Source organism: Dyadobacter frigoris, assembly GCF_005280585.1.
Lineage (GTDB): Bacteria > Bacteroidota > Bacteroidia > Cytophagales > Spirosomataceae > Dyadobacter > Dyadobacter frigoris.
Window position 1 is genome coordinate 1 of sequence record NZ_SZVO01000005.1, and the last position, 57,671, is coordinate 57,671.

General features: G+C 39.1%; 48 protein-coding genes (1 of these 48 running past the window's edge). 22 read left to right on the forward strand and 26 right to left on the reverse strand.

All coding sequences use genetic code 11. The features are described from left to right. The first annotated feature begins 568 nt into the window (after positions 1–568). The 7 genes from FDK13_RS11395 to FDK13_RS11425 all read left to right on the forward strand — a co-directional run bounded on the left by FDK13_RS11395 (position 569) and on the right by FDK13_RS11425 (position 9,450). On the forward strand, positions 569–1,489 hold the full coding sequence (locus FDK13_RS11395) for an SMP-30/gluconolactonase/LRE family protein (protein WP_229216011.1): 921 nt from the start codon (positions 569–571) through the stop codon (positions 1,487–1,489). Positions 1,490–1,520: 31 nt separating this feature from the next. Beyond that, entirely contained in the window at positions 1,521–3,596 is a 2,076-nt protein-coding gene (locus FDK13_RS11400; RefSeq protein ID WP_137340129.1) for a M3 family metallopeptidase, read from the forward strand. A 171-nt stretch (positions 3,597–3,767) separates the two neighbouring features. Then, on the forward strand, positions 3,768–6,170 hold the full coding sequence (locus tag FDK13_RS11405) for a TonB-dependent receptor (RefSeq protein ID WP_137340130.1): 2,403 nt from the start codon (positions 3,768–3,770) through the stop codon (positions 6,168–6,170). 6 nt (positions 6,171–6,176) lie between these two features. Further along, positions 6,177–7,133, forward strand: coding sequence for a DUF4249 domain-containing protein (locus FDK13_RS11410; RefSeq protein ID WP_137340131.1), 957 nt, complete (start codon positions 6,177–6,179; stop codon positions 7,131–7,133). 89 nt (positions 7,134–7,222) lie between these two features. Next, entirely contained in the window at positions 7,223–7,783 is a 561-nt protein-coding gene (locus FDK13_RS11415; protein ID WP_137340132.1) for a TetR/AcrR family transcriptional regulator, read from the forward strand. A 302-nt stretch (positions 7,784–8,085) separates the two neighbouring features. Next, positions 8,086–8,490, forward strand: coding sequence for a hypothetical protein (locus FDK13_RS11420; protein WP_137340133.1), 405 nt, complete (start codon positions 8,086–8,088; stop codon positions 8,488–8,490). Positions 8,491–8,697: 207 nt separating this feature from the next. Then, positions 8,698–9,450 (forward strand): hypothetical protein, encoded by a 753-nt coding sequence (locus FDK13_RS11425; protein ID WP_137340134.1) that lies wholly within the window; start codon positions 8,698–8,700, stop codon positions 9,448–9,450. An 82-nt stretch (positions 9,451–9,532) separates the two neighbouring features. Here the strand turns inward: FDK13_RS11425 and FDK13_RS11430 are convergent, their stop codons facing one another. Further along, on the reverse strand, positions 9,533–10,123 hold the full coding sequence (locus FDK13_RS11430) for a hypothetical protein (protein ID WP_137340135.1): 591 nt from the start codon (positions 10,121–10,123) through the stop codon (positions 9,533–9,535). Positions 10,124–10,252: 129 nt separating this feature from the next. On the opposite strand from FDK13_RS11430, the gene FDK13_RS11435 reads away from it, so the two are divergent. After that, positions 10,253–10,597, forward strand: a complete 345-nt coding sequence (locus FDK13_RS11435) for a ribosomal maturation YjgA family protein (RefSeq protein WP_137340136.1) — start codon at positions 10,253–10,255, stop codon at positions 10,595–10,597. A 128-nt stretch (positions 10,598–10,725) separates the two neighbouring features. Here FDK13_RS11435 and FDK13_RS11440 read toward each other — a convergent pair whose 3' ends face one another. Together FDK13_RS11440 and FDK13_RS11445 are read right to left on the reverse strand one after the other, a co-directional pair. Continuing rightward, positions 10,726–11,739 (reverse strand): threonine aldolase family protein, encoded by a 1,014-nt coding sequence (locus FDK13_RS11440; RefSeq protein WP_137340137.1) that lies wholly within the window; start codon positions 11,737–11,739, stop codon positions 10,726–10,728. Between the two features lie 200 nt (positions 11,740–11,939). Continuing rightward, on the reverse strand, positions 11,940–12,752 hold the full coding sequence (locus FDK13_RS11445) for a polysaccharide deacetylase family protein (RefSeq protein ID WP_137340138.1): 813 nt from the start codon (positions 12,750–12,752) through the stop codon (positions 11,940–11,942). 315 nt (positions 12,753–13,067) lie between these two features. Between FDK13_RS11445 and FDK13_RS11450 the strand changes: the two genes are divergently transcribed. From FDK13_RS11450 to FDK13_RS11460, 3 genes are all read left to right on the forward strand, one after another. Then, positions 13,068–13,940, forward strand: a complete 873-nt coding sequence (locus FDK13_RS11450; RefSeq protein ID WP_137340139.1) for an alpha/beta hydrolase — start codon at positions 13,068–13,070, stop codon at positions 13,938–13,940. A 99-nt stretch (positions 13,941–14,039) separates the two neighbouring features. Then, positions 14,040–14,780 (forward strand): class I SAM-dependent methyltransferase, encoded by a 741-nt coding sequence (locus FDK13_RS11455; RefSeq protein WP_137340140.1) that lies wholly within the window; start codon positions 14,040–14,042, stop codon positions 14,778–14,780. 119 nt (positions 14,781–14,899) lie between these two features. Further along, entirely contained in the window at positions 14,900–15,352 is a 453-nt protein-coding gene (locus FDK13_RS11460; protein ID WP_137340141.1) for a YMGG-like glycine zipper-containing protein, read from the forward strand. Positions 15,353–15,539: 187 nt separating this feature from the next. Here FDK13_RS11460 and FDK13_RS11465 read toward each other — a convergent pair whose 3' ends face one another. Together FDK13_RS11465 and FDK13_RS11470 are read right to left on the reverse strand one after the other, a co-directional pair. Continuing rightward, positions 15,540–16,688, reverse strand: coding sequence for an FAD-dependent oxidoreductase (locus FDK13_RS11465; protein ID WP_137340142.1), 1,149 nt, complete (start codon positions 16,686–16,688; stop codon positions 15,540–15,542). Positions 16,689–16,855: 167 nt separating this feature from the next. Continuing rightward, complete coding sequence (locus tag FDK13_RS11470) at positions 16,856–19,180, reverse strand: GH92 family glycosyl hydrolase (protein WP_137340143.1); 2,325 nt, start codon at positions 19,178–19,180, stop codon at positions 16,856–16,858. Between the two features lie 136 nt (positions 19,181–19,316). Between FDK13_RS11470 and FDK13_RS11475 the strand changes: the two genes are divergently transcribed. Further along, positions 19,317–20,159, forward strand: coding sequence for an MBL fold metallo-hydrolase (locus tag FDK13_RS11475; RefSeq protein ID WP_137340144.1), 843 nt, complete (start codon positions 19,317–19,319; stop codon positions 20,157–20,159). Between the two features lie 3 nt (positions 20,160–20,162). On the opposite strand, the gene FDK13_RS11480 is transcribed toward FDK13_RS11475, so the two are convergent. Next, positions 20,163–20,375: a type II toxin-antitoxin system HicB family antitoxin gene (locus FDK13_RS11480; protein WP_137340145.1), complete on the reverse strand. Its 213-nt coding sequence runs from the start codon at positions 20,373–20,375 to the stop codon at positions 20,163–20,165. 131 nt (positions 20,376–20,506) lie between these two features. On the opposite strand from FDK13_RS11480, the gene FDK13_RS11485 reads away from it, so the two are divergent. Next, entirely contained in the window at positions 20,507–21,265 is a 759-nt protein-coding gene (locus FDK13_RS11485) for a patatin-like phospholipase family protein (protein ID WP_137340146.1), read from the forward strand. 46 nt (positions 21,266–21,311) lie between these two features. Here the strand turns inward: FDK13_RS11485 and FDK13_RS11490 are convergent, their stop codons facing one another. The 4 genes from FDK13_RS11490 to FDK13_RS11505 form a co-directional block, all read right to left on the reverse strand. Next, entirely contained in the window at positions 21,312–22,667 is a 1,356-nt protein-coding gene (locus FDK13_RS11490; RefSeq protein WP_137340147.1) for a vanadium-dependent haloperoxidase, read from the reverse strand. Beyond that, a complete protein-coding gene (locus FDK13_RS11495) occupies positions 22,664–26,056 on the reverse strand; it encodes a VCBS repeat-containing protein (RefSeq protein ID WP_137340148.1) in 3,393 nt (1,130 codons plus the stop codon). Before FDK13_RS11495 ends, FDK13_RS11490 begins: the two co-directional genes overlap by 4 nt. A 136-nt stretch (positions 26,057–26,192) precedes the next feature. Next, positions 26,193–28,079: a RagB/SusD family nutrient uptake outer membrane protein gene (locus tag FDK13_RS11500; protein ID WP_137340149.1), complete on the reverse strand. Its 1,887-nt coding sequence runs from the start codon at positions 28,077–28,079 to the stop codon at positions 26,193–26,195. Positions 28,080–28,092: 13 nt separating this feature from the next. Then, positions 28,093–31,344, reverse strand: coding sequence for a SusC/RagA family TonB-linked outer membrane protein (locus FDK13_RS11505; RefSeq protein WP_137340150.1), 3,252 nt, complete (start codon positions 31,342–31,344; stop codon positions 28,093–28,095). A 621-nt stretch (positions 31,345–31,965) separates the two neighbouring features. On the opposite strand from FDK13_RS11505, the gene FDK13_RS11510 reads away from it, so the two are divergent. Continuing rightward, a complete protein-coding gene (locus tag FDK13_RS11510; RefSeq protein ID WP_137340151.1) occupies positions 31,966–33,324 on the forward strand; it encodes a vanadium-dependent haloperoxidase in 1,359 nt (452 codons plus the stop codon). Between the two features lie 187 nt (positions 33,325–33,511). Here FDK13_RS11510 and FDK13_RS11515 read toward each other — a convergent pair whose 3' ends face one another. From FDK13_RS11515 to FDK13_RS11545, 7 genes are all read right to left on the reverse strand, one after another. Beyond that, positions 33,512–34,327 (reverse strand): M23 family metallopeptidase, encoded by an 816-nt coding sequence (locus tag FDK13_RS11515; protein ID WP_137340152.1) that lies wholly within the window; start codon positions 34,325–34,327, stop codon positions 33,512–33,514. A 68-nt stretch (positions 34,328–34,395) separates the two neighbouring features. Then, a complete protein-coding gene (locus FDK13_RS11520) occupies positions 34,396–35,286 on the reverse strand; it encodes a glycosyltransferase family 2 protein (RefSeq protein WP_170982783.1) in 891 nt (296 codons plus the stop codon). 969 nt (positions 35,287–36,255) lie between these two features. Further along, on the reverse strand, positions 36,256–36,504 hold the full coding sequence (locus FDK13_RS11525; RefSeq protein WP_137340154.1) for a glycosyltransferase family 2 protein: 249 nt from the start codon (positions 36,502–36,504) through the stop codon (positions 36,256–36,258). A gap of 115 nt (positions 36,505–36,619) precedes the next feature. Further along, complete coding sequence (locus tag FDK13_RS11530; RefSeq protein ID WP_137340155.1) at positions 36,620–37,030, reverse strand: hypothetical protein; 411 nt, start codon at positions 37,028–37,030, stop codon at positions 36,620–36,622. A 39-nt stretch (positions 37,031–37,069) separates the two neighbouring features. Continuing rightward, a complete protein-coding gene (locus tag FDK13_RS11535) occupies positions 37,070–37,450 on the reverse strand; it encodes a hypothetical protein (RefSeq protein ID WP_137340156.1) in 381 nt (126 codons plus the stop codon). Between the two features lie 253 nt (positions 37,451–37,703). Then, entirely contained in the window at positions 37,704–38,105 is a 402-nt protein-coding gene (locus tag FDK13_RS11540; RefSeq protein ID WP_137340157.1) for a hypothetical protein, read from the reverse strand. A 12-nt stretch (positions 38,106–38,117) separates the two neighbouring features. Next, complete coding sequence (locus FDK13_RS11545) at positions 38,118–38,885, reverse strand: hypothetical protein (RefSeq protein WP_137340158.1); 768 nt, start codon at positions 38,883–38,885, stop codon at positions 38,118–38,120. A gap of 152 nt (positions 38,886–39,037) precedes the next feature. Between FDK13_RS11545 and FDK13_RS36095 the strand changes: the two genes are divergently transcribed. The 3 genes from FDK13_RS36095 to FDK13_RS11555 are packed head-to-tail and all read left to right on the forward strand — an operon-like array spanning position 39,038 to position 42,683. After that, entirely contained in the window at positions 39,038–40,312 is a 1,275-nt protein-coding gene (locus FDK13_RS36095; RefSeq protein ID WP_229216012.1) for a peptidase domain-containing ABC transporter, read from the forward strand. After that, positions 40,216–41,343, forward strand: a complete 1,128-nt coding sequence (locus FDK13_RS36100; protein WP_229216013.1) for a peptidase domain-containing ABC transporter — start codon at positions 40,216–40,218, stop codon at positions 41,341–41,343. Before FDK13_RS36095 ends, FDK13_RS36100 begins: the two co-directional genes overlap by 97 nt. 26 nt (positions 41,344–41,369) lie before the next feature. Further along, positions 41,370–42,683 (forward strand): beta-barrel domain-containing protein, encoded by a 1,314-nt coding sequence (locus FDK13_RS11555; RefSeq protein WP_137340159.1) that lies wholly within the window; start codon positions 41,370–41,372, stop codon positions 42,681–42,683. Positions 42,684–42,896: 213 nt separating this feature from the next. On the opposite strand, the gene nadB is transcribed toward FDK13_RS11555, so the two are convergent. From nadB to FDK13_RS11570, 3 genes are all read right to left on the reverse strand, one after another. Beyond that, the gene (gene nadB, locus FDK13_RS11560; RefSeq protein WP_137340160.1) at positions 42,897–44,477 is read right to left on the reverse strand and encodes an L-aspartate oxidase; all 1,581 of its coding nucleotides are present in this window, start codon (positions 44,475–44,477) and stop codon (positions 42,897–42,899) included. Positions 44,478–44,585: 108 nt separating this feature from the next. Continuing rightward, a complete protein-coding gene (nadA, locus tag FDK13_RS11565) occupies positions 44,586–45,581 on the reverse strand; it encodes a quinolinate synthase NadA (protein WP_137340161.1) in 996 nt (331 codons plus the stop codon). 229 nt (positions 45,582–45,810) lie between these two features. Further along, on the reverse strand, positions 45,811–46,617 hold the full coding sequence (locus tag FDK13_RS11570; RefSeq protein ID WP_137340162.1) for an alpha/beta fold hydrolase: 807 nt from the start codon (positions 46,615–46,617) through the stop codon (positions 45,811–45,813). Positions 46,618–46,704: 87 nt separating this feature from the next. On the opposite strand from FDK13_RS11570, the gene FDK13_RS11575 reads away from it, so the two are divergent. Then, positions 46,705–47,127: a winged helix-turn-helix transcriptional regulator gene (locus FDK13_RS11575; protein WP_137340163.1), complete on the forward strand. Its 423-nt coding sequence runs from the start codon at positions 46,705–46,707 to the stop codon at positions 47,125–47,127. A gap of 81 nt (positions 47,128–47,208) precedes the next feature. Here FDK13_RS11575 and FDK13_RS11580 read toward each other — a convergent pair whose 3' ends face one another. From FDK13_RS11580 to FDK13_RS11595, 4 genes are all read right to left on the reverse strand, one after another. Further along, the gene (locus FDK13_RS11580; protein WP_137340164.1) at positions 47,209–48,630 is read right to left on the reverse strand and encodes an inorganic phosphate transporter; all 1,422 of its coding nucleotides are present in this window, start codon (positions 48,628–48,630) and stop codon (positions 47,209–47,211) included. 254 nt (positions 48,631–48,884) lie between these two features. Then, positions 48,885–49,934: a dual-specificity RNA methyltransferase RlmN gene (rlmN, locus tag FDK13_RS11585; protein WP_137340165.1), complete on the reverse strand. Its 1,050-nt coding sequence runs from the start codon at positions 49,932–49,934 to the stop codon at positions 48,885–48,887. 142 nt (positions 49,935–50,076) lie between these two features. Continuing rightward, positions 50,077–50,691 carry a CvpA family protein gene (locus FDK13_RS11590; RefSeq protein ID WP_137340166.1) on the reverse strand — a complete coding sequence of 205 codons (615 nt, stop codon included), beginning with the start codon at positions 50,689–50,691 and terminating at the stop codon, positions 50,077–50,079. Beyond that, on the reverse strand, positions 50,688–51,137 hold the full coding sequence (locus tag FDK13_RS11595; protein ID WP_137340167.1) for a GatB/YqeY domain-containing protein: 450 nt from the start codon (positions 51,135–51,137) through the stop codon (positions 50,688–50,690). The genes FDK13_RS11590 and FDK13_RS11595 overlap by 4 nt, the downstream gene beginning before the upstream one ends. A 222-nt stretch (positions 51,138–51,359) precedes the next feature. Between FDK13_RS11595 and FDK13_RS11600 the strand changes: the two genes are divergently transcribed. After that, positions 51,360–52,079 carry a pyridoxine 5'-phosphate synthase gene (locus FDK13_RS11600; RefSeq protein ID WP_137340168.1) on the forward strand — a complete coding sequence of 240 codons (720 nt, stop codon included), beginning with the start codon at positions 51,360–51,362 and terminating at the stop codon, positions 52,077–52,079. Between the two features lie 50 nt (positions 52,080–52,129). On the opposite strand, the gene FDK13_RS11605 is transcribed toward FDK13_RS11600, so the two are convergent. Beyond that, on the reverse strand, positions 52,130–52,534 hold the full coding sequence (locus FDK13_RS11605; RefSeq protein WP_229216014.1) for an SCP2 sterol-binding domain-containing protein: 405 nt from the start codon (positions 52,532–52,534) through the stop codon (positions 52,130–52,132). A 127-nt stretch (positions 52,535–52,661) separates the two neighbouring features. Here FDK13_RS11605 and FDK13_RS11610 point away from each other — a divergent pair, with 127 nt between their 5' ends. The 3 genes from FDK13_RS11610 to xylA all read left to right on the forward strand — a co-directional run bounded on the left by FDK13_RS11610 (position 52,662) and on the right by xylA (position 56,891). Continuing rightward, positions 52,662–53,078: a hypothetical protein gene (locus FDK13_RS11610; RefSeq protein ID WP_229216015.1), complete on the forward strand. Its 417-nt coding sequence runs from the start codon at positions 52,662–52,664 to the stop codon at positions 53,076–53,078. A gap of 123 nt (positions 53,079–53,201) precedes the next feature. Continuing rightward, on the forward strand, positions 53,202–55,319 hold the full coding sequence (locus FDK13_RS11615; protein WP_137340170.1) for a peptidylprolyl isomerase: 2,118 nt from the start codon (positions 53,202–53,204) through the stop codon (positions 55,317–55,319). A gap of 243 nt (positions 55,320–55,562) precedes the next feature. Continuing rightward, positions 55,563–56,891: a xylose isomerase gene (gene xylA / locus FDK13_RS11620; RefSeq protein ID WP_137340171.1), complete on the forward strand. Its 1,329-nt coding sequence runs from the start codon at positions 55,563–55,565 to the stop codon at positions 56,889–56,891. 80 nt (positions 56,892–56,971) lie between these two features. Here xylA and FDK13_RS11625 read toward each other — a convergent pair whose 3' ends face one another. Next, positions 56,972–57,671, reverse strand: the final stretch of a protein-coding gene (locus FDK13_RS11625; RefSeq protein WP_137340172.1) for a RagB/SusD family nutrient uptake outer membrane protein. 803 nt of this gene lie beyond the right edge of the window; the window shows 700 of its 1,503 coding nt (coding positions 804–1,503); its start codon lies off the right edge, out of view; the stop codon is at positions 56,972–56,974.

A 57,671-nucleotide genomic window follows, 5' to 3' on the forward strand; every position in this document is an offset into this window, starting at 1 on the left:
CAAAATCCCGAAGGGATGACATTATTATAGAAACACAATTATGTTCAAGAGCCTAACCCTGAAAGGGTGATATAAAATTTCAATACACTTTCATCACGTTGCCAATTTCAAAACCCATCATAATTGATGTAAAATCCCAAAGGGATGACATTATTATAGAAACACAATTATGTTCAAGAGCCTAACCCTGAAGGGGTGATATAAAATTTCAATACACTTTCATCAAATTGCCAATTTCAAAACCCAACATAATTGATACAAAATCCCGAAGGGATGACATTATTATAGAAACACAATTATGTTCAAGAGCCTAACCCTGAAAGGGTGATATAAAATTTCAATACACTTTCATCAAATTGCCAATTTCAAAACCCAACATAATTGATACAAAATCCCGAAGGGATGACATTATTATAGAAACACAATTGACGATCCAGGAGCTCAAACCCTGAAAGGGTGACATAAAAATTTCCTTCACTTCGCGTTATCAACATTAAATTTCCTGAAAATTTTCCTTATGTGTTTACTGCCACCATTTTGGCATTAAATTGTCATCTAATCCGTCCCCATGAAAAAATTCAGCATTTTCGCCTCAGCAATAACTTTGGCATTATCTTTTTTCACACCCAATTCACTTTCTGCCCAAATCATGGATAAAAATTCAATTATCGCACCCGGAGCCCAGGTTGAAAAATTGGGTGATGGCTATAAATTCACCGAAGGTCCCGTTGCTGATACCCATGGAAACGTCTTTTTTACAGATCAGCCTAATAATAAAATTATTCGTTGGGACGCCGAAACGGGCGCTTTCAGGACTTTTTCGGATAATTCTGGCCGCGCAAATGGTATGTATTTTGACAAAAAAGGAAATCTTGTGGCCTGCTCTGATGAAGACAACCAGGTTTGGTCTTTTGACAAAAAAGGAAAAGCGACTGTGTTAGTTAAAGATTATGACGGAAAACTTTTAAACGGCCCAAACGATCTTTGGATCGATCCCAAAGGAGGAATGTACTTGACTGACCCGCTTTATCCAAGAGATTACTGGAAACGTGATCCGAAAATGCAACAGGACGGTGAACATGTTTATTATCTCAGTCCGGATGGTAAAAAACTGGTACGTGTGGATGATCAGCTCAAAAAACCTAACGGAATTATTGGTACTGCTGACGGTAAAAAATTATACGTTGCAGATATTGGCGCCGGCAAAACGTATATATACGACATTAATAAGGATGGATCCTTATCAAACAAAACCTTGTTTGTATCAAAAGGATCAGACGGGATGATTCTTGACAATGAAGGAAATTTATACATTACAGGAAAGGGAGTTACTGTTTTCAATAATAAAGGAGAAGAAATCGCTCATTTCCCTGTTCATCAAGGCTGGACGGCCAATTTATGTTTTGGTGGAAAAAATCGCGATTTATTATTTATTACTGCTGAAACGGCTGTTTATGGAATTAAGATGAGAGTAAAAGGAATAAAGTAGAATTAAGAAAAACTATAACCCACACCACAACATGATCATTGAAAATAACATTGATACAGCGACCGAAATAAATCCATTATTAACAGCATATAACACCCCATTTCAAGTTCCTCCTTTTGATAAAGTAAAATCAGAGCATTTCATGCCTGCATTTGAAGAAGGGATGAAACAAAACGAAAAAAGTATTCTTGAAATAACAAGCCAGGAAAATGCTCCGACTTTTGAAAATACGATTGAAAAGCTGGAAACTGCCGACGAGCTTTTAACCAAAATCAGTAGTGTATTTTTCAATCTGGCATCTGCAAATACTTCTCCGGAAATAGAGAAAATTTCACAGATTATTGCACCGAGATTATCTCAACATAGCGATGACATTTTCCTGAATGCAGATTTATTCAAACGAGTAAAAACATTATATGGTCATCAAGACAGCTTAAATCTAACTCAGGAACAAAAGCGTTTATTGGAAAAAACATATAAAGCATTTGTTAGAAGCGGTGCCAATCTGGATGCACAACAACAAATCAGAATGCGGGAAATCAACAAACAGCTTTCGATTTCGACCGTTCAGTTTGGACAAAATCTGTTGGCAGAAACCAATAAATTCGAACTTCTGATGGATAACAAGGCTGATCTTTCGGGATTACCGTCTTCGCTTATTGCTTCCGCAAAACATGCTGCTACGGAATCAGGAAATGAAGGCAAATGGAGATTCACACTTCATAATCCAAGCGTTATGCCTTTTTTACAATATGCAGAAAACCGTCAGCTCCGTGAAATAATGTACACTGCGTACATCAATCGCTGCAATCATGACGACGAACTGGACAACAAGGAAATTGTTGCCAATATTTCGTCTTTACGCGCGGAACGGTCACAATTACTTGGTTATAAAACACATGCCGATTTCGTACTGGAAGAAAGCATGGCCAAAACGCCGGATCAGGTTTATGAATTGCTGGACGGACTTTGGAAATCTGCTTTACCTGTTGCCAAAAATGAGGCACTTGAAATGCAGAAAGTCATGAACAAGGAAGGAAACGGTGGCGAACTTGAAGCCTGGGACTGGGCGTATTATGCCGACAAGGTTCGCAAGGAAAAATACAATTACAATGCCGAAGAACTTCGTCCATATTTCCAGCTTGAAAAAGTTCGTGATGGTATCTTTTTCGTCTGCCAGAATCTTTACGGACTGACTTTCACTGAAATTCAGGATATCCCAAAATATCATCCGGACGTGATTGCTTATGAAGTAAAAGAAGCTGACGGAACGCATGTGGGTATTTTCTACATGGATTTTTATTCAAGAAATTCAAAGAGAGGCGGTGCCTGGATGACTTCTTACCGTAAACAATCGGCTTTGACAGTTCCTGTTTCTCCGATTGTGGCCAATGTTTGTAATTTCCCAAAACCAACGGGAAGTGAACCAGTATTGCTGACTCCGGATGAAGTAGAAACATTTTTCCATGAATTTGGCCATGCTTTGCACGGGTTGTTATCTAACGTGAAATATCAAACGCTATCCGGCACATCCGTTCCACGGGATTTTGTTGAGCTTCCATCTCAAATTATGGAGCGCTGGGCATTTGAACTGAAAGTGCTTAATTTTTATGCCAAACATTATCAAACCGGAGAAGTTATTCCGACTGAACTGATTGAAAGAATGGCAAAAGCTTCGAAATTCAATCAGGGTTTTGGTACGGTTGAATATCTGGCAGCATCTTTTCTTGATCTGAGTTACCATACACTTTCATCAGGAGAAAAGGTTAATACTACGTCTTTTGAAAAAGAGAAAATGGATGATCTGGGTTTGATAAAACAAATTGCTCCAAGATACCGCAGCACCTATTTTCAGCATATTTTCTCAGGTGGCTATTCTGCCGGTTATTACAGCTACATCTGGTCCGAGGTTCTGGATAGCGATGCTTTTGCTGCTTTCAAAGAAAAGGGAAATATATTTGACCAGGAAACAGCGACTTCATTCCGGAAAAATATTCTGGCCAAAGGCGACACAGAAGAGCCCATGACTTTATACAAAGCTTTCCGGGGAAGAGAACCGGAAGTTAAATATTTACTGGAAAACCGCGGGCTGAACAAGGTCTCATAAGTTTTTCATAAAAAATAATGATGGAGGTGCAGGCTTAAAATTCTGCACCTTTTTTATTGAATTTTTAATTTGATTATGGATTGATCCGGCAATTAATATTCCATTTTCACTATTTTTAAATTATACTATATTCATCAATAGGACGTTACCAAATGAATCACTACTCTACCTATGCGTATAATTTGTACTTTACTTTTTTTACTGATTTCATTCATCGTTAGCGCACAGGAACGTATTACAATTAGCGGTTTTGTGAGAGAGAAAGGGAGCCAGGAATCCCTGCCGGGCGTTAATGTTTATATTCCTGATACCCCTTTTGGCGCAGTCACCAATACATATGGTTTTTATTCACTCACAGTTCCATCGATGGATTCCGCCCGCGTTAGTTATTCGTTCGTCGGATATGAAACGGTCGAAAAAAAAGTTAGCCTAACTAAAAATACGGAAATTAATATTCTGCTTGAAACGATAAATCAGCTTGACGAAGTTGTCGTTTCCGCTCGCCGGGAAGAAGATTATATTAGTCATTCCGCACAAATGAGCCAGATTGAAATACCGATCTCCCAAATAAAAAAAATACCCGCTTTTTTTGGTGAAAAGGATGTTTTAAAGGTTTTACAGCTTATGCCGGGTGTCCAAAAAGGAACGGAAGGACAAACTGGTTTATATGTTCGTGGCGGCGGACCGGATCAAAACCTGATCATTCTGGATGATGCGGTTGTTTATAACGCCAATCATCTTTTTGGTTTTTTTTCCATTTTCAATAGTGATGCACTCAAAAGTGTGGAGCTCACCAAAGGTGGATTTCCTGCCCGTTATGGCGGCCGACTTTCTTCTGTTTTGGAAATGAATATGAAAGAGGGAAATAAGGAAGCTTTGCACGGAGAAGGCGGGATCGGCGTTATTTCATCACGACTTACGTTGGAGGGACCCATTTCAAAAGGAAAATCTTCCTTTCTTATTTCCGGACGCAGGACTTACATCGATTTTCTGGCAAAACCGCTCATAGCCCGCAGCCAACGCGGAGAGACACAACAGGTAAAACCTGGCTATTATTTTTATGATCTTAATGCTAAAATCAATTACGATTTGGGGCCAAAAGACAAAGTATATCTGAGTGGATATTTCGGTCACGACAAGTTTTACGCCAACCAAACTGATCTAAATAATGAATCCCGGGCCGGACTGGATTGGGGAAACAGAACGGCGACTTTGCGCTGGAACCACTTATTGAATCAAAAATTGTTTGTTAATACTTCATTCATTTACAGCAATTTCGAATTCGGTGTTACCAATTATGACAAAGGTATCAATACCGACGGCACCATCCGCGATGAATATAGTTTGAAATATACCTCACAAATTCGTGACTGGGGTGTCAAAACGGATTTTGACTTTTATCCCTCCCCAAAACATGCTGTAAAATTCGGAGCTCAGGCTACTTTTCACAGATTTGTTCCTTCTGCCCTTGCTATTGCCGGCTCTCTGATTGATGCTTCCATTGAGCGTTCTGTCACACCGGTTAATACGTTGGAAGCAGGAATTTACGTGGAAGATACCTGGCAGGCCACGGATGCTTTGAAAATGAATGCAGGTTTTCGGGTAAGTTCATTTCAGACAAAATCCAAAACCTACATCAGGCCGGAACCACGTTTTTCGGGCGCATTACGGTTAGCACAGGACTTTTCGCTTAAAGCATCTTATGCGCAAATGAACCAGTATGTTCATTTACTATCCAATACCGGTTTGGGTTTGCCAACCGATTTGTGGGTACCAACTACGGATCGCGTTGCACCGCAGCAATCAAAACAAGTTGCGGTTGGTTTGGCAAAGGATCTGGAAAAACCGGCTTTGACTTTGACACTTGAAGGCTATTACAAAAAAATGAACCACATTCTTAATTACAAAGAAGGTGCTTCATTTTTGAGTGTCAGTGGTGAAAATGCGAATGAATTGAGCTGGGAAGATAATGTGACCGCCGGAAAAGGATGGTCATATGGAGCTGAGTTTTTGGTCCATAAAAAAACCGGAAGATTTTCAGGATGGGTTGGTTACACACTTTCCTGGACTAAATGGCAATTTCCCGAACTGAATTTCGGAAAAACATTTTACCCGCGTTATGACCGTCGCCACGACTTATCCGTTGTCGGGATTTATGAATTGAACAAACGCATCACCATGTCTGCAACCTGGGTTTATGGAACGGGAAATGCTTTGACGCTGCCGCTTGCAAGTTATACGGGTGTAACAGATAATATTTTCAGTCGTACGGTAGCTAGCGGAAGTAAACCAACCGTTACCTGGAGCGGTGATCAGGTAAATGAATATGGAGCTAAAAACGGATTTAGGGCTGAAGCCTTTCACAGACTGGATCTGGCTATACAGTTTCATAAGAAAAAGAAAACGCATGAGCGCACCTGGGAGTTCGGACTGTATAACGCTTACAACAGAAGGAATCCTTTTTTCTATGATATTTCAGAAGAAACACTGGCAAATGGCAACAAGAAAACGTCGTTAAAACGTTATTCGTTATTTCCTGTGCTGCCTTCAATCAGCTATAACTTTAAGTTTTAAGACATCATGAAGATCAATATTTTTATATTTCTGATTGTTATCACAGCACTTTTTTCCTGTGATACATTGGTTACCGATGTTTCTCCTGACGATGTTCCCGGTATCGGTTCCAAGTTGGTAGTACAATCTTTCATTTCCCCGCAAGCGGCCAGAATCTATGTTGTCGTTACAGAATCAATTCCTCTATTCGGAGAATCCAATTCGGAAAATTCTGTGATTAAAAATGCAATTGTCAAAATTTCCGGTGGCGGAAAGGAAGTTATTTTACCTTATGATTCTACAAGTCAGTTATATAGTATAGAAAAAGCAAGTTTTCCAATTGTCGCAGCTCAGACATATAAGCTGTCTGTTTCAGACCCAACACGATCGGTTGATGCAACCTGCACCGTACCGGCAAATCAGGTAACTATAAAATCCTACGTCATAGACACGGCTTACATAACAAGGCGTAGCGGACGGCCAGATACAGCGCTCACTGTAAATGCAGTTTGGCAGGATATTGCCGGAGAAGCTAATTTTTACAGGGTTCGAGCCAATATGGACGTGGAATATTCTATCCTTGAAGGAACCAGTCCGGATAATTTCCAGGAAAAACGTGTCAGAAACAGGTTCAGTTTCAACTGGAATGATGACAGCGGCCGGAGCGAATTTCAAAGTGACGTAAATCTGGATGGAACCGCCTTTACTTCACCGCTCGGCAGAAGTTTTCTTCCTACTACCCTTTTGTACACATCAGCAGACGGTACAAAATATTATGCAAAGCAAAAACCAAGATTAGTTGCAGTTGTAATAGAAGTTAACAATACAGAAAAGTCCTATTATGATTATCACAAATCTCTAAAACTAGCCGATCAATCTGATAATCCTTTTTCTGAACCCTCTTTGGTTTATAATAATATCAACGGCGGATTAGGCTGTTTTGCAGCTTATAATAATAAACAGATCATTTATCGGCCCAAATAAGTCAACAGTAATTCGTATACTTTTTTAATATTGATTAGATTTATCAATCAAATAGACCAGTCTGTTTATCTATTTTAAAAATCCCGATTATGAAACATCATCCGGTCTTACCAAAGGAACGCATTTTGGATACAGCACTCAGGCTGTTTCATGAGCAGGGATATAATACAACCGGTATCAACCAGATTATCAGTGAAGCTGGCGTAGCCAAAGCAAGTCTTTATCTCCATTTTAAGTCGAAAGAAGACTTAGGAGTGGAATATCTTAAAGCCCGGCAACAAATCTGGTTTGATCAACTTTTGTCATTTACTGACGAATCAAAAAAAGAAAAAAAGAAAATATTCGCCGCCTTTGATTTCCTGATTCAAATCAATGAAAAAGAAAATTTTCGGGGGTGCAGTTTCCTGAATATGTTATCTGAAATTCAGTCAGATGAATCGCAGTTACTATCTATAATCCAGGAATATAAACAACAGCTCAGGACATTTTTTGCGGATGTTATGGAAAATCCAAAAGATGATTTAAGTGATACAGTTTACCTTTTGTTTGAAGGCGCCATGCAGGAAAGTCAATTGTTTAAAAGTCAGTGGCCTGTTGAAAGAGCTAAGAAAATTGTTTCTGATTTATACAAGCTTAAATATTTTAAGTGACGTTTTTCTTCCATTTACATTGTTCAAATTCTTCCGTTTTGAGGTCAAAGTACCTCATTTTGCTTTTTCGCCAAACCAATAGCTCCATTTTGGTTGATAGACTGTAAAAAAATATTTTATTCTTCAAAAAATCTGTATATCAATTCCTTGATAAAACTGACGTGATATTTTGCCTTTAACTACATCTGAAATTGGATGAATTTTAGAATTGCCGATCAGTTTAAAATAGTAAGGCATGGTTTTTTGTTCATTCACTAAGAAAGCGAATATGTCTTTCTTTAAACCTTTAAACAACTATCGTTATGGAATTACAGGCAGAAGATATAAAACTGACGGGCTCAAATCCGGCAGAAAAAGATATCAACGAACCGGATACGCTAGTTGAAACACTCGAAGGTTTGAAAAAACAGGGTTTTACCTATGATTTTAATCTCACAGCTCACGCCCTCGAACTTTACAGCGACGAAGGAATTAAGTTAACGCTTAATCCTGAAGATTTTAGTATTGTAAAAGTTTTCAGATTTGAAGGAATGAGTAATCCTTCTGATACCTCAATTCTTTACGCTATTGAATCCAATACAGGCTTGAAGGGAACTTTGGTAAGCAGCTACGGCGTATATGCTGATGCTATGTCCAACGAAATGATTGGAAAACTGGACACCAGATCGTCCATAGCATCATTTCATCCGGAAAATACAAATTCTTAAAAATAATTCATTACCAGATTACACTTCTTCATCAAATAAACGTGGATGTTGTTATGCCAGAAATGGTTAGCAACGTCCTTTTTTTATACAATATTGATAACGAAGTACATTAATTAGTCAACCATGCATAGTTTTCATATACTCCGTGCTTTAAGCTATCAGTAAGTATTGACAATGTTATGAAAAACAAAAACAATTTAACCCTTCATGAAATCTCTACAATTTACAATCCCAATCATTTTTCTGTCCTTCGTGTCTTTAACCAGTTGTAACAAGGAAAACGAAAGTAGTTATACTGGTTTAAGTGGAAAATTTGTTAACGAAACTTTCCTTAAACAAACAACCGATTCTATCCCGGGGTTGATTCCCGTTTATTGTTACGAATTGAATTTCACAAGTAAAGACAGCGTTGATATTTTATATGGTTTTGAACAATCCAGGCTTGCCTATAAAAAGGATGGCAAGAAATATTTACTCGTTCATGCCCTTCAGGAAAAGGATATGTCTTTTACTGTAAATGAAGATAAAACGATCACTCTCGTTGATAGCGCATGGAATGGGGTAACACGAAATTCTACTTTTAAAGAATCGACCCTTTCAACGAAACAGAAATGGGATTTTGAAAATCATCTTAATCAGCAGTTGATCGCAGGAGAATATTCTCTTTTTAAGGAAAATAAACAATCCGGTCAAAAAGTCAATTTCAATGCGGACGGCTCTGTAACGGGACTGGAAAATTTCAAGCGTTATAATCTGTGTTATAGCGGAGATTGTGTGGGCGAAATATATCCGATTTCCAACAGTATCACTTTTAGTAATGAAAAAAAGGAAGTATTTACTTATGCTTTCAAAACAGATATAACCAGGAAAAAGCTAGATATTTACCAAATTGAAGGTGCTGTAAAAGATATTAAGGGAGAAAGAGCAATTAAAGAATTAGCTTTTGATCTAAGACGATAAAAAACATTTGAAACGAATTAAAAAGGGAAAACCACTTCATTTAGAAGTGGCTTTTCCCTTTTTATTGAACCTTAATTTATAATTACAAAGAAGAACCTACAAGCTTTACGATACTTCCCAAAGAATTACTTGAAGCCGTTGCTGCCAGTTTTCCTGCCAATCCTTTTTTATCCAAACCGCCAACAGCTTTTGTTGCTTCACCCAACACGCCGCTTAATTGGTTTTGTGTTCCCGAACCCAATATTGAAGATCCCGCTTTAACCAGACCAAGACTGCTGGTAAGGCTTGATGCATTTCCCAGTAAACCAGATTCTCCCTTTCCTAACAAACTGCTGATTCTGTTTGCGCCAAGAAGCATTTTCACTGCGCTAACTGCCTTTCCCAATACACCACTTTGTAATTTCCCACCCGAAGCGAGCGGAATCAGCGATTTAAGATCTCCTACTTTGCTCAAAAGTTTGTCTTTTAAATCTCCACTTGAACTTTTCGCCTCAGTTTCCAGTGCCGTTGTCCCGGCTGTTAACGCTTCTGCTGTTCCGGCTGTATCTCCTTTTGCGGAAAGTGTAACGGCTTTATCAAGCTGTGCTTCAGCTGATAATGTTTGCGCTAATGATGTCGTAACTGCTGACGTTACGAAAAATAAAGTAACTAAGGATAAAATGTAATTCTTCATAACTTGTGTTTATTTACGTGATGAACTTGTGACGGAATACTATTGAAAAAGACACCTGATATTAAAAATAAATTTGATTCAATTTTGGGTGTCAATCCAAGAAACAGGGTCCTTTATTTTCTTCTGACAATGCTAGTGATTTCTTTTGGACTTTTTTCAAGAAAAATAGCATACCAACTACCTGAGCAAGTAAATTTATATCTGGGCGATTCACTTTGGGCGTTGATGATTTTCCTGATAACTGGTTTTATTTTCAATAAAACCCCAACGTTTCAGATATTGGCCATCGCTATTTTTTTCTGTTATATGGTTGAATTAAGCCAGTTATACCACGCAGACTGGATTGACAATATCAGAAATACAACACTTGGCGGGCTAATTCTTGGTTATGTTTTTTTGTGGAGCGATATTCTGGCTTATTCTATCGGAGTAGGATTTGGGGCGATATTTGAAAAATTGATTTCGAAACGTTAATCAATCCACGAAATAAATTCCGTGGCTATTACATCGGTCGTGCGATCAATCCACGGAATAAATTCCGCGGCTACTATATTGGCCGTGCCGATGGCACTAATTTAACAATACAAAAAGAGAATATTGGACTACAATAACCGCTTCCTCATTTCTTCCAGATGAGCGTCTGTAAAATCCAGATGTGTAACAAAACGAACCAGATTTTTACCAAAAGTCACAGCCTGAATCCCCGATTTTGCAAGTTCCCGCACATAATCAGGAGCTGAAATATTTGCTGATAAACGAATAATGACAATATTGGTATCTACCGGATAAATTTCTTCAACCTCAGATTTATGAACAAAAATATCACGGATAGATCTTGCACGGATATGGTCTTCATTCAAACGATCCACATGATTATCAAGCGCGTAAATTCCGGCGGCGGCCAAAAATCCAGCTTGACGCCATCCGCCACCCATCACCTTGCGAAAACGTTTTGCTTTTGTAATGACCTCTTTTGTTCCCAGCAAAAGTGATCCTACGGGACAACCAAGGCCTTTGGAGAGACAAATACTGATACTGTCAAAAACCTGTCCGTATTGTTTCGGGGTTTCTCCCGTTTCAATCAAAGCATTAAAAAGTCTGGCACCATCCAGATGAAAGGCCAGTCCATGTTTGTCACAAACCTTACGAATATCTGTGATTTCTTTAAAATCATAGTAACTTCCTCCACCTTTATTCATCGTATTTTCCAAAGAAACCATCCGGCTCACAGTCGCATGAATATCTCCCTCGGGGCTTATTGCGTCAACAACCTGCGATGCATTTATTCTGCCTCTCTCGCCATCAAGTAACTTTACCGAAGAAAAAGAATTGAGCATAATTCCGCCACCTTCGTACAGATAAATATGGGAAAGTTTGTCACAGATAACATCACTTCCGGGCTGCGTATAGGCACGAATGGCCAACTGATTTGTCATCGTTCCCGACGCACAAAACAAGGCGGCTTCCATTCCAAACAAGCCCGCAGCTTTATCCTGCAATGCGTTAACAGTGGGATCGTCCCCCATGACATCATCCCCAACCGAAGCTGACCACATGGCTTCCTGCATTTCTTTGGTTGGACGGGTAACGGTATCGCTGCGTAGATCTATTATCATTTTTAATGTTCTGGAAAACTAAATGTCAATCAAATTTCAATCCGGTAAACCAAATTTGGTTTCAATGAATTTGCTGAATATATGAAATCAATTCCGTAAATAATTTCGGTTTTGCAGAGAATTATATCCCATTTTTCCAACAATAATATAATCCTTTGATAGAAATATTAATTCTAAAATTAAGCCTATTAACAAGTGTATTAAACGGACTTCATTGACTCACCGGCTATTTCCAAAGTTTCACAAAATTCCTGACAAGTGACAAATTCAGCATCTTGCTTTTTAAGATTTTGAATCAGTTTATCAAGTTTGTCAACCAATTCTATTCCGTCAGGACTTTTTACATAACCAGGCATTTTAAAATCCCCGATCTCCGCAAATTCCCAGGGATGAAAATATAACATCAGATTTTTCCTTTTTCGTAAAGTTCGTCTGCACAAAGCTGCGTACAAACCAATAGGCAAATTTTTAAATGCAAGCCAGAATAGTGGAAAACGCAAGGTTGGTGTTGTAGAACAAGGCAGTTCAAGCAATCCGTTTTCGCGGTAAGGAAGCGGACTTTTATGCAATAAATTATATCGACCAGGAAGATAGGTCGGGTTAATCGACGAGTCATAAACAAAACCCCAGCCCGATAAAACTTTGTGATCAAAAGATTTCAAACGAGGCATTCTGAATCCCGTAACTTTGCTGCCCGTAATATTTTCAAGAATATTTTTCGATTCCAGAATATCCGTTTCCTTAAACTTATGGAAAGATGAGTGATATAAGGCGTGTGAAGCAATCTCATGTTTTAACGAAATCGCTTTAATTAATTCAGGATTTAGCTGAGCGTAATTTCCGGTTGTAAAAAAAGTAGCCCGGATATTATGGTTATCCAAAAGCGCAATCAGCCGTTCCGTACCCGTTTTTGTAACAGTCATCTGATCCGAATGTGATACTTTTTGACCGTATTCCTCTGCAATGTCAAACTCTTCCAGATCAAAAGTCAGCATAACAAAATTCTTGATCATGACTTTCCAACGGTTACAATACTCAACAAATTAAAAAACATTGTCAACAAAATTTTCATACTGAATTTACTAAAAATAAAACCTGGCTTACCCGACGTTCATGATCATTTTGCACAACCATTTACCATATGGACAAAAGTATTTGTTTTTGTTTGTAAAACATCCGGCGCAACATTTCTTCTTTATAATTATTAACAGAGATCAACATAGGCTTAAAGGAATTCATTAGGGTAGTAATGTGAGAAAACTAACTTTTGAAATAGAATCGACAAAGGATAAAATAAATAATTTCGACACCTCTGATTTAAACCTTCAATGAAAAAACTACTTCCGTTTCTCATTCTATTTATATCCTTTACATCCTTCGCACAACAGGGCATTATTAAGGAAAGCCTGAAAGTGAAAAGTAAACTGATGGGCAAGGATATAAAATACAGTATTTATTTGCCTGCGGATTACGACAAAACAAACCGGAGCTATCCTGTATTGTATCTTCTGCACGGATATTCAGATGATGAAACCGGATGGACACAATTCGGCCTGGCTCAGGAAATTGCTGATAAAACTATTAACAGCGGTGATGCGCCGGCTATGATCATCGTGATGCCCGACGCTGAGGTAACATGGTATATGAATACTTTCGACGGAAAAGGAAGATATGAAGATTTTTTCACGGAAGAATTTATTCCATTCATCGATGCCAATTACCACACCCGCGCAAAAAAAGAATTCAGGGCAATAGCCGGACTTTCCATGGGAGGTTTCGGAACGTTGCTCCTGGCAACCAAACATCCTGAATTGTTTACATCAGCTTCTGCCCTTAGCTCGGCCGTAAGAACGGATGAAGACATGATGGCTATGCCGGATGAACGGTGGGAAAGTCGCTATGCAACTATTTACGGACCAAATTTGAAAGGCACGGCAAGGTTAACTGATTTTTATTACAAGAATTCAATTCTAAAAATCATTGAAACAGCAAGTCCTGAAAAATTAAAAACCGTACGCTATTATATTGACTGCGGCGATGATGACGCGTTGGTAAAAGGCAACATGATATTGCACGCAAGTATGATGGAAAAAGGGATTCCTCATGAATTTCGTGTGCGCGATGGTGCTCACACATGGACCTATTGGAGGACAGCGCTGCCAGAGGTTTTGAGATTCACGGGGCAAAGTTTTCATCGATAGGCATTAAATATATAGCCACAGAGCGGCGTAATAATTGTATAAGAAGCAAAAATATTGTACTCTCCGCAAAGGTGCAGCGCACAATAAAGACCTGATTTTATGAAAGACAATTTTTCAAGCCATTCCAGGCAATATTCCGTTTTTCGCCCAACATATCCGGACGAAGCGATTGAATTTATTTTAAATCTGGTCAATAATAAAACCAATGTTTGGGATTGCGGAACGGGGAATGGACAACTGGCCGGTAAACTTTCTCCCTTCTTCCAACACGTCTATGCGACCGATATCAGTGAAAATCAAATTATGAATGCTGTAAGAAAAGACAATATTACGTATGAGGTTGTAAGTGCTGAAAATGTAACTTTTAACGAAAACTTCTTCGATCTGATAACCGTAGCCCAAGCGATTCACTGGTTTGATTTTGACAACTTTTATGAAAAAGTTCGCCACACGTTAAAGCCTGATGGAATCATTGCAGTTATAGGATATAATCTGATGACGATCGATGGAGAGTGCGACAAGATTATTCACCGTTTGTATTCTGACATTTTAGGAGATACGTACTGGGACAAGGAGCGGAAATATCTGGATGAGCAATACAAAACCATCCCTTTCCCATTTCAGGAAATTCAGGCTCCTTCATTTTCACAAAAAGTGAAATGGAACCTGGACGAGCTGATCGGTTATTTGAACACCTGGTCGGCTGTTCAGCATTTTATCAAAAAAAACGGAACAAATCCAGTAGATGAGGTCAGAAAGGATTTTGAAAAGATGTGGGGTAAAGAGAAACAAAAGGAGGTAACATTTCCAACACTTTTAAGAATCGGAAAATTGAAATAGGAGAAAAGCAATAGGAATCTTTCCAGATTACAATTTTGAAGCTATTTTTTATACTTTTCTTCGTTGGCATGATTTTAGAGGTTACTATACGTATCAGTGATAAACCTAAAATCGAAGTTATGAAAACGATCCTTTCAATAGTATTTGGTGCCTTTATATTATCTTCCTGTAATAGCAGTTCAAATAAAGACGCCGAGTTATTAAGAGAAAAACAGAGAACGGTTGATTCTATGCAAGCTGTCATTACCAAACAGGCTGTAATTGATTCTATGCGGAATGTTGCTTCCGAAAAAGAGGAGAAAAATAAAATAGAAGAAGATAACAAGCAGGCTCTTGCCAATAGTAATGTAGTTCAACAAGCTCCGCAAGCCGCGCCAAGAAAGAAAAAATGGAATAATGCTGCAAAAGGCGCAGCTATTGGTGCAGGAACAGGTGCCATTGCAGGAGCCATCATCGGTAAAGGAGATCGCGCTAAAGGTGCGTTGGTTGGAAGTTTAGTTGGTGGTGGTGTCGGTGTGGGTACTGGACTTATTGCGGATGGTGTTAAAAAGAAGAAAAATAAAGGGAATTAATAAAATTATCGACGCAATAAAAATATTTGTTATAAAACGGCCTCTTGACTAATCAGGAGGCCATTTTGTATTAAAACCGACCAAACAAAAACCTGTGATAATACGAAAACCAATGATAACACGAAAACCCGGGGCGGTGCCCCGGGCTAAGATATGACGCCCTTTCAGGGCTAAGTTTCTAAAGGAATTAGCCGCGCATTTCCTCCATTAATTTTTGTAGGATACCTACGGTTTTTTCGGTTTGTTCTCTACTCGGGGTTGTATCCCAATTTCCTATTATTCCGTTGCCGCCAATGTAAATTCCGTCTTTTCGGGAAATGAAACTCGCACCCTGCGTATACAATTTATAATTGGCGTCACTTTGTGGAATCAGACAGGAAAGTTGTCCGGATATTGGGGTTAATTCCTGGTCGTTAAAAACTGGTTTTGCTCCTAATCCCATGCAATTGACTACAACACGCTCTGGTAAGGCATCAATATCTTCCAGTTTTTTTATTTCCTGAATTTTGACTTTTCCGCCAAACATCAGAAAATCATTAAGATGGTGTCTAAGATACGATGGAATATTAAACATTAAATTTGATCTTCTGGAAACGAAATCAGCCTTGAACGGATGTTCTTTTGAAGTTAATCTCACACGTTCAGGCAGCAAGCCATGTATTTCAAATTCTTCTCCACCTGCGCCTGGCGCATAGACTGGTTCTTTGTTAAAAACGCTATATTCCTCAGCCCAGCACGCAATATCATCCATCCCTAAAAGAAACTGAAAACGCCGGAATGAAAAACGTGTTGCATCTTCCCAAATGGCTTTAAATTCTGGTTTTGCCACATTAACATCACAAACTCTGGAAGCGGGCGACCAGGTTCCGGTAGCCAGATTGCTTGTTATATTCGGAGGTACGTCTTTTGTGTAAATTGTTACTTCACAGCCACTTTCCTGTAACAAACGCGCCGTCGCAATTCCTACCGCTCCACATCCCAGCAAAGCAATTTTTTTCTCGTTCGTCGCCAAAACCAATTTTCTCGCAATATTGCCGGTACCCCACGAAAGCGACCAACCGCTTCCTCCATGTCCGTAATTATGAACAATGGTTTTGTTTCCCAATTGTTCCGTTTCAATCCGCGGGCCTGATGCCCGGAAAGGCCGCAAACCCACGGTTTCCTTCACAATCCGGTCCATTGACAAACGCAGCTTTGGAATCTGATGGTAGCCTTTGCTAATGTGATAATGTTTATCAGGATATTGGATTTGCGTTTTAGGTGTACAGGAAGCTGCAACAGCGCCAAGAGCAAAACTTGCCGGAACTGCTTTTTGAAAAAAATTTCTACGATTCATTTGAAAGGGAGTAATGGACGTATTTTAACGAAAATTAGTCAAGACATTACTCGATTACAAATTTAATATGGCATCAATTAATTTATTCAAAATTATATTTTACAAATAAATTAATTGATGCAATTTTAAATACCTATAATACCATTTTACAACTACCCTTTCAAACTTTATTCTTTTGATAAAGAAGGCGGTACATCTGAAGCTGAATTTCCCCGGTTTTCATTTGGCTTGACACCCATTTCCAAAACCAGACTGCCACCTTTTGTTAAGTCGTCGTGCGACAAATAAGTTTTGGTATATGGCTTCCCGTTTAATTTGGCAGACTGAATATAAATTGCCTCTTCCGACACACCATTCGCTTTGATCTTAAACTTCTTACCATGAGACAATTCCAGGGAAGTCTCTTCAAAAACTGGTGTTCCCAAAACGTAAAATGGCGTTCCGGGTGTAACGGGATACAATCCGGCCATACTGAATACCAGCCATGCGGACATTTGTCCGCCATCCTCGTTTCCACTTAGGCCGCCAGGTGTTGTATCATATTCTTCCCTGATAATAGTTTTAACCCTTTTTTGTGTTTTCCAGGACTGTCCGCCATAAGCATACAGGTAAGGAATCTGATGATTAGGTTCATTTCCGTGCCAATAATAGCCCTGATCAAATAAAGTATCCAGTTTATTGATAAACGACTTTTCACCGCCAACCGCTTTTTTTAATCCCTCAATATCCTGTGGAGCAAACCACGTATATTGAGCCGACGAACCTTCCGTTATAAAACTTGAACGTTTGGAAAAAGGATCGAAATCCTTGATCCAGCTTCCATCCGCATATCTTCCCCGGGCATAACCAGTTACCGGATCAATCACATTCTGATAGTTCAGAGCTCGTTTTCGAAGTAAAGCTGCGTCGTCGGTATGACCCAATTCCTCTGCCAAAATAAAAAGACAGAAATCATCATAGGCATATTCCAGTGTCCTGGAAACCTGTTCACGTTTGTGAAAAGCCTGCCAGACGCTATCTTCCAATGGAACGTAATTGTATTTTAAATAAGATGTCAGCGCTCGCCTCCCCTTTCCGGCTTCATAACTTTTTGGATCAGAATTGGTATCAAAAGCATTTTTCCTTAACAGTTTATAACCTGATTCAATATCAAAATTCCTTACATTTTTCACATAAGCATCAGCCATTACAGACATGACATGATCGCCAATCATGGCAGCTGTATAACTATTCCAGCAAGGAAAAATAGGCATCCAACCTCCCTGTTCACCTTTTTTTACCAATGACTGCATCATGTCTCCCGATTTTTTCGGTTCCAAAAGCGCATGTAAGGGCATTGCAGCTCTGAAAGTGTCCCACATGCTGTAATCACAATAATAATCAAAACCATCTGCCTTTTGCAAAGGTGTTCCGCCCGCAAAAGATGGATATTGACCATCAACATCGGAATACAAACGCGGAGAAAGTTTTGTTCTGTAAAGTGCACTGTAAAAAAGTGTTTTATCCTTTTCACTTCCTTTCACTTTCATTTTACCCAAAGCATCATTCCATTCATTTTCCGTTGATTTGCGGATGGTGTCAAAACTTTTGCCCAACTGTTCTTTTTTCAAATTATTCCGGGCACCTTCCAAACTTGTAAAAGAAGTCCCGATCTGGACAATAACTGATTTTTGTTTTGTACCAAAACCGACATAAGCACCGAGCTTTTCACGTTTTCCTTTTCCCATTTTTGTCCGTCCCATTGGTACAATTGTATCCGCTTCCCAGACGCCATATTGTGTAAAAGGCGTATCAAATTTCAAAACAAAATAACCACTGAATCCGGCAGACTGTCCCGAGCCCTGATAAATTCTGTGAACCGGATTGTAACCAACAACTTCTCCCCTTTCCGGGAAAACTTCAACAAAACCTTCTCCTTCATCGCTGTTTGGCTCAATTATAATGAAGTTTTCCTTTCCTTCTGCATAGGAAAAACGAAGCATTGCCGAGCGCGCCAGGGAAGTTACCTCAGCAGTGATATTATAATCATCAAGCTTAACACTATAATAAGCAGGTGTAGCGATCTCAGTCTCATGTCGAAATCCGGAAGCACGTTTTTCAGGATTTACAATAAGTTCTCCTGAAATTGGCATAACCGTAAGCGTTCCATAATCCTGAACGCAGGAACCATTCAGCCAGTGCGTTCCCCGGAATCCCTGAAAATTCGTATCCGCATAGTAATAAGGCGCAATACATTTTGTTTCGGTTGATTTTGTCTGCGGAGTCCATTGCGTCATTCCATAGGGCGTTCCCACAGCAGGCATTGTCTGTCCTTTTAATTCACTTCCCGCCTCGCTGTGTTTTGCTGCACTTTCAGTAGCCGCTGGTGCCGTACCAATACGTGTTTCGACATATTGAACAGGTAATTTTTGCGCATAGGAAATTTGAAAGATTAGTATTAATGCAAAACTGAAAATACCTGACAATTTGCGCAAACAAGAATTAAAAAACATAAAAAATGGTGAGTGTTGAAAATTGAATGACAGCTTTGAGCCATCAAGTTGAGCGTTAGAATTACCAACTTCTCTATTAATAACTAACTTTACCGCCAAAGCTACTGGTAAGACGATTAAATATATTTCTGCCCTTATGAATTTACATATTATAGATACAGGTTATTTCAAGCTTGATGGCGGTGCAATGTTTGGTGTGGTTCCTAAAACCTTATGGAACCGGCACAATCCGGCTGATGAAAAAAACCTTTGCAACTGGGCAATGCGTTGTTTGTTGATTGAAGATGGGGATAAATTAATCCTTGTTGATACCGGACTTGGTGATAAACAGGACGAAAAATTTTTCGGATTTTATGATTTGAACGGAGACGCCACTTTAATAGATTCAATAAAAAAAGCAGGATTTTCAACCGAGGATGTTACAGATGTTGTATTAACCCATTTACATTTTGATCATGTCGGCGGAGCCGTAAAATACAATACTGACAAATCGCTTCTGACACCCACTTTTCCAAAAGCAACTTACTGGTCAAACGAAACACACTGGCAATGGGCAACAAATCCGAATCCAAGAGAAAAAGCGTCGTTTTTGAAGGAAAATATTTTACCAATTAAAGAATCCGGGCAACTTAAATTTATCGAAAAGGGCATTTCTCCTTTCTCAAATATAGATTTCATCCATGTAGACGGACACACCGAACAAATGATGCTGCCCGTTATTACCTACAAAAACCAGAAGATCATTTATGCAGCCGACTTAGTCCCATCTTCATTTCATCTGCCACTTCCCTGGGTAATGAGCTATGATGTCAGACCATTAATAACCATGGTTGAAAAAGAAGCAGTACTAAAAAAAGCAGCGGAAGAAAAATGCATTCTATTGTTCGAACACGACCCTACTTACGAAGCAGCGATAGTAGAAAATACAGAAAAAGGAATCAAGATTCTGCAAAGAGGAGATTTGGGAATTTTTCTTTGATCGTTAGGCATACATCAATTTGCCTTTCGCTTTTGGAATATCTCGTCCCAATTCTTTTGCCGTTTCAATCCACTGATCAATAACAATTTGAATATTAATTAGAGCTTCGCTTTGCGTTTGTCCATCAGCCATGCACCCAGCCAATTCAGGAACTTCAACTATAAAAGCACTATCTTCTTCACTCCAATACATGATTAATTCGTACTTGGTATTCATAACTTTACAAGTTTATATTTTAGAATCAGGTTTCTATTACAAACTGGACACCGTATATTTTATTCTAAATTACATAAAAAAACTCACCTAACTCCGCGCAAAACTCCATCAACACTGAGTTTAAACAAAAAATGAAAAAGATCGCATTAGTTTTATCAGGCGGCGGAGCCCGTGGAATATCTCATATTGGTGCGATCAAAGCACTTGAAGAATATGGGTTAAAGCCAGACATTATCAGCGGAACCAGCGCAGGTTCTTTCATAGGTGCACTGATCGCTTACGGATATACTGCCGACGAGATTTTTGAGATAATCCTGAAAACCCGGTTCAGTTCTTATTTGAGATTCGGATTCAGTTTCGGCGGCTTATTGAAAATCGACAGAGTTGAAGAGATAATCAAAAAATATATTCCGGAAAATACCTTTGAAGCTTTGAAAATCCCACTTGCAGTGACAGCGACAGATCTTCACGCCGGACAGGAAGTTACGTTCAGAAGTGGAAATCTCGGGAAAGTCATCCTGGCTTCTTGTTGTCTTCCCGGGGTATTCAAACCGTTCAATCTGGAAGGTCGTGATTTAATTGATGGCGCGATTTTCAACAATTTACCGGTTGCGCCAATCGAAAAAGAAGCTGATTACATTATTGGAATTCATTGCAACCCGCTTCTTTTTGATAAACCTTTTTCACACATGCACCAAATCGCGGTCCGAAGTATTCGAATGGCCATGCGGCATAAGGCTAAGGCAAGTCTGGATCGTTGCGATCTTCTTATTGAAGCACCTGAACTAGGTACATTTAATACCTTCGATTTTACGAAAGCGCAGAAACTATTTGATATTGGGTATAAGTATACAAAGGAGTTGTTAGCTGAAAAAGAAATAATATTTTAGGCAGTCTGCTTTCGGCAATCGGCTTTCAGTCACTAATAATTTCGAATTACCGGCTTGCTGTATGTTTGCCAGAAACTGACTGCTGATCGCCGACTGCCGAAAGCTTCCCTACCACCCAATGCCCAACCTTATCGCCTTGTATCCAGCCATTTTCAACCGCATCCATAAAATGAATCCCGCCGTAAAATCTTGATAATCCGGATTCTTTCGCTGCATCATTAAATGATTTGAATTTTCTTGCTTTCAATCCAAAACGCTCTTCAACGGTATCGGTATAAGCAAAATTATCTCCAAAATAATGGGTTAAAATGACAGCCGCAGCCGAAGAAACTACGGAATGTCCGCTTAGATATTCGGGAAAAGGGGGAGTTTGTAAAAACGGTTTCCAGTTTGGGTCAATATATTTACGGATCACGGTCTCCGGGCGAATTCGGTTACTTCTGTACTTTTCATCCCAGCAAGCCATAAATCCGTCCATCAGGCCAATCGCTACGGAAGTAGTGATTAACAACGTTTTCGGGAAATCTGTTTTTGCCTGTTTACAAGCAATATCTGTAATTCCAATCCAGTGCGCACCTGGAGAAATTTTCTTCATTCCAACCAATAAATGCCCTTTATTTTCCAATGCAAAAGGATTGCAATCCCAGAATGCCGCGGTAATTTTTGCTTGGCCTTCTGCTTTCACATGATAATTGGCGAGCATCATTTTAAAGAAATCAGAATTTTTATCTTCTGAAAAAGGGATTGGGGGAGCGGGACGAAATTGTGAAGAAGTATCCAGCGTAAACGGACGAACAGTTTTGAAATACGGCTCAACAGGAGGAAAATATCCCGGAGGAGTCGGGTACCAGTTTCCCTTTCCTTCCATAGGCGCATACCTTGGAAAATTGCTGATACGATTATATTTATCGGCCTTCGCGTACTTCAAGATCTGCTTGCTGATTCCTAATGCATATTCCTTTGAGCCCATAATAATCTCTTCGCTGAAACCAATCGTTTTGCAGGAGTCAACCAAATGATCCTGAAATTTTTGAAGCATCAAACCACCTGAAGGCTGCATTTTTTTTGCTGTTTCCAACATGGCCAGCACTGCGCTCAGCTGGTAAGAATACTTTGTTATTCCTTCCGGTTTTTTAATTTCGGGGAAATCATTCAAAACGCCATGCATCGTTTTATATGCCGAATCATTTTGAGCCACCACTTCATAACCTGCCAGACATGCATAAGAATAAAAGCGCGCCCCAAGCGGTGGATTGGTCACATCATGCACCATTACGTCGGTCATTTGACTGGTAACCTGGCCAATAACAGAACCGTTCAGATCTGGCAATTTTTCATTTTTTTTATTACACCCAGTTAAAACACCAATTAACAGAAGCGAAAGAAGGAACTGAATTTTCATTTTTTAACAATTTTATATGCTTTTATTTCCTGCTGATTAATTCCGAACAATAGCGTATTTCCAATTGGAAGCACACTTCGCACATCACCTTTCAGCGCAAAACCTGATTTATTCTGTGGTATATATTTAAAATTTCCTTTACCATCTCCTTTTAACAAGGTCCCATAATTCGCATCATATTTTCCAAAGCGCAAACGAGCACGGCTGCTATTACCACAAAACAGTAAATCCTTTTTACCATCCTGATCAAAATCAACCGAAGTAATGGTGAAGACTGGTGAAGACTGAACTTCCAGCGGAAGAGATTTTTCCTTTAACTTACCCGATGCATTACTTTCGAAATACGCCGTTTTCAAAAAGTTGGAAGTCAAATGAGAGGCATCTTTCAATTCCTCCGGTGTGAAAATATCCGTTACCGTTGCTTCCGCATAACTTTTATAATCCTGAAAACGTGTCCGCATAATACTCATCTGATCCAGCATTTCATCCCGCGTTACATAAGGATAGCTTTTGCCCTGGATGTAAAAGGAAAGAATCGGATCCATCGAACCATTGTCGTCAAAATCTTTATAAACCATTTCCACCGGTTCGGTATCACTTGCTTTACATTGCGTATTTAATCCAATATTACCGACCACCAAATCCGGTTTACCATCACCATTTATATCCTCAACCAGGATTTTATTCCACCACCCACTGTATTCTTTTTCAAAATAATCCAGCGTTTTATCTGTCAGTTTTCCGCTATTACTAACCAGCACCGTTATCGGCATCCACTCTCCAACCAGAATCAGATCCGGCTTTTTGTCACCATTCATATCCGTCCAGGCTGCATCTGTAACCATACCAATTCTTTCCAGTTCCGGAGCTATTTTAGCCGTTTGATCTGTGAACTGGCCTTTTCCGTTATTGATCAGAATATAACTTCTGGGTGCTTCCGGATATCTGCCTGGGATTACCCTTCCGCCAACAAACAAATCCTGTTTTCCGTCTCCGTTAAAATCAGCAACTCTGACACAACTTTTGCTAAACAGCATTTTCGGCAGAGCATCTGTTTTCTTTGTGAAATCCCCTTTTCCATCGTTAATATAGAGCCGGTCCTGCAGCAAAACATCTTCGGACATAAAATTGGCATAACCACCACTGGTTACATACAAATCAATAAATCCGTCACCGTTGGCATCAAAAAATGCAGCGTCCGTATCTTCGCTTTGTTTATCTGCTTCGAATGCAGCAACTGGTTTAGTTATAAAACTTCCGTTTTTTTGTTGCGTAAATAATTTACCTGCTTCACCATAGCCTCCACCGACATATACGTCTTCTAACTTATCACCATTCACATCTCCTTTTGTCAAATTGGGATTTGAAAAGGAAATTGCATTCACCATAAGCGGCTGCCGCTTGAAATCGTTAATTTTATTAGCTGGATTTTTGTAAGCAATAGGGGAAGAAATGGCGTTAAAAATTGGAATTTCAGGCGCCAATATTACTTTTTCACCTTTCGCATTTTTTTCGGATAAAGTAAGTAATTGATCTGCTTTCGGGTTAATCAGTTTCTCCTGTTTTCCACTTAACCAGGTGATTTTCAGAGAATCAATCATACCCGAATTTCCAAGTCCAAAATGCAAAATTGGTGACACGCTGGATTGGTATCCTCGTGTCGGCATTTGTTCCAGATATTGCTGCTGACCATTTTGATAAATTGAAACCTTCGCTCCCGTACCCAGCGTATTTTTTTCTTCACCAACCAGTTTCAGTTTCAGGTAATGATTTTTCAATTGCTTGCTTCCTTCATTTTGATAAATAAAAGCAGGAAGATTAATATTGTTCACTACCAAATCCAGATCCCCGTCATTGTCAAGATCCGAATAAGCTGCTCCCCCGCTGTTTGAGACTTGACCCAAGCCCCAGTTTGTGGCAACGTTTTTAAAGGTTAAGTCCTTGTTATTCCGGAACAGATAATTTTTAAGGTTCGATGAGGGTATTTGATTTACAAGTTCCAATATATCCTCCCTCCTGACCTGGCCCTCTTTTCTTTTCAGGTGATCTCCCATATATTTCAGGAAATCCATATTGGTATAATCTCTCAAATAACCATTCGTTATAAAAAGATCTTTCCAGCCATCGTTGTCATAGTCAGCAAAGAGTGGAGCCCAACTCCAGTCTGTATTCGAAACGCCTGATAATTGTCCGATTTCTGAAAACATAGGTGTTGCAATTTTACCTGCTTTTCCTATTATACCCTCATTCAGTTGCAGCATATTCCGCATGTACTGATGATGAAAACCCATTTTTACGTTGAAATCAAACAATTCATAATTGTCCAGCCCAACCAGAAGTTTTTGTCTGCGGTTGTCTTCCGGCAACATATCCAGCGTGAAAATATCAGGAAGACCGTCATTGTTAAAATCCGCAATTTCATTTCCCATAGAAGAATGGGAAGTATGCCCGATGCCCGAATCTATAACATCTGTAAACGTTCCGTTTTTGTTATTGATGTATAAAAAATCAGGTACAGAATAATCGTTGGAAATGTACATATCCGGCCAGCCATCCATGTTAACGTCGGAAATACCTATACCTAATCCATAACTGAGCTCAGAACTTTGAATGCCCGCTTTTTTCGTTACATCTTCAAAAAAAGGTTCTGAACCTTTTTTCATATTATTACGGAACAATCTTGCTCCGGCCGAAGAATCTTCCTTTTTAAGAATTTCAGCAGTTGAAGATTCATCTAAAATTGGTAATGCTTTGGGATTGTGGTTCAACAAAAACATGTCGAGATCACCGTCCCGGTCATAATCAAAAAATGCTGCTTGTGTGCTAGTGCTGGAATTGGCCAAACCGTATTGTTCTGCTTTTTCTTCAAATTGAGGAATGCCGGAAGTATTAGGCCCTTTGTTAATAAATAACTGGTTTTTTAATTTGTCAGGAGAAACTGTCCCCGAATAGCAGACGTAAATATCAAGTAAGCCATCACCGTTCACATCGGCCATTGTTACGCCGGTTTTCCATGGACTTTCCCGGCCTGCAACATTTGCTGCGGAAGTTATATCTTCAAACTGCATGTTCCCTTTATTGAGGTACAGTTTGTTTGAAACCATATTTCCGGTAAAATAAATATCATCCAGCCCATCACCATTAAGATCGCCAACTGCTACTCCGCCACCATTGTAAAAATATTCATACATGAGCACGTTGGTGTTCAAACCTTCGGTTAATGTATTGACAAAATCCACTTTTGTTTTTTCAGCAGGCAGTAAAGTAAAAAGAGGCGTTCCGGAAACTTCTGATTTATTCTCTGCGGATTTTTCTGATTTATTACAACCAGCCAGGGCAACAATAACGAACAGGAAGGCGGCTTTTGAAAAGCCATTTTTTAGTTTCATGATTGAAACAGAAAATAGATGATTTTATAGAAAAAAGAAACTATGCCTGCACGAAGCAGACATAGTTTCCGGTAAATTTAAACAGTATGATAAATTAAATTATACTGATTCATTATTTAATATCAAGCCCGCTGAATTATTTATCATAACCAGGATTTTGAAGCAATAATTTGTTACGGTTGCTTTCATCACGACCAAACGGACGGAAGTACATTTTATCCAGCCACTGACGGTTTTCATGTTGGACATCTTCCACAGGAGAATAGGTATAAGAGTAAACCGACTCATCATGTTTGTAAGGCTCAGTCATCGATTTACCCGCTTTGAATTTACCCAAAACGCTGATGAATGTAAGTTTTCTGCCCAGCGTAGTTGGTGCGATCATCCAACGTCTTGCATCGTGATAGCGTTGCTCCTCATAAGCCATTTCAATTCTTCTTTCCTGACGGTAAGCCGTAGTAAGATCAGCTCCGCTTGCTTTGATAGCTGGCATACCTGCACGGTAACGGATTTTATTCAACCACAATAATGCATCTGCTTCATTACCCGTTTCAATAGAAGCTTCAATAAAGTTGAAAACTGCTTCGGTGTAACGGAAGAATGGCCAGGGAATATTCTGACGATCTGTGTTGTCAACCAAATTAGGATTTGGATCGATAAACTTACGAACGTAGTAACCTGTACGGCTACCGTTCCAGTCTTCAATAGAGCTGCTGCGTGTATCCAATCCCTTTCTGTTAATCAATGCACCTTTACTATCAGCAAGGTCGTAAGTTCCCGTCTGGATTTGGTTAGCCGGATCAACGTTACCAGAGATTTTATCACGCGGTTTCCAAGGAGCGCCATCATACATAATACTTGCATAAAAGCGTGGATCCCGGTTTACATAAGGAGCCGCTGCATGTACTGGATTAGTCCAGTGGAATGTTGTACCATCCATCATTTGATAGTCATCAACAAGCAAACCGATTGGCGTATTACCAGCCCAGTTATGGTACCCGTTAGGGCCATTGTTCAAACCTGTCTGACGGGCACCTTCGCTTTTACCAGGAGTAAACTGACGTGCAAAGATTAGATCAACAGATGCAGAAGCATCTAATGTCCCATCGGCACTTCCGCCTCCCATAGCCAAAGAAATGTAGTTTAATCTTCCCTGTTCAGCAGTAACCGGCGCAGTAAGATTCAATTTGTAACCAGATGCTACGTCTACTACTGCTTTTGCAGCAGCCAATGCAGCAGTCCAGCGAGCCTTGCGGTCACCGCTAACATAACCTAAAAACTCAGGATTTGCATAACCGGAAATAACACTTGATTTCGATTTGGCAGTTGGAATATCATGCAGATCACTGGCCGCATAAAGAAGAACACGTGATTTCAAAGCCAGTGCAGCCAATTTGGTCGCACGCCCTGATTGCAAAGTTTTACCACTAAGGTAAACAGCTGCACTATCAGCATCTTTAATAATGAACTTGATACAATCATCATAAGTATTTCTTGCTATGGTATAATCTTCACCAAGGCCATATACTTTTGAAACCAAAGGAACAGAACCATAGTAGCGTACAAGTTGCTGGTAGAAGTAAGCACGCAAAAAGTGTGTTTCACCTTTCAAGCGGTCTTTCAGAACCTGATCTGTAAAAGAAGTACTAGAGTACAAATTCTGAAGAGCAATGTTACAGGCACGAATACGTGTATACATCGGGCTCCATCTGTATGTATCATCTTCCCAACCAAGGTTTGAAGGGCTTAAACTACCTTCATTGATCGTATTGATGTTTCTGCCGGTATGGGTAAATACCGATTCATCCGTCAGGGAAGCAAGCATTTGCTCAGCGAACCCTCCTTGCTGCAAACCATTGTAAATTTCAGTAACAAAGGCTTCAGACAATGCACCATCTTTCCAGACAAGATCCGAACTGATTTCAGTTTGCGGGGTCGTTTCCAGGAAGTCTGTGTCACAGGATACCAAACCAACGGTACCGAGTAATCCAAAAAGTATTATATTCTTATAATTGAATTTCATAATTTAATATTCGTTAGAATGATACGCGAACACCCATGTTAATAATTTTCGACTGAGGATAATATTGTCCGCTTGTGTTAGTGGACTCAGGATCCCAGATTTTAATTTTATCCCATGTCAGGATGTTTAGTGCATTTGCATAAACACGGAAGCTTCCTACACCAATTTTTTTACCAAGATCAGATGGCAGGTTCCAGCCAATTTCGATGTTTTTCAAACGTAGGTAATTGTTACTTCTCAAATAATAAGTATTTGCCCCTGCGTTACCAGTGTTGGTATAATAGGTATTGTTACGGTTAGCCAAACGAGGATCAGTTTCACTTGGGTGATCGATCGTCCAACGGTGGTCGTAAGCGTATTTCAAATAGTTACCGATATCACCTGATTCCGTTTGCCCGATATACTGCAAACCACCCGTTGCTCCCTGAAACAAAATCGCGATATCAAAAGCTTTGTAGCTCGCGTTAATTGTTGCACCACCTGTGAAAGTCGGACGCTGTGTTTTATCCTGACGAACTCTATCATCCGCATTGATTTTACCATCACCATTCACATCCTTGAACTTCATATCACCAGGACGAATTGTTCCTGTGATTGGGCTGTAATCAAGTTTGTTTGCATCAATAGCAGCCTGATCTTTGAAAACGCCGTCATACTGATAAGCAAGGAATGCCTGATATTGTCTACCGGTTGTTGTCTGGTAAGAAGGGATACCAGGAGTTTCATCCCAGAAAGTGATTTTGTTTTTGGCATAACCGCCATTCACACCAAATGAGTAATTCAAATCGCCCGCGTTTCCGTCGTAGCTAACTTTGAATTCATATCCTTTGTTTTTCATTTTACCCAAATTCACAGGAGGAAGTTTTCCATCGATACCTGCCGATGAAGGCGTAGAACCTGTCTGCTGAATAAGTATTTTAGAACGAACATTGTAGAAATAATCAAACTCGAAGTTAATTTTCCCTTTAAACAACGATCCTTCAAAACCTACGTTTGAGTTATTTGCAACTTCCCATGTGAAGTTTTTATTAGCAACGCGCGCTTCGTACAATGACTTAACAACCTGATTGTCCAGAATGTAAGAGTTGAAAGACATTGTAGACAAATACTGATATTCAGCCAATGTAGAACTGTTTGGCAAATAAGCCTCAGCTCCCATTTGTCCCCATGAAGCTCTTAATTTCACGTTATCAAGAAATTTGATATTGTTTTTCCAGAAAGTTTCTTCTGACATTCTCCATCCGGCAGATACACCAGGGAAGAAACCCCAACGACCCGTTTTAGGGAAAATGTAGGAAGCATCCGCTCTCCACAAGAATTCAGCAAGATATTTCTCTTTGTAGTTGTAACCCAAACGTCCAAAATAACTCAAACGTGCACGCTGATAAATATCTGTGTTGTTGTAAGTAGTACCATTTACAGTAACAGATCCGGAGTTACCGATGTTCTGTTCAAGGTTACCACCCGCATAAAGTTGATCAGCAACTGGTGAGATAAAATAACGACGGTAAGCAAAAAAACCATCCGCATCAACTTTCTCGTGCTGAACACCAGCCATTACGTTAAATGCATGTGCTCCAAAAGTCTTGTCATAGTTCACCTGACCTGTCAATAACACTGACAATTCCTGAGAAGAAGTTTCAGTAAGACGGGCATCATTGAAAGTAGAACGAACAGAACCTGTCAACAATGGAGAAACTCCGTCAGCTTCATACGTTTTTTTATCCCAATAGTAAAGTTTCCATGGCTGAGCAAAGTTTTTAACACGGCCAAACTTTTTATCGATTGCAGCTGATCCTGTTACTTTCAAACCTGTAACACCTGGAATAAGCACTTCAACCGATCCATTGGTTTGAACGTAATCTCTTTTATCGCGAATGTACCCTGTTGAATTGGTTGTGATAAGAGCCGGATTTTGTCCGTTTTCAATATCAGGACCTGGTAATCCGTTTGGCCAGATAGCAATTTCAGTTGGCTTACCACGCATCAACATACGGAAGATAGCGCCTGCGTCACCACCATTAGGTTGAAAACGGTATTCTTCACGTGCTGCAATACCAAGTTTTGCAGTTACATACTTATTGATTTTTGCATCAAGATTGATACGCAAGCTGTATTGTTTGTAACCTGTTGCCGAGTTTTTGTAAATACCATCCTGATTTAAATAACCAAGGGAAGTAAGATATTTTACGTTTTCACTACCACCCATCAACTGAAGATTGTGACGTTGCTGTGGTGACCATGGTTTGATAACTTCCTTGTACCAGTCGGTATTTGGGTGAAGCAAAGGGTCTGAACCGTCCTTGAATTTCTGGATATCTGTTGGTGTAAAAACTGCATTAACTACGTCACCTTTTGTAGTCTTATAGCTTCCGTTTGTGTTGAAACCAGTCAATGCACCATTCCACTCAGCTGTTGGAATGTTGTCATAAATTTGCAATTCGTTACGGATCGTAGCGTATTCACCAGCATCCGACATTTTTGGCGTACGTGTAGGACGAGCCAAACCGAAGTTGTAATCATATGACAATTGAGGCTTGCCTGATTTACCACGTTTTGTAGTGATCAAAATAACCCCGTTACCTGCACGTGATCCATAAATCGCAGCAGCAGCATCTTTCAAAACAGAAACGCTTTCAATATCAGCAGGATTGATACGATCCAAACCACCACTACGGTTAGGAACACCATCCACCACGATAAGGGCATCGCTATTACCCAAAGAGTTGGTACCACGGATACGGATTGCCGATCCATCATAACCTGGCTCACCACTTGCCTGAACCGCCGATACACCCGGAAGGCGTCCGCTCAATGTATTGGAAAGGTTGGCAGCTGGTGCTTTTTCAAGCTCAGAACCTTTAACAGCAACTACCGAACCGGTCAAAGTTGCTTTTTTTGCAGTACCGTAACCAACGACTACTACTTCATTCAGAGATTTTACATCTGTTGCCAGCGTAACATCTAAAACAGATTTGTTGTTAAGGGGAATTTCTTGTGTTAGGTAACCGATAAAAGAAAATACTAATACTGCGTTTCCGCTGGCTGTGCTAACGGTGTAATTACCTTCAATATCCGAAACGGATCCTGCTGTGGTTCCTTTCACCACAACACTTACACCCGGCAGGCCCTGGCCTTGATCATCTTTAACTTTACCTTTTACAGTGGACTGAGCAAATGCTCCAAGTGCCACACCAAAGGCAAGAAAGAGAGAAAGAATATATCGTCCCTTGAAACGACATCTACTTTGAGTATTAATTCCCATAGATTAATTGATAAAATAATAAAATAGTTGGTAAAATCTTTAGACTTGTATCCCTGGCGGACGCACCGATGCGAAGAATAATCGCGAAAAACCTAGTGTCGAAAACACACAATTAGCAGTAAAAAAAAATGTAAATTTTTAGCATTCAATAGGGGTTAAATGTGACAAAAAAAATAATTTCATAACGTTCGAAACAGTAGCTTTTGAGAACAACGGATTACAAAACTCCTTATCTACATTAATATATCAAATAAGTCCACGAATATTCTTTTTACTCATTTGGATATACAAAAAGATATTAAATTTATCACAAAAAAAAGCACTCTTTATTTATGAATATGTTTTATAAGAAAATAACAATAATAATCAACTAAACTGTTTAGCCTTTGATCAAAATACAAGAGATAACTGCAAAAAAAATACCAATTCATTTATTTCATGAAATTTCCTAACCATAAAAAAATCGATCTCAAAAGCTATTGACTAACTAGATAATTTCTTTTTTTTATATTGATTTTCTTATTGAAAATAATTGGCCTGCTATTAATTTTTCTTGATTATCTTCGTGAGTTACTCTGGTATATTTGTTACCCGACCATTCGTAATTTTTTAAATTATACAATGAAATTTATAAGCATCAGCATACTGGTTTTAGCTACCATTTTTACCTACTCATGCAAAAAATCTTCTACGCCTGAAGAATATAACGCAAAAGCATCGGACCCCAAACTTTTCCACGAAACCACCACGCAGCTCACGGATGTAATAATCCATGATATATTCAAACCTCCTGTTGCAAGCCGGATATATAGTTATTCCTTTCTGGCTGCTTACGAAGCTCTGGTGCCAGGCTATCCGGAATATCAGTCACTGGCCGGACAAATCAACAAATTTACAACACCACCAAAACCTGAGCCAGGCGCGGCATATTGTTTTCCGCTGGCAAGCATAAAAGCTTTTACAGTGGTTGGCCGGACGCTAACCTTTTCGGGTAACCTGTGGGATGATTATGAAAAGGATCTTTTTCAGAAATATGAAGAAATGGGCATTCCGGAAGATGTATACAAACGATCTATTGCCTATGGTGACACAGTTGCAAAGCACGTTTTGGCCCATGCATCAAAAGATCATTACAAAGAAATACGCGGTTTCCGTTATACTGTAACCAACGAGCCCGGTACCTGGGTACCAACGCCGCCAGCTTATGCTGATGCGTGCGAACCTATGTGGAACACCGTAAGGACTTTCGCGCTGGATTCCGTAACACAATTCCGCTGTCCGCCGCCAGCCAAATACGATCTAAACAAAAACAGTCCGTTTATGAAACTGGCTATGGAGGTTTATAACATAGGAAAGAATCTAACAGAAGAGCAAAAAGCAACGGCTTACTTTTGGGATGACAATGCGTTTGTAACCAATGTGGTCGGTCATGCGATGTTTGCCAATAAAAAAATGACTCCGGCAGGCCACTGGCTGGCCATCATCAAAAACGTGACAACAGACAAAAAATTAAATCTGATGCAGGTCAATGAAACTTACACTTTGGGAGCACTTTCTCTTTTTGACGCATTTGTTTCGTGCTGGGATGAAAAATACCGAAGTGTACGTATACGTCCGGAAACAGTAATTAATAATAACTGGGACCCAAACTGGAGGCCATTTCTGGAAACACCGGCTTTCCCTGAATATGTAAGCGGGCATAGCACAATTTCTGCTGCCTGTGGAACGGTACTAGCTAAACTAATTGGCGAAAATGTAGCATTCACCGATACTACCGAGAAAAAATACGGACATGGTGTCAAGTCGTTCAAGTCATTTAAAGAAGCTTATTGGGACGCTTCCATTAGCCGTGTTTATGGTGGAATCCATTACCGTGACGGCGTGGAAGAAGGAACCCGTTTGGGTGAGAAAATCGGTGCTAATGTGTTGAATCGGGTGATTACGAGGAAATCACGGAAGGTTGTTGCCTCGGCTAAGTAACTAACCCAAGGTTTTAACATTGGGTCCAAGAGCATAAGTCTCCCCCGGTTTAGCCATTGAGATAATCTTACTTCAAAGAAACTACTCTTAGGTAGCTATGGCTAAAGCCAGAGATATTTCGGCACATGTATCCTATGCAGAAATTCATTATAAAATGCATTTTGACAAATGAACCTTTATTTTTTTGTTAATAACCCTTCATATAAAGACATTTCTCCTGTAAATATTCAGAATTATTACCATCACCAATCCTGAATTTTGTTCTGACAGTCTGATATTTTTCGATACCAAGTAAGAGCGAACAGGAGAAATGCAGATGTGGACCGCTGCTGAAACCTGTGTTTCCACTTAGGCCTATCACCTGACCTTTTTTAACAATATCGCCAGCTGACACTTTTGATCCATTTTGCATCAGATGTGAATAGTTGGCGATTGTGCCATCTGAATGGTAAATGAGTATGTAATTATGCATTTTCTTACACTCTTCTCTCAGGCATGACTCTGTATTGCTCTGTACAACTTTGACCACAACACCTTCCCTGACAGCCGCAATCTCCGTTCCCTCTGCCATTATAAAATCCAGCGCATTATCATTTTGGTGGGAGAAGCTCCCATGGTATCCCTGGACAAGATAATAGTCTTTGTTTTTTAGAAATGGCAGATCATATTCATACGCCTCATCGTATCTGATATTATAGATATTACCCAAACTGAAAAGATAATTATATGAGAATTTATTAGGCATTGCAGGATATATAACATCTAATTCTCCCAACAGAAACTTCTCGGTTTTTTGAGGTATTACAAAAATCTTCTTTTCACCTTTTGAAAAGCTAAAATTAACTAAGTTCAAATCCAGCGACATGGTAACAGGGCAAAAGGCATTATTATCTGCGTAAAGGATGTAGCCATTGTTTTTCTTTTCGAAAAAGACACGAATCTCTTGCTGCGCAAAAGCAGAAAAACATAGCAGATTAGAAATGAGGATGAAGAATAATTTCATGAAATGTGTGTCTTATATTGAAAAGAAATAGTTGTAGCACAGCAATTCAATTTGCTGACTTCAATACTTTAAAAAAATAAATCATTGATTTTTTTGTGGAAATCATTCAACCATTTCGCACCATATCTTTTGTTAAGAACCGGAGAATTCAATATTTTACAAATCCATTGATCCAGTCCTTCTTTCTTAATAGCCTCTGATAAAAAAGGACCGGCCAAACCGAAACAAATTGCTGCATGCAATTTTAATTCTTCAACGGAATGGATTATGTCCAATTTTTCAAGTTCTCTGGACAATAATGAAAGTACTCTTATTTTCAAATCCCTTTGGTGCCTGTTACAACTATTATCAGAATACCAGCGGTACGAAAGCCCTAATATTGACAGATTGGTAACCTTACAAACTTCTGAAAAGCGGATCCATAAATCATGATCTTCGCAATATTGGAATTCCGGATCATATCGTAGTTTCCGGGCAATTTCCGTGCGCATGGTTACTGAGGAGTGAGCAAACTGATTGCGAAAAATTAAACTCATCCGCAAAGTATCATGATCAGTCAATGTTTTACGTGTATGGATTATCCAACCATTTTCATCAATCGTATGATACCAGCAGCCGACCATTCCGTAATTCTTATTCTTCTCTAAAAAATCTACCTGGCTTTGTAATCTGTCACCAAGCATAAGATCATCTGCATCCATACGGGCAATGTACTTCCCCTTGGCCAGATCCAAACCACGGTTCAAACTGGCAACAATACCCATATTACTTTCATTTTTGTAATAACGTATACGTTTATTGTCTAGTGTTTTAACCAGTTCTTCGGTATTATCGGTACTTCCGTCATCAATAATAAGGATTTCATAATCAGTGTATTTCTGGGAGAGCACGCTTTGCAGGGCTGACTGGATATATTTTGCTCCATTATAAGAGGGGATCAAAACGGTCGTTTCTGGCATATTTAATAAAAGGAGAAAAAAGAGCCCCGGTGCTGCCATCGGGACTCTTAAAATAATTACAATACCGATCACCATTGATAAACTTTACATCCCATTAAATCCAACGGCCAAAAACCAATCGATTTCGTAATACCATAAAAATAAAAGGAGACAAAATGATGAAAGCCAACATACACCAATAAACCAGACGGCCGCTTTTACTATTTAAGAACACATCACTTCTATCCCTTGAGTATATTTTCAAATACCTTTTATTTCGAATGAATAAGAAATAAATTATACCACAAGATATAGAAAGTATCAAATATCCATCTGTTTTTGAAATGCCAAGATTCCTACTCTCCGGATTTGTTAAGACAGTCAAAACGGTTATAACAAGCAAGGTAAAACAGCACAAGACCAGTGAAGAGATAAAAAAAACCGTTATCACAGGAGTATCTGTTTTATGTTCCGTTTTACGCGAATAATAACTCAAAATCACGTAAAATAATTTATCAAACATAATGTACCACTAAGGATTCAACAAACATTCCAGTATAATTCACCTGCTAAACAGACCCAAATCTCTGACGACATATCCAAAAATGAAAGTACCGAAAATAGAAAGTATCCAGAACGCCCAGAAAAATATCTTGATTTTTTGGGTAACGACAAAATGATAATTTTCTGTTAGACCCGTCTCTTTGGATACTTTATAGACTTTAAAGAGTAGGTAATATACCACTGAACATAGAACTACCGATAACGTTAAACTCGTTATATATTTATTAGAAGTACCTAAGCCAGAACGTTCATTTGTTATTTCTTCGATAACTATCACCAGAATATAAAATATCCCTCCAATTCCCATACTTACCTGGAGAAGAGCGGTATACCACGCGGGGCTTTTTACCGAGCCATCCAAATTATATTTATGATGCATGGTAAAAAAAGTATAATAATAGATATAAAGAAATTTTATCATTTGACTCAATCCTCCTGTATAAATTCATACATTTCCCAGGCAAACAGAACAGTACCGCCACCCATCCATGGGTTATAACCACCATTTACTCCACTCAAACTTCCACCATTGGAAAAACCAAATGCTATCATGCTTCCATCATCAATAATCAGGATTTCATAATCAGCGTATTTCCGGGAGAGCACACTTTGTAGGGCTGATTGAATATATTTCCCTCCATTGTACGTTGGAATAAAAACTGATGCTTGTTGCACTTATAATGAGCGATTTAGTAATAAACGGTTACGGCACAAATGATATTCTTGCACCGTAACCTTAAATTAATTTCAAGACTTTTAACTATTTGGATGTATCCCACCGCAAGAGGCGTTATTTTACAACATCATAAATAAAACTACCTTCTATTTTTATAAAAATAATAGGTGATAACAACAACAAGATATAAATACCCCAATAAATCCAACGTCCTGTTTTACTGTTTAAAAAAGAATCGCTCCGGTATTTGGAGTAAATTTTGAGATATCTCTTATTTAGAATAAAAAGTAAATAAACCGCCAAACTTGATGCGGCACCAATACCCAGAACCGTAATTTTTGATAACTTAAGTAAGGGGTAAACAGGGTAATTAATAATATCAATTGAAATAAGAATTAATAAATACGCCAAGCAGAAAAAAAGCATTGAAAAAATAAAGAAAACCGTTATTCCAGGTGTGTCAATTTTATGCTCCGTGTTACGCGAATAGTAACTCAAAATCACGTAAAATAATTTATCAAACATAATATACCGCTAAGGATTCAACAAGCACTTCTGTATAATTCACACGCTAAACAAACCCAAATCTCTGACGACATATCCAAAAATGAAAGTACCGAAAATAGAAAGTATCCAGAACGCCCAGAAAAATATCTTGATTTTTTGGGTAACGACAAAATAATACTTTTCTGTCAGACCGGTCTCTTTGGATACCTTGTAAACTTTGAAGAGGAGGTAATACAATATGGAGGATATCATCACAATTAAAACAAGGCTGGAAATATACTTATTTGAACTTCCCACACCTGAGCGCATACCACTTATTTCTTCCCAAACTATTAACAAAAAGTACATCAATCCTATAACTCCAATACTAACCTGAAGAAGGGCCGTATACCAAGCAGGATCTCTTACAGTACCATCTAGATTATCTCTATGATGCATAGAGAAAAAAGTGTAATAATATATATACAAAAATCTTATCATTCTAAGGATGCTCATTTATACACTCATGCATTTCCCAAGCGAATAACACCGTGCCACCAATTTATTACTATACCTCCATTTAATCCCAGTACAAAAAGACGAGCCTCGGAACACTGGGCCCAAATTTGTTCAAAAGGAAAGGTCACGACGCACCAGAGTATTTCCACTCGCCGTGACCTCGTATTAATTGTCAACTGAACACCCCAATTACTTAGAAGTTCAGTAAACTAAATCTTATTTCTATATAAATAACAGGCGACAACAGCAACAAGATATAAATGCCCCAATAAACCCAACGTCCCGTTTTACTGTTCAAAAAAGTGTCGCTTCGGTATTTCGTGTATATTTTGAGATATCTCTTATTCCGGATAAACAGTAAATAAACCAAAGCACCAGATGTAATAAGGATGCCTAGCATAGTAGGTTTTCCGATAGTAAGCTGTGCATGATCAGGATAATTAATAATATCAATTGTTGGAAGAATCAATACATACGCCAGACAATAAAAAAGGATCGTAAAAATAAAAAAAACAGTTATTCCTGGCGTATCAATTTTATGTTCTGTGTTGCGGGAATAATAACTCAAAATCACATAATATAGTCTATCAAGCATAGCGATCATTTATTATTCAAATTCACCTTTAATTAACAACCAACTACCAGACACGGCAAAACCAACGAGATTAGATTTAAGAAATAAAGAACCGACACTGATACCAGCATCCGCCCAGTGAAGAGCAGATGCACTTCTATCACCGTCATTTAAATCAGCAACTAATGTACCAACAGCAAAAGCAGCTGAACTAATACCCAATACCTTCCCTGCTGCATTGACGATCCCTACACCTTTTAAATTTTCCAGATTCAAATCGCCAAGTACATCCAAAGTAACTATATTGTTCAAAACAGTAGCTGTATTCAACCTTCCGGCAAAAGCAAGGTTCGCTACTGAATATGTCTCTTTCCATGCCAAGCCATGTGAAATGGCAAAACTGACCTGATCCTGAAGGTCAAGAAAAGGAGTTAATCCATTGACATTCCCATTCGATGAATTATAGCCATTAGGAGAATTGTTTAAATAGCCGTTAGAACTCAGACTAGCACTACTAGAACCTTCACTATACCCACCACCGGCAGTAGACCCATTTTGCGGATTATAATATCCATTACTGGTATTGCCAGCGTTGTAGCTGTTACCAGATCTTATCGTTACCTCATTCAAATTATCGCAGGCTGTCCACGGGTCATTAGAGCTATCTCGATAGTAGGAAACTCCGTTAGAGGCATTCCAATATTCCCGATCTCCTCCCAGGATACACCATTGCTGATTGTCAGTTAGTAGTTCCAATTCCTGCTCAAGCAGGTCTAAAGCTAATATCGCTTTTGTACGCATAATTCATATTGGTTTGGTTGGATAAATAAATTTGATTTTTAAATATATCATCCTAGTTTTACAAAAAACAAAATATTTATATTTTTAATCAAAAAAATCATATTTTAATCAAATTTTGCATATTTTATTCGAATCATTCATAAACACACACCATGATGTTCAATAAGTTTCCTTCCGACATGCAAATGGATATGATGGATTGCGGTCCGGCCTGTCTCAAAATGATAGCGAAGTACTATGGCAAATATTATTCTCTTCAATACTTACGGGACCTGTGCGGTAATACCCGTGAAGGAGTTTCCTTACTGGGAATCGGCCATGCAGCAGAAAAAATAGGTCTTCGCAGCCTTTCTGCAAAATGTACATTGGAAGATATTTTGTACAAGATACCTTTGCCTGCCATTATACACTGGAATAATAATCACTTCGTAGTGGTGTACAATGCAAAAGCAACGGCCAATTGGAAAAATAAGAATCCTTCTTCCAAAGAAATCACTAAGGCAACTATTTACGTTTCAGATCCTGCAAAAGGGCTGGTAACTTATACTTCCGAAGAATTTACAAAATATTGGGCGCAAGTCAACCACAATAATAATGATAATAAGGGAACCATCCTGATCTTACAGCCCCAGGCAGATTTTAAACAACGTCATGCAAATGAGAAATCGGAGCGGAGAAAAACGCTTCAAAATTTCTTAGGTTATTTTACTCCTTATAAAAAAAGTTTTCTCAACCTTTTTATTATCATGCTGCTGGTAACATTGATGCAGGCAGCACTTCCATTTATTTCCAAGGCTGTCATTGACGTCGGCATTCAAACGCATGATCTGGATTTTATCAATATCGTATTGTTTGCAAATGTTGCACTCATAGTTTGTATTACCCTAAGTAATGCTGTCAGGGACTGGATATTGCAACATCTTACTTCACGCGTGAATATTGCCCTGATATCGGATTACCTCATCAAGCTCATGAAACTGCCTGTTACTTTCTTTGAGAACAAGATGATGGGTGATATTTTACAGCGGGCCAATGATCATGAGCGGATTAGAAGTTTCATCATGAATAACTCGCTTAACCTGATTTTTTCAGGGCTGACGTTTCTCATTTTCGGGATCATCCTTTTGATTTACAATACAATCATCTTTTATATTTTTTTAGTTGGCAGTATTCTTTATGTCTTCTGGATACTTGGTTTCTTACAGATACGAAAGAAACTGGACTGGGAATATTTTGAATTGACCGCAAAAAATCAAAGCTACTGGGTGGAAACAGTAGAAAGCATAACCGATATAAAGATCAATAATTATGAAAAACAAAAACGCTGGAAATGGGAAAGTATACAAGCAAGGCTGTACCAGGTCAATATGCGGGTGTTGACTATTACAATGCACAGAATCTTGGAGGACAATTCATTGACAATCTAAAAAATCTGTTTATAACATTTTATTGTGCAAAAGCAGTTATCAACGGTGAGATAACTTTTGGTGTCATGATCTCAACACAGTTTATTATTGGAATGCTCAATGGCCCTGTCGTCCAATTCATTCAATTTATTATTTCTTTTCAATTCGCTCAAATAAGTTTTTTAAGACTTAATGAAATACATCAGTTACCTGACGAGGATGAAGATACCGGACAAAATAATATTGAATTACCGGAGAAGAAAGACCTGATAATAAAAAATGTCGCCTTCCAGTACACACAGGTTTCACCACTTATTCTTCGGGGTTTACATCTTATTATACCGGAAGGAAAAGTAACAGCGATTGTGGGTGACAGTGGAAGTGGTAAATCAACCTTACTCAAATTACTTCTTCGATTATATAAACCTTCTTATGGCGAAATTACAATCGGCGGACTAAACATCAACAATATCAGTTTACATCAATGGCGTGAAAAATGCGGCGCTGTAATGCAGGATGGAAAAATTTTCAACGATACCATTTTAAATAATATAGTTCTTGACGATGAAAAAATGGATTATCAGCGTTTGCGCAAAGCGGTTGAAACTGCAAACATTGCTGCCGAAATAGAGTCCTTACCGTTAGGTTATCAAACTAAAATGGGTGAGCAGGGACGCGGACTTAGTGGTGGACAAAAGCAAAGAATTTTGATAGCAAGAGCGTTGTATAAAGATCCAGACTACTTATTTTTTGACGAAGCAACCAACGCACTGGATACAATTAACGAACAAAAAATCGTGAAAGCCTTAGATGAAGTATTCAAGAACAAAACGGTAGTGGTAGTAGCACATCGCCTGAGTACGATCCGGAAAGCAGATCAAATTGTGGTGATGCAAGGTGGGATGATTGTGGAAATGGGCAATCATGATTTTTTACTTGAAAGGAAGGGGCATTATTACAAATTGGTACAAACACAAACCGATTTACAAAGTAGCACTGCGCCCATATCAAATAAAGAGAGTATTGAAATTATTACAAATGTCCAATCATGAAATGATGATATCTTAATCAAAAGCATATGGAAGACATTACAGAAAAAAACTATCCCCGAACAGAGGAAATTCAGGATATCATTGAGCGAATGCCAACAAAATTCGGCTCACGAATTACATTACTGATTCTATTAATTATTACGCTTATATTGTTTTTTGGCTGGCAGGTTCGTTATCCTGATATCGTTTCAGGACAGGTAACAATCAATGCTAATCAAGCTCCGTTAAAATTAGTCGCAATGGGCTCGGGGAAATTGCAGTTAAAGAATATTAAATCGCAAGATGGTGTTAAGGAAAATCAGGTAATTGCATATATAGAAAATTCGGCTGATGTGAACCATGTGAGCATGCTTTCAGAAGCAATTTCTAAAATTAAATTCCCGATTGAGAATGCACCTGATTTATATGAATCCTTGCCGAGGGAAATTTCAGCAGGAGAACTCAGCAGTACTTATTTCAGCTTTCTTAATGCTGTAAAACAGTTATCCGACTATCATAGCAATAGAAGTTTCGATCAGCAAACAGAAGCATTTCAAAAATTAATACTGCAACAGCAACGCGTATTAATGGTGTCATATGAAAGATCAAAAATCAGCTCGGAAAACCAAAGATTATACAGACGCTTTTTTGACCGTGATTCCACTTTACTTCGTAATAAAGTTGTGAGCAAAGCAGATTTTGATCTTACTAAAATAAAGTTTGTAGGCGCAAAAGATCAATATCAATCCACCCTGCGTGATATCGCCAATGCACGTGAGCAAGTAAGTCAAACGGAAAGTAAAATCCAGGAAACTGCTATTCTCAAAAATGAAAAAGAAAGACAGCTTGATTTAGAGTTATTAACCACTTACAATGATCTCAGTGATAAAATAAAAGCCTGGCGACAAAAGTATGTTTTTGTTTCACCATTCGCTGGTAAAGTCCAGTTCTTGAAATTTTGGAACAACAATCAATTTATTCAGACAGGAGAGCCCATCTTCACCATTGTCCCCAAACAGGAAGCACTTTTTGGACAGGTTCTTTTACCTGCCATGGGATCAGGTAAAGTGAAAACAGGGCAGGAAGTCATCGTTAAACTTGAAGATTACCCGTATATGGAATACGGCTCAATAACAGGAAAAGTCAACTCCATATCCCTCACTTCAAATTCAGTTAAAACATCCGAAGGAGATGTAGAAACTTATCTCGTTACAATCAGTTTTCCCGAGGAATTGAAAACAAATTATGGAACGAAACTGCAACCCAAGTTTGAGATGAAAGGATCAGCAGAAATAATCACTAACGACCGAAGACTTATTCAACGTTTCTTTGACAATCTTAAATATGTCGTTAAAAAGTAGGAATTCCCCCAAATACCAATACCTTATGCCCATGTTTTAGCAAGAAAAATAGGGCAATAATCATCTGGGAGAAACTAATAGCGAAGATTTAGTTGAATGGCTATTGCTAAAGCCGGAGGCATTTTAGCATTAAAAACCCAAGGTTAAAACCTTGGGTTACTATCTTTTTGTCGATAATATTTACATTTTTCTTTTAGGAGAAATCCCCAACAATCAACTCTTCACATGATCCGCATTAAAGTGCAAACCTATATTTTCACGTCTCGCCATCGCCATTTTAATGATCAGATAAGAAACAGAAATCATATTTCTTAATTCACAAATTGCTACTGAAACTTTGGACTGGCGATACAATTCTTCATGCTCCTGGTGCAACAATTCCAGGCGGTCATAAGCACGTTTCATACGACGATCGGTACGGACAATACCTACGTAATTTGACATAATGCTGTTTAACTCACGCGTCATTTCTGTTACCAAAACATTTTCTTCAGGATGTGTAGTGCCTGAATCATCCCACTCAGGAATATTATCGGGTACAATCGCTTTATCAAAACTTTCCAGTGTGCTTTGATAAGCCCGGTGACCAAAAACTACTGCTTCCAACAATGAATTTGATGCCAGACGATTTGCACCATGCAATCCTGTACAAGCGCACTCTCCTACCGCATACAGGAAATTAATATTTGTTTTTCCCCATTCCGTAACACGGATTCCACCACACATATAATGCTGGGCAGGAACTACGGGAATCATTTCTGTTCTTAGATCAATACCAGCATCTAAACAATACTGTGTGATGTTTGGAAAATGTTCCAGAAATTTTTCGTAGTCACAATGGCGTACGTCCAGATATACATGATCCACCCCGTTTTTCTTCATTTCCGAGTCAATGGCACGGGCAACGATATCACGTGGTGCCAGTGAAAGCCGGTCATCATACAATTCCATAAAAGTACTTCCGTCAGCACGTTTCAGAATTCCACCGAAACCACGAACTGCTTCTGAAATAAGGAATGAAGGTTTTTTTCCGGGAAGGTAAAAACTGGTTGGATGAAACTGGATGAACTCCATATTATCACAAATCCCTTTGGAACGATAAGCCATGGCAATACCATCACCCGTTGCGATTGTAGGATTTGTTGTACTTTGATAAATATTACCAATTCCACCTGTTGCCAACATCGTTGTTTTGGCCAAAAACTTTTCAACCTGTCCTGAACGGCGGTTCAAAACATAAGCGCCAAAACATTTAATATCTTCACGGTAACGGTAAACTGTTTCCCCCAAATGATGCTGCGTAATTAACTCCACCGCATAATAATGGGTGAAAACTTCAATATTTTTATGACGTTTGACTTCTTCTAAAAGTGCACGTTCAATTTCTGCTCCTGTAATGTCTTTAAAATGCAAAATCCGGTGGTCAGAATGTCCGCCTTCCTTGGCAAGATCATAATTCCCTTCCGGCTCTTTATCAAAACGGGTACCATAATCAATCAATTCCTGAATGCGTTCCGGCGCTTCTTTTACGACGATTTCAACAATATCAGGTTTGTTAATTCCATCCCCTGCATCCATTGTATCATGGATATGCTTTTCAAAGGAATCCGATTTATCCCAAACGACAGCTATGCCACCCTGGGCATATTTAGTATTCGTTTCATCAGCTTGTACTTTGGTAATAACGGCAATAGAAACGTGCTCCTGCGTATTCTCAAAGTGTCGTGCCAGTTTTGCAGCATAACTAAGTCCGGCAATACCGGAACCGATGATCAGGAAATCGAACTGGGGCATAGGATAATGGTAAACGTGTTTCAATAATTTGACTGACAAGATATGGGATTTTCGATAAAGACTGTGCCAAATCCGAAAATCCCATTTCTATCATCTATAAGTCCGGAATTAAATCCCTTTACTCAGTTCAAGCATCCGGTTAACCGATTCAAACGCTTTCAGACGAATATCTTCGGGTACAAAAATCTCAGGCTGCTCGTAATAAAGTGCATTATACACTTTTTCCAGCGTGTTCATTTTCATGTAAGGACACTCTGAACATGCGCAGGTATTGTTATCAGATCCTGGCGCAGGTATCAGTTTTTTATTTGGAACCGCCTGTTTCATTTTATGCAGAATACCGGCTTCGGTAGCTACAATAAATTTGTCATGATTTGATTCCTGAACAAATTTCAAAAGTCCGGTCGTAGAGCTTACAAAGTCCGCTTGCAACAGAATGTCTTCCTTACATTCCGGATGAGCGATTAACAAAGCATCAGGATTTTCTTTACGAAGTTCGGCCAGTTTTTCGCGGGAAATATCAATATGGACGATACAGGCGCCATCCCACAAAACCATCTCCCTACCCGTTTTCTGAGCTACATATCTTCCCAGATTCGCATCCGGAGCGAAGATGATTTTCTGGTCTTTTGGTAAACTGTTTACGATTTGTAAAGCATTGGAAGAAGTACAAACAATATCCGTCAAAGCTTTGATTTCTGCCGAACAATTGATATAACTGATCACGATATGATCAGGATATTTTGCTTTGAATTCAGCAAATTTATCGGCAGGTGCAGAATCTGCGAGTGAGCAACCGGCGTTCAAATCAGGAATAATTACTTTTTTATTCGGGCTTAAAACTTTTGCCGTTTCGCCCATAAAATGAACACCGCAGAAAATGATCATATCCGCTTCCGTAGCGGCAGCCTGTTGTGATAATCCTAAACTATCTCCTATATAATCTGCCAAATCCTGAATTTCTGCACTTACATAATAGTGTGCTAAAATGACTGCATTTTTCTCCTTTTTCAATCGGGTAATTTCGGCAATCAAATCAATATCTTCTGCAATCGTTTCAGTCACATAACCGTAACGCGCTACTTGTTCTTCAATGGTTGTCATTATGGTGAATAATTGGCTTTTTGTTGATTGTTAAAAATCCAGACCGAATTACGAGAATATACTTTTCAAAACCAAAGAATACGGCTGGTCTGACTCAGACCGGGATATATCTTCAAACGGCTTTTGTATGTTACAATAGAAACACGTTTTTACCTGTTCTGGTTTATGGTAATAAAAAAAACTTCTCCCGGCGCGTGGGAGAAGTTTTCCTTTTTTACTTAACTATAATTTATTTACTAATCTTTTCAAGCAAAGCCGAAAGTTCATCCGGAACTGTTATCATGGCGTCATGTCCGGTATTTAACGAATAATGTTTCCAGTTTTTATCATTTTTTACACGATCCGAAAAGGTTTTCAACACGGGCATTTGCGGATTTGTACAAGCAATATAAATCAGCGGCAAATGATTGCCGTACGGATTTTTTAGCACCAAAGTCTGCGTAAAAGTTTTGAAAGGTTGTGGAGTCAGTCGTTCGTTTATCCATTTTGCATCTTCTTTATTTGTAATACCAAATGCCTCAACCGGAAACGAAGGAATACTAAGCCCATTACTGCTTTTGGATGAATTTTCGGAATACTCCCGGGCTTCTTTTGGATGAACAGAAAGAGCGCTTTCCCCATTTCTAACAATCATTGCATCCAGAAATATTAGCTTATTAAGCCGTTCTGGAATTCTGTCGGCCACACCGGCGATGACTGTTCCTGCATAACTATGGCCGACTAAAATCACATTGCGCAGATCTTCCATGACAATCAGATTGACAATATCTTCAATATGGGTATCCAGATTTATGTCTTTATTTAAAGTATTCCGATGTTCCCCTAGTCCGCTTAACGTTGGCGTGTAAACCTCAGCTCCATTTGCCCGAAGATTTTTACTCACCTTTTGCCAGCACCAGCCGCCATGCCAGGCGCCATGAACTAAAACATATACAGGATTTTTTTGAGTCGATTGAGCGTTACTGATAACGGAACTTAGTATCAATACCGACAGAAATAAATGTGAGATTACAGATTTAATTTTTATTGATTTCATATAAATTAATTTTTTCTGCAAAGTTCGTTCATCAATATTCAGGCGTCAATAACTCACCCGAAAGTGAGTTTAAAAACAAATCATATTATGTCAAGTGAAATAAAAGAAAGCTCGACCAATGCTCAAAATCTGAAAGTACTGGCCGCATCCTGCGAGGTAAATGAAATCCTGACGAATATTAGTCCAAGATGGAAAATGCAGATTTTGTATAGTGTGTCAAAAGGCGTACAACAATTCAGCAGATTAAAAGAAGCATTTCCTTCCTTATCTGATCAGGTTTTAGGAAAAAGGTTGGGTGAATTGACAGAAGAAAATCTGGTCAACAAAATGGTTTTGACAGATAAAACCCCTACTCAGGTTATTTACGAAGTGACTGAAAAAGGAACAGAACTTTTATCAATAATCCTGGACTTGCATATATGGGGACAAAAATACCGAAAGATTGAAAACAGGAATGTTTGCTCACTGGTTAATTCTGAATTACAATTAAACGAAGAAACCGTCCAGTGAATAATCACAAGACGGTTTCAGTATATTTTTTTAGCAAACTAATTCAAACCCAAACCAACAAAACTAATCGCTAAAAGCTAGTTAAAGTATCCAACGGAAGAAAGCATACAAACTTCCTGACAAAATCATGGTTACGGGCAAAGTCAGAATCCAGGCAATTACAATATTACGGATCGTACCTGCCTGCAAGTTTTTAACTCCCTTACTCGCCACCATCGATCCTGCAATACCGGAAGACAGTACGTGTGTTGTACTAACGGGTAATCCAAGGTACGAAGAAACACCAATTGTACTGGCTGCTACCAATTCCGCAGAAGCACCTTGCGCATAGGTTAAATGTTGTTTACCGATTTTTTCACCAATGGTAATAACAATTCTTTTCCAGCCAACCATCGTTCCTAAACCCAGGGAAAGTGAGATCATTAAAATAACCCAGTCAGGCGCGTAATCTGTAAATCTTCTTATTCCTTTTTCTCCGCCAGCCTGACCTTTCAAAAAGGCTGTATCAGATGAGTTAAGATTTGCGTCTCCGTTTTCAAGGATTGTTTTTGTATTACGGCTTATTAAAAGCAATGATTTCCGTGCATTCATACGCACTTCTTTCGGCAATTTATTATCAACCAAAGGTTTATTCAGCTGAATAGTAAGCAGTGCTATCTCGTTTTTAATTGTATGCCAATGTTCACGATCTGATGCCGACAACCCAACTGTATCTACCCGGCCAATTGTATCGTCTATTCTGACAAGCTCGGTTTTCATTTCATTTGGATTGATACTATTGTCAAGAGCAAAATGCGCAGGAACAATTCCTATCAATATCAACATCACAAGGCCTACACCTTTTTGACCGTCGTTTGATCCGTGAAAAAAGCTAACTAATGTACAAGTTGTAATCAAAATAGCACGTATCCAGATTGGAGGTGCCGTATTTTTTTGAGGCTCGCTGAATACTACATCACGAAGTGGTTTGGATAATGCACGTCGAAGAATAAACATGATAATAATTGCCAGCGCAAAACCAAAAATCGGCGAAGTCAGCAGCGAAGTAAAAAGCTCCTGTGCTTTTGCCCAGTTTACACCAGCACCGTGCGTATTTTCCGGCATAAAAGTAAATGCCAGACCAACACCCAGGATAGAGCCGATCAGTGTATGTGAACTGGAACTTGGCAGACCAAACCACCATGTACCCAAATTCCAGATAATTGCGCTAAAAAGAAGCGAAAATACCATAGCAACACTATGGTAAACATTTTGATCAATCAATAATTCGACGGGAAGAAGATTCACAATTCCCATTGCAACGGCGATTCCACCAAAAAATACACCCAGGAAGTTACAGAAACCAGACCACATTACGGCGATATTTGGTTTCAACGAGTTGGTGTAAATTACGGTTGCTACGGCATTGGCCGTATCGTGGAAACCGTTTACAAATTCAAAGGCACATGCCGCTAAGAGACTAAAAGCGAGAAGGAGGAAAATGTCGGTTTCAAGACCAAACATAAGAAGTGTATAAGTTTACTTTATAAAACTCACTTTAATGATAGTTGCAGAATAAATAGTTCGGCAGGTCCACCACTAGGTAAGAACATGATTTCGAGGCAAAACTACTGATTCTTTACAAGTGCAATGTTAAGAAATTGTTAAGTAAATTCATATAAACATTAACAAAGCACTTTTATTTTGGGAAGTTATGCGGGGAATAGGCAGAAGTATCCCGTTGACTATTAAAATCAGTTGATTTATTAAAAAAAGTTTTATTTTTCTTTGTTGGCAAGTTGTCCGCAGGCTGCATCAATATCCTTCCCACGACTACGGCGAACGTGAACCGAAACACCTCTGTCTTCAAGGAAAGCGGCGAATTTATCGAGACGGTCAGCTTCGGTATTTTTGAAATCAGCTTCTGCAATCGGGTTATATTCGATGATATTAACCCTGGCCGGAACACGTTTGGTGAATTCCCAAAGCTCTCTTGCATCTTCCAATGTATCGTTGAAATTATTGAAAACAATGTATTCAAACGTGATACGATTACCGGTTTTTTTGTAGAAATAATTTAATGCCTCAGCAAGATTATCCAGAGAATTGGATTCATTGATTGGCATAATGCGATTACGTTTTTCATCGTTTGCCGCGTGAAGCGAAAGCGCAAGACGGAAACGAACTTCGTCGTCACCCAATTTTTTGATCATTTTAGCAATACCCGCCGTCGAAACGGTGATACGCTTTGGTGACATATTCAATCCTTCCGGAGAAGTAATATGTTCAATCGATTTCAAAACCGCCGTATAATTAAGCAGAGGTTCGCCCATTCCCATATAAACGATATTGGTAAGCGGTGCCTTAAAACTGGCTTCTGCCTGGCGTGCAATGGCTACAACCTGATCATAAATTTCAGCTGCGTCAAGGTTTCTCTTACGCTCCATGTAACCTGTCGCGCAGAATTTACAGGTAAGCGAACATCCCACCTGGCTGCTCACACAGGCAGTCATACGGTCGGCAGCTGGAATCAATACACCTTCCACCAAATGTCCGTCAAATAGTTTGAAAGCAGATTTTATAGTACCGTCATTGCTTTGCTGTTGTTTGGCAACAGTCATGGAATTGATTACGAAATTTTCATCGATCAATTGTCGGGTAGCTAACGAAAGGTTGGTCATTTCGGCAAAAGATGACGCCGATTTCTTCCAGATCCATTCATAAATTTGTTTTGCACGGAAAGCTTTTTCTCCATGCTCAGCCATCCAGCTTTTCAACTGATCAACACTCAATTTCCTGATATCCTGCTTTTCTTGTACTTCAATCATTTTTTCTATAACTATTTGTCACCGGTTTTGTTGATGGCAACCTTAATTTTTGCAAAGGTACTGAATATCAATTACTAAAAGAATTTAAGAAAATCGATTCCGTATTATTGCATGAAAAAACCTAACAACGTTTCCTGAAAAATCATTCGTTTTCCATATCCGATTTCTTTTTCCGGTTTTCAGGTTCTTCCTCCGTCACATCCTCATTTTTATCATCTTTTTTATCTTTATCCAGATATTCAGATTTCCAGTCTCTGATAAGCTCGCTGCCTTCCGGCATTAAGCTTAATGCTTTGGTGATAACATTTGGAGCAACCGGAATAATCAACGGATAAATAAATGTATCAGCCGTGCGATGCTCAGGCAGTTTTACACCGATCATATTAACCAGCCAGAAAAATACACTGATCCCGAAAACCCAGGTAAAAATACCGACTATAGCGCCGGCAAAACTATCGAAAGTTCCTAAAATAGAATATCGGAGCGAGCGTCTAATCCGGTAGCCAAATTGATTTAATAAAAATATTGTTGGAAAAAAGACGGCAGAGAAACCTATATAAGGTAGAATTTTTTTGGCCGTACCGTCACCAAAATACGGAGTGAGAACTTCCATTCCCAATCCAAGAAATTTAAATCCGAGGATCATGGCTACCACAAGTCCTGCAATCCCGATAATCTCGATCAGCAGCCCCTTACGGTAACCATGTATAGCACCCCAAAGTAATGGAATCAGGATAAGAATATCCAATAACTTCATGCGAGCAAACTCTTTACTAATGTAGAAACAACGCGGCCATCTGCTTGTCCGGCCAGTTCTTTCGTTGCAACGCCCATCACTTTACCCATATCAGATGGACCCGTTGCACCAACGCGGGTGATGATTTCCTTTATTTTTTCAGTAACTTCTCCTTCTGATAATTGCTTTGGTAAAAACTGCTCAATAATCGCAAGTTCTGCTTCTTCTTTTTCCAGAAGATCAGGGCGGTTTTGCGTTTTATAAATATCGGCCGATTCTCTGCGTTGTTTTGCTGCTTTTGTAAGCAATTTCAATTCATCGTCAGAAGTCAGTTCGCCGGTTCCGCCACCTTTGGTTTCTTCCAGTAAAATCATTGACTTGATCGCACGCAAAGCGCGTAATGAATCCTGATCTTTGGCCCTCATGGCATCTTTAATGCCTGATTCAACCTGGGTTTTTAATGACATATGTTTAATTAATGAATTTTGAATGAGTGAATGTGAGAATATAATGAATGAATGAGTTAATTTAGAATGATCAAATACTAAATTTGTCATTTAAGGCACAAAGTTACACGAATGATAGAATTTTGAATGAGTGAATGATAGAATAAACAACAAACGGCATCACTTCACATTCTATCATTCAAAATTCTATCATTCTATTATTCTATCATTAAAAATTTCACCATGACTCGTCTCAGCGTAAACATTAACAAAATAGCTACACTTCGGAATTCGCGCGGAGGCGATAACCCAAATGTTCTTAAAGTTGCCCTGGATTGTGAGCGGTTTGGTGCACAGGGAATTACAGTCCATCCACGCCCGGATGAACGTCATATCCGCTACCAGGATGTTTATGACCTGAAAGAAGTTGTAACAACTGAATTCAACATAGAAGGAAATCCTTCGGAAAGAAAATTTATCGATCTCGTGCTGGCTACCAAACCTGATCAGGTTACGCTCGTTCCGGATGCTTTAGGCGCGATAACTTCAAATGCCGGCTGGGATACTATCGCCAACCGATATTTACTAACAGAATTAATTCAGGAATTTAAAGCGGCCAATATCCGTGTTTCCGTTTTTGTTGATCCGGATCCAATAATGGTTGAAGGTGCAAAAATATGCGGAGCGGATCGTGTTGAATTATATACAGAACCTTATGCCGCTTATTATTTTGAAAACAGACAAAAAGCAGTTATTCCTTTTGTAAAAGCTTCCGAAAAAGCACGGGAAGTTGGTTTGGGATTAAATGCCGGACATGATCTGAGTCTGGATAACCTTCGTTTTCTAAAACAGTGTATTCCATGGATGGACGAAGTTTCCATTGGCCATGCACTGATTTCTGATGCGCTATATCTGGGATTGGAAAATACGATTCAGATGTATTTGCGCGAATTGGAGCTTTGATTTTTTGTCATGAAGTCAGATTTTTAAAATCTGACTTCATGACTTTCTCATTATTTCCCGCCAAAAGTCTCGGCAATTTTCATTGCCACACCCATATCACCATCAATTTTCAACTTACCGGACATAAGTGCCATCATGGCGTTCAAATCGCCGTCCATTAATTTCAATGCATTTTTTGCAGAAATCTCCAATGTGCAATCAGCGTCCAGATCATCATTTGTAACTGTATTCGGCACAACCTTAGCGTTTATAAAAACACTTCCTTCGTCCGTTTTGAATTTAACTGTTGAATCCAGTCCACTATCTGTACCCAGCATGGTGGTAACGCGGTCAGTCAGAATTTGAAGACTCATATTATTTGGCTTTCTGTTTGGATGTAAAATTACTTTTATACTAATAAAATCGTAAAAGTATGTACCCTGCGAAGAATATTCAAATGCTTTTGGTGTTTTCATCTAAATAGGCAAATTTTGCGCCCTGTTTTTGACAATCGTCATTACGAACTTTTTATTATTATCAATGAATCCAATCGTCCGCCCCACAGTGCTTACTGTGCTTTGCATATTTACTTTTCTCAATTCAATGTCAGGCTTATGGGTCCAGTCTGAACGTTTATGGAATCCCGGAGTTGCTGCTTACCAAATGCATGAAATGCTGGAAGCCGCCCGCGACAAAATTGAAAAACAATCCTCCGAAGCAGATGCCAAAATTATGGATCCGATCATTCAGTCTGTCATTAACAGTACAACCAGGGATGTAATGCAGAAAGGAGCCATCGTGATGATTATTTTTGAATCGCTTTCATTATATGGTGCTTACCTGATGTGGAATCTTAAAAAACGCGGATTTTACTTATATCTGACCGGAATAGCCGTAGCATTTTTTGGCTCCCTTCTGGTTGTTGGAGGCTGGCTGGGTGTTTTTACAGCCATTGCCGGAGTACTTTTAAGTTCAGTGATGTGTATTGTTTATGCATTTAATCTGAAACACCTTCACTAAAAAAAGTTCAGAATTGTAACGAATTTTAGTGTTATGTTTGTAATTATCAGTTATCAATTATAAATCCCCCTTGGATTCCACGCAGAAAAGATTTTATTTTGCGGGTCTAATTTGAAAATAGAAATGGCTTTAATTAACAAAATCAGAGAGAAATCCGGAATTGCTGTCACAGTAATTGCAATCAGTTTGATCTTATTTATGGTTGGCGGTGACCTTATGGGCCCCAATTCCATACTAGGTGGAAACAACAACCAAACTGTCGGCGAGATCGCTGGTAAGGAAATCAATATCAAGGACTTCCAGAGTCGGGTAGATGGATTTCGTCAGAATTATGAGGCTCAGTCGGGCCGTAGTTTGAATGAAAACGAACTTGCTTCATTGCGTGATCAGGCATGGAATCAATTTGTAGTTGACATCGCCTACAAAAAGCAATTTGACAAGTTGGGATTATCCGTTTCGGATGACGAATTAGTTGATATGGTTCAGGGAAATCACATCAGCCCTTCTATTCTTCAGGCTTTTTCTGATCCGACATCAGGTCGTTTTGACAAAAACGCGGTTGTTAATTACCTGAAAAACTTAAAGACACTACCTGTTGAGCAACAAAAATCATGGACTAATTTTGAAACAAGTCTTCGTGAAGAACGCATCCGCAGCAAATACGAAAACCTTTTGAAATTGTCTACATATATTCCTAAGGCGCAGGCTGAAAAGGAATATGTTGCTCAAAATACAAAAGCAACAACACGTTATTTATATGTTCCTTACTTTTCTATTGTAGATACTACAATTAAAGTAACAGATTCTCAGCTTGAAAGCTACCTGAGCGCTCACCGTTCTGAATACAAAGGAACCGATACACGTTCAATAGAATATGTTAGTTTCCCGGTTCAGCCTGCGAAAGACGACAGTACTGCGCTTTACAATGAAATTAAAGAATTGGCTCGTGGGCTTGCTACTGCACCAAACGATTCATCTTATGCAAAAATGAATTCTGATGTTGCTTTGCCAATGAATATGTCATTAGCAACAATGTCGGATCAGTTAAAAGAAGCTTCAAAATCTTTTGTTGTTGGCGGAGTTTACGGACCATACCGTGAGGGAAACACTTATTTCATCTACAAATATGATGGAACACGTACTGATACCGTTTCATCTGCAAGAGCAAGCCATATTTTGATCAGAGCAGAAAATCAGTCGGATTCAGCAAAAGCAGCAGCACGTGTTCGTGCAGAAGGCATTTTGGCTCAGATTCGTGCCGGTGCAAACTTTGAAGCTTTGGCTGCAACCTCAAGTGCAGATCCGGGTTCAGCGCAACGCGGTGGTGATCTTAGTTATTTCCAGAACAATGGCGCTATGGTTAAGCCATTTGAAGACGCAGTTTTCTCTGCAAGCTCAACAGGTCTTATTCCAAAATTGATCGAAAGCCAGTTTGGTTTCCATATTATTAAAGTAACCGCAACTAAAAGTAACACGCTTTATCGTATTGCCGCTATTGGAAAAAACATTGCGCCTAGCCAGGCAACACGTGACGAAGCTTACCGTAAAGCAGATGAATTTGCTAACTCGGTAAAAACGAAAGCACAATTTGACGAAGCAATCAAAAAGAACAAAGTGCTTGTAGTTGCCACTGCAAACCGTATTCCGGAAAGTGCTACAAACGTTAATGCAATTCAAAATGGCCGCGAGGTAGTTCGTTGGGCATTTAAAGATGATACGAAAATTGATGCTGTTTCTCAGGTTTTTGAAACAGAAGAACAATATATCGTAGCTGTTCTGACAGGAAAATCAGATCAGGATAATGTTAAAGTTGACGACTTCCGTGATGAGCTGACAACGAAAGTTCGTAACGGATTGAAAGCTGAACAAATTACTACGAAACTTAAAGGTGCAACGGGCGATCTTGAAACAATTGCTAAAAAATACGGTGCTGGTGCTCTTATTGAAACAGCAAACGATATTTCACTGGCAACAGGTTTCTTAACCAGCGCAGGTTTTGATCCGATTGCATTAGGAAAAGTATTTGGTTTGAAACCAGGTCAGAAAACAGGTGTATTCACAGGCGAAAACGGTGTGTTCATTATGGATCTGATCAATAAAACAGATGCTCCTAAAATTGCAGATTTCACACAAAACAAAACACAGCTTACCCAATCTCTGGAAAGCCGCTCTTCATATCTGGTAAACGAAGCAATTCGTGAAAACGCCAAAATTGTAGACCGTCGCGCTAAATTCTTCTGATAGAAAAAAGCAGTTTAAAGTACGAAAAAAGGGCAGCGAAAATATTTCGCTGCCCTTTTTTCGTTTAACATTCCATTTTTTCAAAAATAAGTGATAGTATTGCAGTAAAAATTGTCAATAATACACTTAATAAAAAACAGGCGCAGGATAGTATTAAACAAATTATAAAAGCTTTACTTTTTTATCGTTTTTTACATCGTTGCCTAAACCTTAGTATCTAAAAAACCATTAACAAAAACCACAATGAGCATATTACTCGGTGATCAGGAGTATTTTAAAGGAATTGGAAAAGTTGCCTACGAAGGACCGGAATCAGATAATCCGCTAGCCTACCGCTGGTATGATGAAAATCGTATCGTTGGTGGTAAAAGCATGAAAGAACATCTTCGTTTTGCAGTGGCTTACTGGCATACATTCTGCGGGAATGGTGGTGATCCTTTCGGAGGACAGACATTATTTTATCCATGGGATAAAAAAGCAGACGCTGTTGACCGCGCAAAAGACAAAGCGGATGCTGCATTTGAATTGATCACAAAACTTGGATTGCCGTATTACTGTTTTCATGATGTTGACGTTGTGGATTATACCAACGACGTTCGTGACAATGAAAAACGCCTTCAGACTTTGACACAATATCTTGCACAAAAGCAAAAAGATTCAGGTGTTAAGTTACTTTGGGGAACTGCCAATTTGTTCAGTCACCACCGTTACATGAATGGCGCTTCTACCAATCCTGATTTTGATGTGATTGCACACGCAGGCGCACAAATCAAAACGGCATTGGATGCGACCATCGCTTTGGGTGGAGAAAATTACGTATTCTGGGGAGGTCGTGAAGGATATATGACACTTTTGAATACGGACATGAAACGTGAGCAGGAACATTTCGCTCAAATGTTGAAAATGTCTGTAGCTTATGCACGTGCACAAGGTTTCAAAGGTAAATTCTTCATCGAACCAAAACCTTGTGAGCCTACAAAACACCAGTACGATTACGATGCTGCAACCGTAATTGGTTTCCTTCGTCAGCATGATCTTCTTGGAGATTTTGCATTGAACCTTGAAGTTAACCACGCTACTTTGGCAGGTCACACATTTGAACATGAATTGCAGGTTGCTGCTGATGCAGGAATTTTAGGTTCTATCGATGCAAACCGTGGTGATTACCAAAACGGATGGGATACGGATCAATTCCCTAATGATATTGCTGAGTGGACAAAAGCTTTGCTTGTTATTTTACAAGCTGGTGGCTTGAAAGGTGGTGGTATCAATTTCGATGCAAAACGCCGTCGTAACTCTACCGATGTGGCTGATGTTTTCCACGCACATATCGGTGGTATTGATGTTGTTGCCCGTGCTTTGGTGATTGCTGATAAAATCAGACAAAACGGTGAGTACGACAAAATCCGTACGGACCGTTACGCAAGTTTTGACTCTGGAAAAGGTGCTGAATTTGAAAACGGTAAACTTGGACTTGCTGATCTTTTCGAATTGGCTGCCGGTAAAGGCGAGCCGGCAACTTTGTCAGGAAGACAGGAATATCTTGAAAATCTGATTAACCGTTTTATCTAAGGAAGAAATATTTCCAGCATGGTAATAAAAAGAGCTGCCGGATTGGTTTCCGGCAGCTCTTTTGCTCAAAATAGTTTCAGTTAATAACCCGTATTCTGTTTAAGATTCGTATTATTTCTTATCTCAACCGTTGGAATTGGGAATAAAAGCTCTCTGGCTGTAATCACAGGGCCGTAAGAAAACTTATGCCCTACGTAATCATCAAACTGTTTAGTAGCCGTATTAAATCCTTTGCGTAGACGAACCATATCAAACCAGGTAACATTTTCAAAACACAATTCGTACCAGCGTTCCTTCAAGACTTCTGTTCTAAATTGGTCTTTTGAAAGCCCGGACAACGCTGGTAATTGCGCTCTTAATCTTGTACCATTAAGCGCATCAAAAGCTTTGGCGGTTGGTGCTCCTGCTTCATTAGATGCTTCCGCGTAAATAAGCAAAACATCGGCATAACGAATAACCGGCCAGTTAAGATCGCTGTTGGCAGTAGTGGTTTGGGCGGTAATGTCAAAGTGTTTGTAAATAAAATACCCACCCAAAGCCACTTCCTGATTTCTGTCAGACTGGTTTGTAAATTTTGTAAAAAAGAACTGTTTTTCTTTTGTCCGCAAATCAGCAGGATCATAGGATTTCACAAAATCAACCGTGGCGTAAATGCCTGCCATTTCATCTGAATAAGCTGAAATATTTTTGTTATACGGAATAATAAACCCTTGCCATGTACCAGGAATGATCTGCGTCTTATATTGAATCATAAAAATATTTTCCTCAATATTTTTCTTA

Excerpts from the sequence above, each read along its gene's own strand:
- FDK13_RS11455 (WP_137340140.1), top strand. The coding sequence starts at position 14,040 with ATGAAAGACAATTTTTCAAGCCATTCCAGGCAATATTCCGTTTTTCGC.
- FDK13_RS11405 (WP_137340130.1), top strand. The coding sequence starts at position 3,768 with ATGCGTATAATTTGTACTTTACTTTTTTTACTGATTTCATTCATCGTT.
- FDK13_RS11460 (WP_137340141.1), top strand. The coding sequence starts at position 14,900 with ATGAAAACGATCCTTTCAATAGTATTTGGTGCCTTTATATTATCTTCC.
- FDK13_RS11540 (WP_137340157.1), bottom strand. The coding sequence starts at position 38,105 with ATGCTTGATAGACTATATTATGTGATTTTGAGTTATTATTCCCGCAAC.
- FDK13_RS11470 (WP_137340143.1), bottom strand. The coding sequence starts at position 19,180 with ATGTTTTTTAATTCTTGTTTGCGCAAATTGTCAGGTATTTTCAGTTTT.
- FDK13_RS11400 (WP_137340129.1), top strand. The coding sequence starts at position 1,521 with ATGATCATTGAAAATAACATTGATACAGCGACCGAAATAAATCCATTA.
- FDK13_RS11580 (WP_137340164.1), bottom strand. The coding sequence starts at position 48,630 with ATGTTTGGTCTTGAAACCGACATTTTCCTCCTTCTCGCTTTTAGTCTC.
- FDK13_RS11570 (WP_137340162.1), bottom strand. The coding sequence starts at position 46,617 with ATGAAATCAATAAAAATTAAATCTGTAATCTCACATTTATTTCTGTCG.
- FDK13_RS11485 (WP_137340146.1), top strand. The coding sequence starts at position 20,507 with ATGAAAAAGATCGCATTAGTTTTATCAGGCGGCGGAGCCCGTGGAATA.
- FDK13_RS11420 (WP_137340133.1), top strand. The coding sequence starts at position 8,086 with ATGGAATTACAGGCAGAAGATATAAAACTGACGGGCTCAAATCCGGCA.
- FDK13_RS11610 (WP_229216015.1), top strand. The coding sequence starts at position 52,662 with ATGTCAGGCTTATGGGTCCAGTCTGAACGTTTATGGAATCCCGGAGTT.
- FDK13_RS11490 (WP_137340147.1), bottom strand. The coding sequence starts at position 22,667 with ATGAAAATTCAGTTCCTTCTTTCGCTTCTGTTAATTGGTGTTTTAACT.
- FDK13_RS11505 (WP_137340150.1), bottom strand. The coding sequence starts at position 31,344 with ATGGGAATTAATACTCAAAGTAGATGTCGTTTCAAGGGACGATATATT.
- FDK13_RS11415 (WP_137340132.1), top strand. The coding sequence starts at position 7,223 with ATGAAACATCATCCGGTCTTACCAAAGGAACGCATTTTGGATACAGCA.
- rlmN (WP_137340165.1), bottom strand. The coding sequence starts at position 49,934 with ATGATTGAAGTACAAGAAAAGCAGGATATCAGGAAATTGAGTGTTGAT.
- FDK13_RS11395 (WP_229216011.1), top strand. The coding sequence starts at position 569 with ATGAAAAAATTCAGCATTTTCGCCTCAGCAATAACTTTGGCATTATCT.
- FDK13_RS11595 (WP_137340167.1), bottom strand. The coding sequence starts at position 51,137 with ATGTCATTAAAAACCCAGGTTGAATCAGGCATTAAAGATGCCATGAGG.
- FDK13_RS11435 (WP_137340136.1), top strand. The coding sequence starts at position 10,253 with ATGCTAGTGATTTCTTTTGGACTTTTTTCAAGAAAAATAGCATACCAA.
- FDK13_RS11480 (WP_137340145.1), bottom strand. The coding sequence starts at position 20,375 with ATGAATACCAAGTACGAATTAATCATGTATTGGAGTGAAGAAGATAGT.
- FDK13_RS36095 (WP_229216012.1), top strand. The coding sequence starts at position 39,038 with ATGATGTTCAATAAGTTTCCTTCCGACATGCAAATGGATATGATGGAT.
- FDK13_RS11510 (WP_137340151.1), top strand. The coding sequence starts at position 31,966 with ATGAAATTTATAAGCATCAGCATACTGGTTTTAGCTACCATTTTTACC.
- nadA (WP_137340161.1), bottom strand. The coding sequence starts at position 45,581 with ATGACAACCATTGAAGAACAAGTAGCGCGTTACGGTTATGTGACTGAA.
- FDK13_RS11445 (WP_137340138.1), bottom strand. The coding sequence starts at position 12,752 with ATGATCAAGAATTTTGTTATGCTGACTTTTGATCTGGAAGAGTTTGAC.
- FDK13_RS11615 (WP_137340170.1), top strand. The coding sequence starts at position 53,202 with ATGGCTTTAATTAACAAAATCAGAGAGAAATCCGGAATTGCTGTCACA.
- FDK13_RS11425 (WP_137340134.1), top strand. The coding sequence starts at position 8,698 with ATGAAATCTCTACAATTTACAATCCCAATCATTTTTCTGTCCTTCGTG.
- nadB (WP_137340160.1), bottom strand. The coding sequence starts at position 44,477 with ATGCCCCAGTTCGATTTCCTGATCATCGGTTCCGGTATTGCCGGACTT.
- xylA (WP_137340171.1), top strand. The coding sequence starts at position 55,563 with ATGAGCATATTACTCGGTGATCAGGAGTATTTTAAAGGAATTGGAAAA.
- FDK13_RS11475 (WP_137340144.1), top strand. The coding sequence starts at position 19,317 with ATGAATTTACATATTATAGATACAGGTTATTTCAAGCTTGATGGCGGT.
- FDK13_RS11440 (WP_137340137.1), bottom strand. The coding sequence starts at position 11,739 with ATGATAATAGATCTACGCAGCGATACCGTTACCCGTCCAACCAAAGAA.
- FDK13_RS11410 (WP_137340131.1), top strand. The coding sequence starts at position 6,177 with ATGAAGATCAATATTTTTATATTTCTGATTGTTATCACAGCACTTTTT.
- FDK13_RS11530 (WP_137340155.1), bottom strand. The coding sequence starts at position 37,030 with ATGTTTGATAAATTATTTTACGTGATTTTGAGTTACTATTCGCGTAAC.
- FDK13_RS36100 (WP_229216013.1), top strand. The coding sequence starts at position 40,216 with ATGGGAAAGTATACAAGCAAGGCTGTACCAGGTCAATATGCGGGTGTT.
- FDK13_RS11495 (WP_137340148.1), bottom strand. The coding sequence starts at position 26,056 with ATGAAACTAAAAAATGGCTTTTCAAAAGCCGCCTTCCTGTTCGTTATT.
- FDK13_RS11555 (WP_137340159.1), top strand. The coding sequence starts at position 41,370 with ATGGAAGACATTACAGAAAAAAACTATCCCCGAACAGAGGAAATTCAG.
- FDK13_RS11430 (WP_137340135.1), bottom strand. The coding sequence starts at position 10,123 with ATGAAGAATTACATTTTATCCTTAGTTACTTTATTTTTCGTAACGTCA.
- FDK13_RS11465 (WP_137340142.1), bottom strand. The coding sequence starts at position 16,688 with ATGAATCGTAGAAATTTTTTTCAAAAAGCAGTTCCGGCAAGTTTTGCT.
- FDK13_RS11600 (WP_137340168.1), top strand. The coding sequence starts at position 51,360 with ATGACTCGTCTCAGCGTAAACATTAACAAAATAGCTACACTTCGGAAT.
- FDK13_RS11500 (WP_137340149.1), bottom strand. The coding sequence starts at position 28,079 with ATGAAATTCAATTATAAGAATATAATACTTTTTGGATTACTCGGTACC.
- FDK13_RS11575 (WP_137340163.1), top strand. The coding sequence starts at position 46,705 with ATGTCAAGTGAAATAAAAGAAAGCTCGACCAATGCTCAAAATCTGAAA.
- FDK13_RS11545 (WP_137340158.1), bottom strand. The coding sequence starts at position 38,885 with ATGCGTACAAAAGCGATATTAGCTTTAGACCTGCTTGAGCAGGAATTG.
- FDK13_RS11590 (WP_137340166.1), bottom strand. The coding sequence starts at position 50,691 with ATGAAGTTATTGGATATTCTTATCCTGATTCCATTACTTTGGGGTGCT.
- FDK13_RS11450 (WP_137340139.1), top strand. The coding sequence starts at position 13,068 with ATGAAAAAACTACTTCCGTTTCTCATTCTATTTATATCCTTTACATCC.
- FDK13_RS11605 (WP_229216014.1), bottom strand. The coding sequence starts at position 52,534 with ATGAAAACACCAAAAGCATTTGAATATTCTTCGCAGGGTACATACTTT.
- FDK13_RS11520 (WP_170982783.1), bottom strand. The coding sequence starts at position 35,286 with ATGCCAGAAACGACCGTTTTGATCCCCTCTTATAATGGAGCAAAATAT.
- FDK13_RS11515 (WP_137340152.1), bottom strand. The coding sequence starts at position 34,327 with ATGAAATTATTCTTCATCCTCATTTCTAATCTGCTATGTTTTTCTGCT.
- FDK13_RS11535 (WP_137340156.1), bottom strand. The coding sequence starts at position 37,450 with ATGCATCATAGAGATAATCTAGATGGTACTGTAAGAGATCCTGCTTGG.